At 68.5% G+C, this 56,036-nt stretch carries 57 protein-coding genes and 2 rRNA genes (1 of these 59 running past the window's edge); 19 read left to right on the top strand and 40 right to left on the bottom strand.

The window, feature by feature from the left end:
* Both AC1D1G_RS13195 and AC1D1G_RS13190 read right to left on the bottom strand, forming a co-directional pair.
* A protein-coding gene (locus AC1D1G_RS13195; protein ID WP_280781924.1) for a YoaK family protein crosses the window boundary here: on the bottom strand, positions 1–115 show its start. The gene continues 560 nt to the left of window position 1, outside the view; only the first 115 of its 675 coding nucleotides appear in the window; the start codon lies at positions 113–115; its stop codon lies off the left edge, out of view.
* Between the two features lie 36 nt (positions 116–151).
* Positions 152–1,708 (bottom strand): TM0106 family RecB-like putative nuclease, encoded by a 1,557-nt coding sequence (locus AC1D1G_RS13190; protein ID WP_477952434.1) that lies wholly within the window; start codon positions 1,706–1,708, stop codon positions 152–154.
* A 162-nt stretch (positions 1,709–1,870) separates the two neighbouring features.
* Here AC1D1G_RS13190 and AC1D1G_RS13185 point away from each other — a divergent pair, with 162 nt between their 5' ends.
* Genes AC1D1G_RS13185 through AC1D1G_RS13165 form a run of 5 tightly spaced genes read left to right on the top strand, consistent with a single transcriptional unit; the run spans position 1,871 to position 5,244 of the window.
* Entirely contained in the window at positions 1,871–2,524 is a 654-nt protein-coding gene (locus tag AC1D1G_RS13185) for a DUF6474 family protein (RefSeq protein ID WP_280781925.1), read from the top strand.
* Positions 2,525–2,542: 18 nt separating this feature from the next.
* Entirely contained in the window at positions 2,543–3,061 is a 519-nt protein-coding gene (locus AC1D1G_RS13180; RefSeq protein WP_009760487.1) for a hypothetical protein, read from the top strand.
* 40 nt (positions 3,062–3,101) lie between these two features.
* Positions 3,102–3,770 (top strand): YcnI family copper-binding membrane protein, encoded by a 669-nt coding sequence (locus AC1D1G_RS13175; protein ID WP_283332596.1) that lies wholly within the window; start codon positions 3,102–3,104, stop codon positions 3,768–3,770.
* Entirely contained in the window at positions 3,767–4,300 is a 534-nt protein-coding gene (locus tag AC1D1G_RS13170; protein WP_477952433.1) for a copper resistance CopC family protein, read from the top strand. The genes AC1D1G_RS13175 and AC1D1G_RS13170 overlap by 4 nt, the downstream gene beginning before the upstream one ends.
* 5 nt (positions 4,301–4,305) lie before the next feature.
* On the top strand, positions 4,306–5,244 hold the full coding sequence (locus AC1D1G_RS13165; protein ID WP_477952432.1) for a CopD family protein: 939 nt from the start codon (positions 4,306–4,308) through the stop codon (positions 5,242–5,244).
* A gap of 50 nt (positions 5,245–5,294) precedes the next feature.
* On the opposite strand, the gene AC1D1G_RS13160 is transcribed toward AC1D1G_RS13165, so the two are convergent.
* Positions 5,295–6,224: an NADP-dependent oxidoreductase gene (locus tag AC1D1G_RS13160; protein WP_477952430.1), complete on the bottom strand. Its 930-nt coding sequence runs from the start codon at positions 6,222–6,224 to the stop codon at positions 5,295–5,297.
* Positions 6,221–6,928 (bottom strand): UdgX family uracil-DNA binding protein, encoded by a 708-nt coding sequence (locus tag AC1D1G_RS13155; protein WP_477952429.1) that lies wholly within the window; start codon positions 6,926–6,928, stop codon positions 6,221–6,223. The genes AC1D1G_RS13160 and AC1D1G_RS13155 overlap by 4 nt, the downstream gene beginning before the upstream one ends.
* A 105-nt stretch (positions 6,929–7,033) precedes the next feature.
* Here AC1D1G_RS13155 and AC1D1G_RS13150 point away from each other — a divergent pair, with 105 nt between their 5' ends.
* On the top strand, positions 7,034–7,399 hold the full coding sequence (locus tag AC1D1G_RS13150) for a RidA family protein (protein WP_009477076.1): 366 nt from the start codon (positions 7,034–7,036) through the stop codon (positions 7,397–7,399).
* Positions 7,400–7,507: 108 nt separating this feature from the next.
* A complete protein-coding gene (locus AC1D1G_RS13145) occupies positions 7,508–8,068 on the top strand; it encodes a MarR family winged helix-turn-helix transcriptional regulator (protein WP_192817853.1) in 561 nt (186 codons plus the stop codon).
* A 9-nt stretch (positions 8,069–8,077) separates the two neighbouring features.
* On the opposite strand, the gene AC1D1G_RS13140 is transcribed toward AC1D1G_RS13145, so the two are convergent.
* From AC1D1G_RS13140 to AC1D1G_RS13060, 17 genes are all read right to left on the bottom strand, one after another.
* The gene (locus AC1D1G_RS13140; protein ID WP_477952427.1) at positions 8,078–8,767 is read right to left on the bottom strand and encodes a TetR/AcrR family transcriptional regulator; all 690 of its coding nucleotides are present in this window, start codon (positions 8,765–8,767) and stop codon (positions 8,078–8,080) included.
* Between the two features lie 20 nt (positions 8,768–8,787).
* Complete coding sequence (locus AC1D1G_RS13135) at positions 8,788–9,819, bottom strand: aromatic ring-hydroxylating oxygenase subunit alpha (RefSeq protein ID WP_005248917.1); 1,032 nt, start codon at positions 9,817–9,819, stop codon at positions 8,788–8,790.
* 1 nt (position 9,820) lies between these two features.
* Entirely contained in the window at positions 9,821–10,033 is a 213-nt protein-coding gene (locus AC1D1G_RS13130) for a recombinase-like helix-turn-helix domain-containing protein (protein ID WP_005248918.1), read from the bottom strand.
* 12 nt (positions 10,034–10,045) lie between these two features.
* Entirely contained in the window at positions 10,046–11,005 is a 960-nt protein-coding gene (locus AC1D1G_RS13125; protein WP_477952425.1) for a PDR/VanB family oxidoreductase, read from the bottom strand.
* Between the two features lie 110 nt (positions 11,006–11,115).
* On the bottom strand, positions 11,116–11,850 hold the full coding sequence (locus tag AC1D1G_RS13120) for an oxygen-binding di-iron domain-containing protein (RefSeq protein WP_477952423.1): 735 nt from the start codon (positions 11,848–11,850) through the stop codon (positions 11,116–11,118).
* A gap of 88 nt (positions 11,851–11,938) precedes the next feature.
* Positions 11,939–13,087 (bottom strand): MBL fold metallo-hydrolase, encoded by a 1,149-nt coding sequence (locus AC1D1G_RS13115; RefSeq protein WP_477952421.1) that lies wholly within the window; start codon positions 13,085–13,087, stop codon positions 11,939–11,941.
* Positions 13,088–14,218: an FAD-dependent monooxygenase gene (locus AC1D1G_RS13110; RefSeq protein WP_477952420.1), complete on the bottom strand. Its 1,131-nt coding sequence runs from the start codon at positions 14,216–14,218 to the stop codon at positions 13,088–13,090.
* On the bottom strand, positions 14,215–15,882 hold the full coding sequence (locus AC1D1G_RS13105; RefSeq protein ID WP_280781937.1) for a thiamine pyrophosphate-binding protein: 1,668 nt from the start codon (positions 15,880–15,882) through the stop codon (positions 14,215–14,217). Before AC1D1G_RS13105 ends, AC1D1G_RS13110 begins: the two co-directional genes overlap by 4 nt.
* Positions 15,875–16,657, bottom strand: a complete 783-nt coding sequence (locus AC1D1G_RS13100) for an SDR family oxidoreductase (protein ID WP_009477067.1) — start codon at positions 16,655–16,657, stop codon at positions 15,875–15,877. Before AC1D1G_RS13100 ends, AC1D1G_RS13105 begins: the two co-directional genes overlap by 8 nt.
* A gap of 16 nt (positions 16,658–16,673) precedes the next feature.
* The gene (locus tag AC1D1G_RS13095; protein WP_317569639.1) at positions 16,674–17,423 is read right to left on the bottom strand and encodes a 3-oxoacyl-ACP reductase family protein; all 750 of its coding nucleotides are present in this window, start codon (positions 17,421–17,423) and stop codon (positions 16,674–16,676) included.
* A 2-nt stretch (positions 17,424–17,425) separates the two neighbouring features.
* Positions 17,426–17,932 (bottom strand): cupin domain-containing protein, encoded by a 507-nt coding sequence (locus tag AC1D1G_RS13090; protein WP_005248926.1) that lies wholly within the window; start codon positions 17,930–17,932, stop codon positions 17,426–17,428.
* 14 nt (positions 17,933–17,946) lie between these two features.
* Positions 17,947–18,729, bottom strand: coding sequence for an alpha/beta fold hydrolase (locus AC1D1G_RS13085; protein ID WP_283353891.1), 783 nt, complete (start codon positions 18,727–18,729; stop codon positions 17,947–17,949).
* Entirely contained in the window at positions 18,726–19,655 is a 930-nt protein-coding gene (locus AC1D1G_RS13080; protein WP_280781940.1) for a VOC family protein, read from the bottom strand. The genes AC1D1G_RS13085 and AC1D1G_RS13080 overlap by 4 nt, the downstream gene beginning before the upstream one ends.
* 215 nt (positions 19,656–19,870) lie before the next feature.
* A complete protein-coding gene (locus AC1D1G_RS13075) occupies positions 19,871–21,379 on the bottom strand; it encodes an aldehyde dehydrogenase (protein ID WP_477952417.1) in 1,509 nt (502 codons plus the stop codon).
* Positions 21,376–22,758 carry an MFS transporter gene (locus tag AC1D1G_RS13070; protein WP_317569642.1) on the bottom strand — a complete coding sequence of 461 codons (1,383 nt, stop codon included), beginning with the start codon at positions 22,756–22,758 and terminating at the stop codon, positions 21,376–21,378. The genes AC1D1G_RS13075 and AC1D1G_RS13070 overlap by 4 nt, the downstream gene beginning before the upstream one ends.
* A 129-nt stretch (positions 22,759–22,887) precedes the next feature.
* Positions 22,888–23,598 (bottom strand): ABC transporter ATP-binding protein, encoded by a 711-nt coding sequence (locus AC1D1G_RS13065; protein ID WP_283332582.1) that lies wholly within the window; start codon positions 23,596–23,598, stop codon positions 22,888–22,890.
* A complete protein-coding gene (locus AC1D1G_RS13060; RefSeq protein WP_283332581.1) occupies positions 23,595–24,635 on the bottom strand; it encodes an ABC transporter permease in 1,041 nt (346 codons plus the stop codon). Before AC1D1G_RS13060 ends, AC1D1G_RS13065 begins: the two co-directional genes overlap by 4 nt.
* Positions 24,636–24,833: 198 nt before the next feature.
* Between AC1D1G_RS13060 and AC1D1G_RS13055 the strand changes: the two genes are divergently transcribed.
* The 3 genes from AC1D1G_RS13055 to AC1D1G_RS13045 are packed head-to-tail and all read left to right on the top strand — an operon-like array spanning position 24,834 to position 28,142.
* Entirely contained in the window at positions 24,834–25,985 is a 1,152-nt protein-coding gene (locus AC1D1G_RS13055; RefSeq protein ID WP_283332580.1) for a sensor histidine kinase, read from the top strand.
* Positions 25,982–26,605, top strand: a complete 624-nt coding sequence (locus AC1D1G_RS13050; protein WP_061041732.1) for a response regulator — start codon at positions 25,982–25,984, stop codon at positions 26,603–26,605. The genes AC1D1G_RS13055 and AC1D1G_RS13050 overlap by 4 nt, the downstream gene beginning before the upstream one ends.
* Before the next feature lie 55 nt (positions 26,606–26,660).
* Positions 26,661–28,142 carry an adenylate/guanylate cyclase domain-containing protein gene (locus AC1D1G_RS13045; RefSeq protein ID WP_477952413.1) on the top strand — a complete coding sequence of 494 codons (1,482 nt, stop codon included), beginning with the start codon at positions 26,661–26,663 and terminating at the stop codon, positions 28,140–28,142.
* A gap of 52 nt (positions 28,143–28,194) precedes the next feature.
* Here AC1D1G_RS13045 and AC1D1G_RS13040 read toward each other — a convergent pair whose 3' ends face one another.
* Genes AC1D1G_RS13040 through AC1D1G_RS13025 form a run of 4 tightly spaced genes read right to left on the bottom strand, consistent with a single transcriptional unit; the run spans position 28,195 to position 33,481 of the window.
* Entirely contained in the window at positions 28,195–29,547 is a 1,353-nt protein-coding gene (locus AC1D1G_RS13040; protein ID WP_283332578.1) for an MFS transporter, read from the bottom strand.
* Between the two features lie 13 nt (positions 29,548–29,560).
* Positions 29,561–31,135, bottom strand: a complete 1,575-nt coding sequence (locus AC1D1G_RS13035; RefSeq protein ID WP_477952411.1) for an acyl-CoA synthetase — start codon at positions 31,133–31,135, stop codon at positions 29,561–29,563.
* Positions 31,132–32,361 carry an acyl-CoA dehydrogenase family protein gene (locus AC1D1G_RS13030; RefSeq protein WP_477952410.1) on the bottom strand — a complete coding sequence of 410 codons (1,230 nt, stop codon included), beginning with the start codon at positions 32,359–32,361 and terminating at the stop codon, positions 31,132–31,134. Before AC1D1G_RS13030 ends, AC1D1G_RS13035 begins: the two co-directional genes overlap by 4 nt.
* A 34-nt stretch (positions 32,362–32,395) precedes the next feature.
* Positions 32,396–33,481: a phosphotransferase family protein gene (locus tag AC1D1G_RS13025; RefSeq protein ID WP_247251937.1), complete on the bottom strand. Its 1,086-nt coding sequence runs from the start codon at positions 33,479–33,481 to the stop codon at positions 32,396–32,398.
* Between the two features lie 229 nt (positions 33,482–33,710).
* Between AC1D1G_RS13025 and AC1D1G_RS13020 the strand changes: the two genes are divergently transcribed.
* Together AC1D1G_RS13020 and AC1D1G_RS13015 are read left to right on the top strand one after the other, a co-directional pair.
* Positions 33,711–35,024, top strand: a complete 1,314-nt coding sequence (locus AC1D1G_RS13020; RefSeq protein WP_477952408.1) for an MFS transporter — start codon at positions 33,711–33,713, stop codon at positions 35,022–35,024.
* A 47-nt stretch (positions 35,025–35,071) separates the two neighbouring features.
* Complete coding sequence (locus tag AC1D1G_RS13015; protein WP_477952407.1) at positions 35,072–36,616, top strand: acyl-CoA synthetase; 1,545 nt, start codon at positions 35,072–35,074, stop codon at positions 36,614–36,616.
* A gap of 4 nt (positions 36,617–36,620) precedes the next feature.
* Here the strand turns inward: AC1D1G_RS13015 and AC1D1G_RS13010 are convergent, their stop codons facing one another.
* The 4 genes from AC1D1G_RS13010 to AC1D1G_RS12995 all read right to left on the bottom strand — a co-directional run bounded on the left by AC1D1G_RS13010 (position 36,621) and on the right by AC1D1G_RS12995 (position 40,121).
* Entirely contained in the window at positions 36,621–37,871 is a 1,251-nt protein-coding gene (locus AC1D1G_RS13010; RefSeq protein WP_283332572.1) for an MFS transporter, read from the bottom strand.
* A gap of 222 nt (positions 37,872–38,093) precedes the next feature.
* A complete protein-coding gene (locus tag AC1D1G_RS13005; protein ID WP_054248435.1) occupies positions 38,094–38,456 on the bottom strand; it encodes a PH domain-containing protein in 363 nt (120 codons plus the stop codon).
* Positions 38,453–39,454: a YihY/virulence factor BrkB family protein gene (locus tag AC1D1G_RS13000; protein WP_280781953.1), complete on the bottom strand. Its 1,002-nt coding sequence runs from the start codon at positions 39,452–39,454 to the stop codon at positions 38,453–38,455. The genes AC1D1G_RS13005 and AC1D1G_RS13000 overlap by 4 nt, the downstream gene beginning before the upstream one ends.
* Before the next feature lie 61 nt (positions 39,455–39,515).
* Positions 39,516–40,121, bottom strand: coding sequence for a TetR/AcrR family transcriptional regulator (locus AC1D1G_RS12995; RefSeq protein WP_011596490.1), 606 nt, complete (start codon positions 40,119–40,121; stop codon positions 39,516–39,518).
* Positions 40,122–40,230: 109 nt separating this feature from the next.
* Between AC1D1G_RS12995 and AC1D1G_RS12990 the strand changes: the two genes are divergently transcribed.
* The 3 genes from AC1D1G_RS12990 to AC1D1G_RS12980 are packed head-to-tail and all read left to right on the top strand — an operon-like array spanning position 40,231 to position 42,496.
* On the top strand, positions 40,231–41,094 hold the full coding sequence (locus AC1D1G_RS12990) for a crotonase/enoyl-CoA hydratase family protein (RefSeq protein ID WP_280781954.1): 864 nt from the start codon (positions 40,231–40,233) through the stop codon (positions 41,092–41,094).
* Positions 41,091–41,495 carry a nuclear transport factor 2 family protein gene (locus tag AC1D1G_RS12985; RefSeq protein WP_280781955.1) on the top strand — a complete coding sequence of 135 codons (405 nt, stop codon included), beginning with the start codon at positions 41,091–41,093 and terminating at the stop codon, positions 41,493–41,495. The genes AC1D1G_RS12990 and AC1D1G_RS12985 overlap by 4 nt, the downstream gene beginning before the upstream one ends.
* Before the next feature lie 23 nt (positions 41,496–41,518).
* Complete coding sequence (locus AC1D1G_RS12980; protein WP_477952403.1) at positions 41,519–42,496, top strand: NAD(P)H-dependent flavin oxidoreductase; 978 nt, start codon at positions 41,519–41,521, stop codon at positions 42,494–42,496.
* Positions 42,497–42,564: 68 nt separating this feature from the next.
* Here AC1D1G_RS12980 and AC1D1G_RS12975 read toward each other — a convergent pair whose 3' ends face one another.
* The 5 genes from AC1D1G_RS12975 to AC1D1G_RS12955 all read right to left on the bottom strand — a co-directional run bounded on the left by AC1D1G_RS12975 (position 42,565) and on the right by AC1D1G_RS12955 (position 47,308).
* Positions 42,565–43,716, bottom strand: a complete 1,152-nt coding sequence (locus AC1D1G_RS12975) for an acyl-CoA dehydrogenase family protein (protein WP_477952401.1) — start codon at positions 43,714–43,716, stop codon at positions 42,565–42,567.
* A gap of 55 nt (positions 43,717–43,771) precedes the next feature.
* Positions 43,772–44,413: a TetR/AcrR family transcriptional regulator gene (locus AC1D1G_RS12970; RefSeq protein WP_477952400.1), complete on the bottom strand. Its 642-nt coding sequence runs from the start codon at positions 44,411–44,413 to the stop codon at positions 43,772–43,774.
* A 10-nt stretch (positions 44,414–44,423) separates the two neighbouring features.
* Positions 44,424–45,185 (bottom strand): 3-hydroxyacyl-CoA dehydrogenase, encoded by a 762-nt coding sequence (locus AC1D1G_RS12965; RefSeq protein ID WP_477952398.1) that lies wholly within the window; start codon positions 45,183–45,185, stop codon positions 44,424–44,426.
* Between the two features lie 39 nt (positions 45,186–45,224).
* Entirely contained in the window at positions 45,225–46,418 is a 1,194-nt protein-coding gene (locus tag AC1D1G_RS12960) for a thiolase family protein (protein ID WP_477952397.1), read from the bottom strand.
* Positions 46,419–46,507: 89 nt separating this feature from the next.
* Positions 46,508–47,308 (bottom strand): crotonase/enoyl-CoA hydratase family protein, encoded by an 801-nt coding sequence (locus AC1D1G_RS12955; RefSeq protein WP_283332567.1) that lies wholly within the window; start codon positions 47,306–47,308, stop codon positions 46,508–46,510.
* A 148-nt stretch (positions 47,309–47,456) separates the two neighbouring features.
* Between AC1D1G_RS12955 and AC1D1G_RS12950 the strand changes: the two genes are divergently transcribed.
* From AC1D1G_RS12950 to AC1D1G_RS12940, 3 genes are read left to right on the top strand one after another with little or no spacing between them, the layout of a single operon-like run.
* Positions 47,457–48,428, top strand: coding sequence for an NADPH:quinone oxidoreductase family protein (locus tag AC1D1G_RS12950; protein ID WP_477952396.1), 972 nt, complete (start codon positions 47,457–47,459; stop codon positions 48,426–48,428).
* Between the two features lie 11 nt (positions 48,429–48,439).
* Positions 48,440–49,222 carry an enoyl-CoA hydratase gene (locus AC1D1G_RS12945; RefSeq protein WP_283332564.1) on the top strand — a complete coding sequence of 261 codons (783 nt, stop codon included), beginning with the start codon at positions 48,440–48,442 and terminating at the stop codon, positions 49,220–49,222.
* A 10-nt stretch (positions 49,223–49,232) separates the two neighbouring features.
* Positions 49,233–50,792: a long-chain-fatty-acid--CoA ligase gene (locus AC1D1G_RS12940; protein ID WP_283332563.1), complete on the top strand. Its 1,560-nt coding sequence runs from the start codon at positions 49,233–49,235 to the stop codon at positions 50,790–50,792.
* Here the strand turns inward: AC1D1G_RS12940 and AC1D1G_RS12935 are convergent.
* The 4 genes from AC1D1G_RS12935 to AC1D1G_RS12920 form a co-directional block, all read right to left on the bottom strand.
* Positions 50,782–51,732, bottom strand: a complete 951-nt coding sequence (locus AC1D1G_RS12935; protein ID WP_283332562.1) for an alpha/beta hydrolase — start codon at positions 51,730–51,732, stop codon at positions 50,782–50,784. The genes AC1D1G_RS12940 and AC1D1G_RS12935 overlap by 11 nt on opposite strands.
* Before the next feature lie 102 nt (positions 51,733–51,834).
* Entirely contained in the window at positions 51,835–52,278 is a 444-nt protein-coding gene (locus tag AC1D1G_RS12930; RefSeq protein WP_477952439.1) for an SRPBCC family protein, read from the bottom strand.
* A 2-nt stretch (positions 52,279–52,280) separates the two neighbouring features.
* Positions 52,281–53,834, bottom strand: a complete 1,554-nt coding sequence (locus AC1D1G_RS12925; protein WP_477952393.1) for a succinic semialdehyde dehydrogenase — start codon at positions 53,832–53,834, stop codon at positions 52,281–52,283.
* Positions 53,835–53,915: 81 nt separating this feature from the next.
* On the bottom strand, positions 53,916–54,311 hold the full coding sequence (locus tag AC1D1G_RS12920) for a low affinity iron permease family protein (RefSeq protein WP_005248960.1): 396 nt from the start codon (positions 54,309–54,311) through the stop codon (positions 53,916–53,918).
* A gap of 96 nt (positions 54,312–54,407) precedes the next feature.
* Here AC1D1G_RS12920 and AC1D1G_RS12915 point away from each other — a divergent pair, with 96 nt between their 5' ends.
* Positions 54,408–55,334, top strand: a complete 927-nt coding sequence (locus tag AC1D1G_RS12915; protein ID WP_477952392.1) for an McrB family protein — start codon at positions 54,408–54,410, stop codon at positions 55,332–55,334.
* Between the two features lie 253 nt (positions 55,335–55,587).
* Here AC1D1G_RS12915 and rrf read toward each other — a convergent pair.
* Positions 55,588–55,704: ribosomal RNA gene (gene rrf, locus AC1D1G_RS12910) — 5S ribosomal RNA — on the bottom strand.
* Positions 55,705–55,835: 131 nt separating this feature from the next.
* A 23S ribosomal RNA gene (locus tag AC1D1G_RS12905) occupies positions 55,836–56,036 on the bottom strand; the annotation flags it as partial.

The raw sequence follows: 56,036 nt of genomic DNA, 5'->3' as shown, positions 1-56,036 counted from the left end.
GGGCGTTCGCGAAGACGCCGCCGCGGCTGATGTAGGTGTAGGCGTCGAGGAAGCCGCCCGCGGCGGTGAGGAGCAGAGCGAACCGCAGCGTCGTGGATGTCTTCGGCACCTCCACCTGACCACCCCTACCGAATCGGGCCTGCTTTGCAGCCTAGAGGTCGGACGCGAGCGGGATCTCCTTCTCGGCCCGATCCGACATCCATTCGCGCAGTACTTTCGTGGCGATGACGTCGTCCTCGTTGTATTGCAGCAGTCGTTCGCGCTGGGTGAGGTCGGGTTCGCCGTCGTAGCCGACGGCTTCGCGGTACCAGCTCATCGACGCTTCACCGCTGGCGTCGGCGTCGCGCCACCGGAATCCGGCGACCGGGGCGATCTTCTTGAGGCCCTTGCCGCCCGGGCAGATGAACTGGTCGCTGATGGCCTGGTAGATGTCGACCCATTGTGGGCTGTCGATGAATTCCCGGATCTCGGCCTCGGTGGGGATGCCGGGTGTCCCGGCGAACCGGCGGGCGGAGTCCAGCAACCACTTGTCCTCCGCGGACCGCGAATAGCAGTACGCGGCGAAGGTTCTGCCGCTCAGCGCCGCCGCTTCCCGCTCGGCCATCAGCCACGTCCAGAATTCGGCGAACGACCGCGCCTCGTCCTGCGTCGGCACTGGGTCCCAGCTGACGAACGGCCGGTACGCCGACACCCCGTCCACGTTGAGCAGCGTGCCCCACAGGTAGGCGCCGTGTTCCTGGTAGCTCTCCATGTCGACGTCCACCTCGACGTCCGCGCGGGTCACCCGGATCTCCGGGAACCGTCGCACCAGCGGTGCCCCCGCGAGCCACGCCTTCGCGGTGACGACGGCGTCCTCGAACGCGCCGTGCGGCCAGTCCTCGAGCGGTTCGCGGTCCCACGCCGCGAGGTCGTCGATGGTGTGGCAGCCCGCGTCGCGCAGCATGTCGGCGCGGGAACCGGTGGCCACCAGGCTCACGTCGTGTGTCTGGGTCAACTGCTCCTCGCACCCGGGCCACCACGGGCAGGAACGGCATTCGCCGATCCTCGACGGCACGGTCGCCGATTCCCCGCGGGCGACGGCGAGCCGGTCGGCGAAGCGTTCGTCGTAGTCGTCGAGGATGGTGGTGAGGTCGTGCACGAAGATGACATCGGAGCCGTAGCCGATCGCACCGGCCACCAGGGCCGGACTCGCGAACCCGTGCCGCTCGAGCATCCGATACACCTGCGCGACGCGCATCTGGTCGCGGACCTGGCTGCGCGGCTTCCGCGTCGCGTCCTCCCGCGGTCGCCACTCGAACATGTCCGACGTCAGCGCGCCGCGGCCGGGATCGGTGACCTTGTGATTGACGACGATCACGGGGATGTACCCGCCGTGGTTCTCGTCACGGATGAGGATCTCGCAGCGCGCCCGCCGGCCGGCGTCCCGGTCGAGTGGGAGCACGGCTCCCCAGATGCGGTCGGCGCCCGCCTCGCACGCGGCCAGGGTGTCCTCGGCCCGCAGGCGCAGGCTCTGCTCGGTGTCGATCTGCACCCACCGTTCCGGTGCGTGGCCGGTGAGGATCCGGCGGACGTCTTCACGCTTGGCGGCGGCGGCATCCTGACGCTGGCGGACGCCCGGATCCTCGGGCGCGGCCGCGAGTTGGTCGGGGAACGCCGCATCGAGGTGCACCCGGTGGCGGCACCGCGTCAGTGCGCTGGCATCGATCACCGTCCCCGACGCCTTTCCGGGAGAGGCGTCGGGTTCTGATTGCTGACCGATATGGGAACACACGATGACGAAGATTATGTGCTCCCCTAGGCTGATCCCGAAGCACCGGATGCAGTTGGTAGCGTGGGCTGCGCTGAAACACCAGGAAAAGGGGTCTTTTCGATGGGGTTGTTCAAGAAACGTAAGTCCCGAGCCACCCGCAAGGCGGAAGCCAAGGCACTCAGGCACAAGGCCGGAGTGGAGGCGAAGCTGAGCGCGAAGAACGAACGGAAGCGCGACAAGCAGTCCGCCAAGGCCGGCCGCAAGCTCGAGGCTGCCGAGCTGAAGTCACTGAAGAAGGTCGAGAAGGCTCAGATCGCTGCGCTGAAGGCCGAGGAGAAGGCCGCGGCCCAGAAGGGTTTCACGGTCGCCGCCGTCCGCAAGTACCTCGGTGTCGCACGCCTGCTGACGCCGGTGCTGCTGCCGATCGCCTACCGGGCCGCCACGGTCGTGCGCGGGCAGATCGATGCCCGCCGTGCCGACCGGATGGGCGTCGACATCGACCAGCTCGCCAACTTCACCGGGCACGGCGCCAAGCTCAGCGCCCGCATCGCCGGTGCCGAAAGCTCCACCACGGAGATCCTCGGGCAGAAGCCGGACGACGCGGAGACGCAGAAGTTCGCCGCCGCGATCCGTGAGCGCCTCGGTGATCTGAGCACCGCCGTCCGCGCGGCCGAGCAGATGCCGCAGGCCCGCCGCAAGGCCGCTCATCACGCCATCTCGTCCGAACTCGACGGAGTCGAAGCCGATCTCCTCGCCCGCCTCGGCGTGCGCTGAACGACCCGACCCACCGCAATGTCCCCTGCCCGCCCCGCCGCGACCGCCACCCTTCGGGGCTCGGCGGTCGGCGCGCTCGTGGCCGCTCTCGCGGTCGCCGCGCACGGCATCGGCGGGGGCGGCCTCCCCGAATCCGCCGCGCTGACCCTGCTGCTCGTCACGTGCAGCGGTGTCGGTGCGGTCACCGCGCAACTGCCCGCCCGCTTCCACGGACCGCTCGCGCTGATGGGTGCCCTCGGTGTCGGCCAGGTGGCCGGACACTTCGCACTGACGCTCACCTCGCACGTGCACTCGGTGGTCCCGGCCTTGCCGATGCTCGCCGCGCACGCGGCCGCCACCGCGATCTGCGCCCTGCTGGTCGCGAACGCCGAGCGTCTGTACGGCCCCCTCGTTCACGTCTGGCGGGTGGTGCTCCGCGGCGCACCGCAGCCCGTCTCGGCGGTGACCACGGCACACGTCCCCGCGCGTCCCGCGAATCCCGTGGTCGCCCTGCTGCGCGCGAGCATTTCGCGTCGCGGTCCCCCGGTCCCGGTCTGACTCTCACCTCTTCTCCGTTCAGACCCTCAAAGGACCTTCGATGAATTCCCTCGTTTCCCGTGCCCTTTTCACGGCCGGTGCCGCCGGTGGCGCCATGCTGCTCGCGGCCGGTGTCGCCGCCGCCCACGTGACCGTCGTCGCCCCCGGCGCCGAGCAGGGCGGCTACTCCGTCCTGACGTTCCGCGTTCCCACCGAATCCGAGACGGCGTCCACCACCAAGCTGACCGTCACGCTCCCCGACCTGAAGTCGGCCCGCACCACACCGCTGCCGGGGTGGACGTCCGTCGTCGAGAAGGACCCGACGTCCAAGCTCGCAAAGTCCGTGACGTGGACCGCCGACCCCGGTGTCGGTGTGGCGCCCGGCCAGTTCCAGCAGTTCGAACTGTCCGCCGGACCGCTGCCGGAGCAGGACGAGGTGTCGTTCCCGGCCGCCCAGACGTACAGCGACGGCGAGGTCGTCAACTGGGATCAGGCGGTCGGCGCCGACGGCGCGGAGCCCGGCAAGCCGGCACCCACGCTCACACTGGCCGCGGCGAGCGGTGAAGACCACAGCCACGACGCGGGCGGCGCCACGACGTCCGAGGAGACCGAGACGACGGCGTCCGGCACCGACGACACCGCCCGCTGGCTGGGCGGCATCGGCCTGGTCCTCGGCGCGCTCGGTGCGGCCCTCGGCCTCGGCGCCATGGTCCGGAGCCGTCGCTCATGAGAGGACGCACCACCTTCACGTCGGTGAAGGTGATCGCGGTCGGGCTCCTGACCATGCTCGCGAGCATGCTCGGGGCCGGCACCGCGCTCGCCCATTCCGTGGTGATCAGCTCCACCCCCGAGAACGGCGCGGAGATCGCGGCCGGCCCGGAACGGGTGAGCGTCACGTTCAACGAGGCGCTGCAGGAATCGTTCGCGTCCCTCACCGTGGTGGGGCCCGACGGCAACCTGTGGACCAAGGGTGACCCCGCCGTCGAGGGGCCCACGGTCAGTGCCGAACTCGGCGAACTGGGACCGGCCGGTGTGTACACCGTCGCGTTCCGCGTCACGTCCGCCGACGGGCATCCGGTGAGCGGAACCCGCACGTTCACCCTCACCGAGGAGGGGTCGGGCACCCCCGGCGCCGCAGCGGACAGCTCGGGTGAATCCGGCAGCGGCGGAGTTCCGCTGTGGCCGTTCATCGTTGCCGGTGTGCTCGTGTTCGGCGGCGGACTGTGGTTCGCGCTCCGCAAGCCTCGCGGCGAGAACTGAGCACGGTGGGTACGGCGCGACAGTCCTGGCTGCTGTTCGCCGTACCCACATCGCTCGTCGGGGTCGCATGCGGTTGGGCGTTGGCGCAACCGGAAGACCCCTCACCGTCGAGCGCCGTCCGGGCGCTGTGCCTGGTGCTCGGTTCGGCGGTGCTCGGACTCGCCGCGCTGGGCTGGTGGAGTCGCGCGGACAACCGTCCCCTCGTGCGGGACCAACGGCTGTGGCGGCTGTCGACCGCCGTCGCCGGTGCGTGGATGCTCGCCGAGGCGGTGCTGCTGTCGATGACGGCGGCGGAGGCCGACGCCCTGGGATTGTCCGAGCTGTCGGTCGGACGGTTCGGCGCGTACGTGACCGAGATCAGCGCGGGACGCGTCGACCTCGCCGTTCTCGTATGCACGGCCGCGGCCACCGCGTGGTCGGCGGTCGCGTTCCGCCGCAGCGACGCCCGGCTCCCCGTCCCGGTGCTGGTGCTCGCGGCGCTCGCCCTGGTGGCCCGCCCGATCACCGGCCACATGTCGCAGCAGGTTCTCGGCTCGGTCCTCGACGTCGTCCATTCCCTGGCCGCCGCCGTGTGGTTCGGGCTCCTCGCCGCCCTCGGTCYGATGCTCCGGTCGCGCGGGGACTGGTCGTCGTGGCTGCCGCGGTATTCCGTCGTCGCGTGGCGGTGCGTGTGGCTGCTGACCGCGACCGGGATCGTCGACGCCGCGGTCCGGCTGGGCGGGGTGACGCCGCTGTTCGACACCGGTTACGGCCGCATCGTGCTCGCCAAGGCGGTGGCGTTGGCGGCGCTCCTCGGACTCGGCTGGTGGTGGCGGCGAACGTGGGTCGGGCAGGCGGCCGCGCACCGGATCAGCGCCGAGGGGTCCCTGCGACGGGCGATCGTGGAGGTGGTGGTGATGGCCGTTCCGTTCGGTCTCGCCGCCGCCCTTGCCACCACCGCCTGACCCGTGAGTACTTATTAACGTGCGGCGGTTAATAAGTACTCACGGGCGCGTCAGCGCAAGAGGATCTTTCCGCGGCTGCCGCCCTTCTCGCCGGCGCGCTGCGCGTCGGCGGCGTCGGTCAGCGGGAACGTGCGGGCGGGCGGGAGGGACAGTTTCCCGTCCGCGGCGAGGGCGCCCAGCCGGCGCAGTGTCTCCGCGTTCCGGTCGCCGGCGTTGCCGGACGAGAACGTGATTCCCAGCCCGAACGCGGCACCGTCCGACAGCGTCACGATCCGGTCGGTGCCCCCGCGCAGGTCCATCGCCGCCTCGAGCCCGCCGAAGCCGGCGTCGAGGACGGCGTCGACACCGTTCGGGGCCAGTTCGCGGACCCGGCCCGCCAGCCCCTCTCCGTACGTCGTGGGGGTCACGCCCAGCTCCCGCAGCGCGTCGTGGTGCTTCTCGCTCGCGGTGCCGATCACGGTGACACCCGAATCCAGCGCCAGTTGCGCCGCAAGGGTTCCCACCGCCCCCGATGCGCCGTTCACCAGCAACGTCTCACCGGATTTCAGCTTCAGGAGCCGCAGTCCACGGGTGGCTGCCTCGCCGGCGACGGGGATGGTGGCGGCGTCCGTCCAGCTCAACCCTTGCGGCTTCGGCACGACGATCGAGGCGAGCGCGTATTCGGCGTAGCCGCCGGTGTCGGACCAGCCGAACACCTCGTCACCCACCACCACGCCGGTCGCGTCCGGACCGACCGCGTCGACCACGCCGGCGATTTCACTGCCCGGGATCTTCGGGAACTGCACCGACATCACCTCGGCCATCGACCCCGACCGCAGCTTCCAGTCGATGGGGTTCACGCCGGCGGCCCGGATGACGAGGCGTACCTGGTTGCCGGTGGGTTCGGGGACGGGCACGTCGTGGGTCTCGAGCACCTCGGGACCACCGTAGGACGAGTAGGAGACTGCCTTCATGGTCTGCTTCGGGTTGGAATTCGTCATGCCAACAATCTCGTCCTCGGCGGTCCGTCGCGCCAGAGATTCGGCTGGTTGATCAACAGGGCTGCGGCGGCCTTCTTCAGATCGGCGACGAGGGCGTCGAACGCGTCGTCCCGATCCTCCGAAGGTCCGCGGAGCACGGCGGACGGGTGGATCGTCACGAAGACGTCCGGATCCACGTCGACGTCGACCTCGCCGTCGAGGTGCAGCAGCTCCCCGCGGTGTTCGGTGAGGCGGAACGACGGGCCGAGCAATGCCTGCGCGGCGGTGGCCCCGAGGCACACGAGGACGTCGGGCTGGACCGCCGCCAGTTCGGCGATCAGCCACGGCCGGCACGCGACGATCTCGGTGCGGTTCGGCTTCTTGTGGATTCGACGCTTGCCGCGTTCGGCGGGGACGAACTTGAAGTGCTTGACCGCGTTGGTGACGTAGGTGAGGTCCCGGTCGATGCCCGCCGCGTCGAGCGCCTTGTTCAGGAGTTTTCCTGCCGGACCGACGAACGGTTCACCGACGCGGTCTTCCTGATCGCCGGGTTGTTCGCCGACGAGCATCATCCGTGCGGATCGCCTGCCCGCGCCGAAGACGGTCTGCTCGGCGTCGCGGTACAGATCGCAGCCGTGGCACCCGTCCGCCGCGCGGGACAGTGCGTCGAGGTCGACGGTGTCCGGCACGAACGGTGCGGCCGAGGGCTTCGTGGCTCGGGGCATGGGCGTCGAGTACCCGTCGGGCGGAGCTTCATTCGCGCCACCCTGTCAATTAGTTTAGCGCTAAGATATAATCACCGGAGTAGCCCACCCAGAAAGCGAGCCTCCATGTCCCTCACCGAAGTCACCGCCCACCACCCCTACAGCCCGGCCGTGGTCGCCGGCGGACTCGCGTTCGTCTCCGGAGCACTGTCCGTCGATGCCGAGGGCACCGCCGTCCCGGGCCGCACCGAGGCGCTCGACGCCGCCGTGGACCGCATGGTCGATCGCCTCGCCACCGTCGGCGGACAGCTGAAGGACGTCGTCAAGCTCACCTACTACGTCACCGACCTGTCGTTGCGCGAGGAGGCGAACCGCCAGTTCGAGCGCATCTTCGACGAGCCGCGTCCCGCGCGCACCTTCCTGGAGGTCAGCAGCCTCCCCTACGGCGCCATCGCCGAGATCGACGCCGTCGCGGCGGTCGAGGGACGCTGACAGCGCACCCCGCCCGGCAGCGCCGCGGGTCCCCGTTCCGAGGAATCGACGGGGACCCGCGGCGCGTCGCCGTCACCTATGCTCGTTCGATATCTTGGTACTAAACAGATGAGACCCTCGAGGATCCAGGAGGTGCGCCCGGTGACGCAACGCCCCGTTCCAGATCGCGATGCCGTCGACGACATCGTCGACCAGTGGGCCCACCAGTGGCCCGACCTGGATGTGAGTCCGCTGAAAGTGCTGGGCCGCCTGCACCGTTCGTATCTGCGGTACCAGACGTCCCTTGCCGCCGTGTTCGAGGAGCACGGCATCAACATGGCGTCGTTCGACGTTCTGGCCGCCCTCCGACGTTCGGGTCCGCCGTACCGGATGACGTCCGGACAGCTGGCGGAATCCGCCCTCGTCACCACCGGCGGAGTCACGCTGCGCGTCGACCGCCTGGAGAAGGCGGGACTGGTGCAGCGGGAGCGTGACGCCGAGGACCGCCGCATCGTGCACGCGCAACTCACCGACGAGGGCTTGCGGGTGATCGAGAAGGTCGCGGAGGCCCACTTCGCCAACGAGTCGCAGATCCTCAGCGGGATGTCGCAGGACGATCAGGCGGCGTTGGCCGAATTGCTCCGCAAGCTCGAGCACTCGATCGTCGAGAACCAGGCCCCCACCGCCTGAGCGGAGGACTCAGCTGGCCGCGCGGGCGGTCAGGTCGGCGACCTCACCGAATCCGATGAACCGTTCGGACGCCGCCGTCATCTCCACGATGAAGCGTCGCTGCTCGTCCTGCGATGCACCGATCAGGCGCGCCGCACCCGTCCACTGCGCCTCGGACAGCTTGCGGGCGAGCTGGGCGGGTTCGGCGCACGGCGTCGCGATTCCGGCCTGGTTGAGCCGTTCGATGAACCGGATGTACCGGCCGAGGATCCGGTTGTGGGCCGCCTCGAGCTGTTCCCCGATCACTGGGTCGACGGCGGCGCGGTCCTCGATCATCGTGAACAGGCGGCCGCTGCTGTAGACGGTCTCGATGAACGCCGCGGTGGCCGCGCGCAGGACGGTGCGCGGGTCCGCGTCCGGCGGGACCGGGATGCGCTGAGCCTCGACGAACGTGTCGAACACCGCGGCGGCGACGGCACGGAACGCGTCGTCCCGGGATGCGAACCGGGCGGAGAATTCGGCCTGCGACACCCCGGCGGCAGCGGCGATGACCGCCTCGGTGGTGCGCTCGTATCCGAGCTCGGCGAAGCACCGCCCCGCCGCCTCGACCAACGCGAGCCGACCTCGATCGTCACCGTTCGTAAGCACCGCTCGCGCCTCCTCGTACCCCGGCCGGCGCCCGACGTGTCGGCCGTCACACATTCTTGGTTGACATTTCATTCACGTCAACCCGGGCGACCCTACGCCTGCTGTAGTGCCTTCGCCTGGGCTTCTGCCTGAGCCCGGTAGAGCCGGCGGAGCCGGATGACGCCGAGGTCGTGCTGGTACAGGTTCTCTGCCTGGTCCGCGTCGAATGCCATCGCCTCGAGCATGGTGCGGTCCTGCTCGAGCACCACCCAGTGCCGCTCCTCGAGCTTGGTGCGGTACAGGAACCGCCAGACGTCGCGTTCCCAGCCCTCGACGCGGCGGTACCGCCAGAAGAACACCGCGGTGGTCTCGGCGTCGATCGGCGTTCCCATGCCGACGATGCCGAACGAGCCACCCGGGCCCGCGGTCGGCGGGTACGGGATCTCGAGGTCCACCCAGTCGATGCCGGTCCGGCAGAATTCGACCCAGTCGAAGTTCACGCCCCGCTGGTCGGTCTTCTCGAAGAAGAACCCGCGATCGGTTTCGCGGATCCGGAACTTCGCGGACGTCTCGCCGCCGAACATCGAATGCGATTCGCGGTGCAGGAACGCTCCGTGCATCGGGTCGAGCAGGTTCTCCAGCGTGAACCGCCACGGCGCCTTCCACTCCGCGTAGCAGAGGAAGTGCGAGATGCCGTCGTCGGTGAGTCGCTCGGGGAGTTCGAGGGGCGCGGGCTCGGCGTCGGGGTCGGTGCCGAACCAGGCGAGCACGGCGCCGGCCACCTCCCGCACGGGGAGGCTGGTCACCAGCCGCTTGCCCTCGAGGTTGCAGCCGGGCATTCCGGGGACGGAGACGACGGTGCCGCCGCCGTCGACCTGCACGCCGTGGTACTGGCAGGCGACGCGATCGCCGAGGTGCTGACCCTGCGACAGCGGGGCGCCGCGGTGCGGGCAGCGGTCGGCGAGCATGCGGAGGGTGCCGTCGGACTGACGGAACAGCAGCCAGTCCTCGCCGAGGCGCCGCACCTTCTTCATGTCGCCGCGCGCGACGAAGTCGGACGGGCACACCGCGTGCCACTGGTCGCGCATCCCGGTCGCGAAGATCTCGTCGCCGGTCAGAGCCGCCTTGTGCAGTCGGTTCACCATGTCAGGCCCCCATCCGTCGGATCTCGTCCGTGAAAGTGTCGGTGGTCCAGGCGTCGCCGCCGGGACTGTGGATGCCGAGGGCGTTCAAACCCTTCACCAGGCCTTCGAGGTGGTGCACACCGGTGCCGAAGACCTCTTCGATCGCACCGGCCAGCTTCCGTTCGTACGGGGTGGGTGCCGTGCCGGACTGGCGTGGTTGCAGATACAGGCTCATGGTTCTTCCCTTCTAGAGATCCAGCACGAGCTCGTCGGAGCGGGCGCGGGAAACGCAGATCATGATGGTGGTGCCGGACTCCTGCTCGGAGCTGGAGAGCAGGGAGTCGCGGTGGTCGGGGGTGCCGGCGAGGACGCGGGTTTCGCATGTCCCGCAGATGCCTTCGCGGCAGGAGTTGGGGACGTCGACGCCGGATTCCTCGAGGGTGTCGAGGATGGTCCGGTCGGGGGCGACGGTGGCCGAGATGCCGGATCGTTCGCAGATCACGCGGACGGGACGGTCGCCGGCGAGGGTGTCGGCGGGGATCTCCTTCGCCTTGAACCGCTCGAGCCGGATCGCGCCGTCCGGCCAGGAATCGGTGTACCCCTCGACCGCGCCGAGCAGACCCTCGGGGCCGCAGGCGTAGACGAGCGTTTCCTCACGGGCGGTGCCGAGGATGCCGGCGAGGTCGAGGATGCCGTCGGCCTCCTCGGTGACGACGTGTACGCGGTCGCCGTATCCGGACAGTTCGTCGAGGAACGCCATCGACGCGCGGGCACGGCCGCCGTAGTGCAGTTCCCATTCGGCGCCCATGCGTTCGGCTTCACCGATCATCGCGAGGATCGGCGTGATGCCGATGCCGCCGGCGATGAACACGTAGCGCGGCGAGGGCAGGAGTTCGAAATTGTTGCGGGGTGCGCTCACCGACAGGCTGTCGCCGGGTCGCAGCGTCTCGTGGACGTGCCGGGAGCCGCCTCGGCCGGTCACCTCGTGGAGGATCGCGACGCGGTACCCGGTCTTGTCGTCGGGGTCTCCGCAGAGGGAGTACTGACGGATGGTCCCGCGGTTCAGGTGCAGGTCCAGGTGGGCGCCCGGCGTCCACCGGTCGACCGCGCCGCCGTCTTGTCGTTCGAGGCGAAGCGACACCACGCCCGAGGACTCGACCCGCATCTGACGCACCATCATGGGGACGGTGTCTGCGTCTGTTGTCATCGCTCACTCCCAGGCTCAACCGAAGGCATAGTTCCTTAGTGCTCAATAATTTAGCACTAAGATGTATCGTGCGCCACAGTTGAGGGGAAATTCGTCGAGCACAGGCCGGGCTACTCCGCTTCGCGGTACCGCACGGTCTCGGCCGCGAGCCGCTCCTCGTACGCCTGTGCGAGGTCGTGAAGAGCCTGCACGCAGTCACCGGTGAACACCGGCGCATGCATCGGTGCCAGCAGCAGGGGTTCCAGATCGGCGAGTCCCCGGATCGTGGGCCCGAGCGCCGGTGACAGGCACGTCGCGTTCCCCATGTCCTCCGCCGCGATCGCCGGGCCGACGATCTCCTCCTCCGTGGCAGGCGGATGATGCCCGAACGCGGTGAACAGGTCGCCGCAGAACAGCGTCTGCGTCGTCTCCTCGAAAACCAGCCCGGCGTCCCACCCGTGCGGAACGTGCGGAGTGTCGAGATGGCGAACCCGTCTGGTGCCCGTCTCCATCACGTCGCCGTACTGCAGGGGACGCGGCATACGATCGGCCAGGTCGTTGACCTGCACGAAGCAACCCATCGCCCCGTGCGCGACCTCGGCGTTCGGCGCGGCCGCCAGCCACGAGTTCATCGCGCCGCACTCGTCGGCCTCCACGTGCCCGAACGTGATCCACCGCAGCCTGTCGAGAGGAATCAGCCGGCCGACCGCCGCGGACACGGACGGAAACAGCGCACGCTGACCGGTGTGGAACAGCAGCGGTTCCTCACCGTCGACGAGGAACTGGTTCATGATCAGGTTGGGCTCGTCCAGATACGTGGATAACCGGTAGATGTCGGGAGCGAGCTCGGTAATCGTGGTGTCCATCCCTGGCTCCGATCACGTCACGGTATCGTGAGATCCAGCCTTCTCGGGACAGCGGCGGCGCGCAAGATCCTGCGGGTCCGCGATGAGGCTACCGCCGCTGCCCGACGCCGATCCGGACGAGATCGTGCCCGACGGTCACGGTGCCGGCGAACGTGGACTTCACGCCTCGTTCCCACTGGTCGTCGGTGACCTGCCGGGGGTCGCCCGGCCCGATGTGGGAGAGCACCACCTGACGGACATCCGCGTCCGTGGCGACGCGCCCGACGTCCTGCGCGGTGGTGTGCGCGTGAATCATGTGCTCGACCAGTGCGGGACCCGAAGTCTGCGCGTAGAAGTCGACGTCGATCACCTCGTGGACGAGGATGTCGGATCCTCGGGCGAGCCGGACGACATTCGCCGATTTCGCGGTGTCGCCGGAGAACGTGACCGCACCGTCCTCCGTGTCGAACCGGTACGCCAGCGAGGGATAGACGGGGCCGTGCGGAACCAGCGTCGCGGTGACCCGGACCCGGTCGTCTTCGAACACCGGGAACGGTTCCATCTCCGGCGCCGTGTTGTCGGCGGACGCACCCGCCGACACCGGTGGCAGTACGTCGTGCAGCGACAACCGCTGTCCGTAGTCGGACTGGGCGCCCTTTTCGACGTTGCGAATGTTGATGTCGTAGGCGAATGCGTCGAGTACGCCCGCGAACAGATCGGTGAGTCCGGGTGTCGGCGAGGCCGGACTCTGGATCGGAATGCTCTTGCCGCCGCGGGGCGTCGCCAATCTGCCCGCCGAGCCCGGGCCGTACACCGGCACCACGTTGCGGAATGTGTAGGACGGTGTCCCGCCCGGCAGCCAGAAGACGTTGAACAGATCGGCGATGTGATCGCTGTGCATGTGCGTGACGAAGACGCCACCGAGCGAATCCGCGGCGATACCAGCCTGGATCAGCTTTCGGCTCGACCAGGGACCCGCGTCGATCAGATACGGTGTGTCGCCGACGACGAGCACACTGGACGTGCCGCTCCGCCCCGGCACGGCGATGGGACCGGCCGCCGTGCCGAGCAGAATCAGCGTCGTCGCGTAACCGTCGACGTCACCGGACAACTCGTAGGCGTCCGGTGGCGTCGCGCCACTCGGCTGCGCGTCCGCGGTGTGGGACGCGCAGCTCGTCGCGGCGACGGCAGTGGCGGCGGACCCCAGCAGGGCCAGCGCCCGCCGCCTCGACAGAGCTTGTCCGCCGGCGGGTTCCATTCAGGCGTCCGTGCGGGCGGCGGCCAACTCCAGCGGCACCTGCCAGGCGTCGTATTCGTAGACCCAGTCGCCGTTGCCCGCGACCTTCAGCCATTCGTTGGACCGGGAGCCCCGCTGGATGCGTGACGTCCGCTGCAGTCGCGTCTCCTGGTAGGTCTGCAGCGCGACTGCGGGGTCGTCGAACAGGCTGAGGCAGCGGGACAGGACGACGGCGTCTTCGACTGCCATGCCGGCGCCCTGCGCCATGAACGGCATCATCGGATGTGCTGCGTCGCCGAGGAGCACGGACCGCCCGTCGGTCCACGACGCCAGCGGGTCGCGCACGTAGAGAGCCGATTTCAGGACGTCGTCGCAGGCGTCGAGGAGGGCTCGTGCCTCGGGGTGGAAGTCGCGGTACAGCTCGCGCAGTTCGGTGACGGATCCCGGTGTGGTCCACGATTCCTCGGTCCACTCCTCCTGCGCGCAGGTGGCGAAGACGAAGATGTCCTTGCCCTGGTTGAGGGGGAACGTCACGATCTGCGTCGACGAATCCGGCCCCCACCATTTGGTGAAGCAGTCGAGGTTCGGCAGGTCGCCGACGCGTTCGGTGGGGACGACGGCGCGGAACGCCACGACCCCGGTGAACGTCGGCTGTTCCCGCCCCAGCAGCGACGTCCGGACCGCGGAGTGGATCCCGTCGGCGCCGATGATCACGTCTGCGGAAACCCCACTGCCGTCGGTGAACTCGATGCGGCCGTCGGCCACGCCGCTGACCCGGCGACCCATTTCGACGACACCCGACGGCAGCCGGTTCTCGAGCGCGGTCATGAGGTCGCCCCGGTGCATGGTCAACTGCGGTGCGCCGTACTGCTGTTCCGCGCTGTCGCCCATCGGCAGCCGGGACGTTTCGGCTCCCGTGTCCCACGTGCGGCTGATCCTGAACTGCGGGCGGGCGGCCGATTCGCGGATCGCCGGGCCGATGCCGAGTCCGTCGAGAGCCCGGACCGCGTTGGGGGTGAGGTTGATGTCGGCGCCGACGCGGGCGAACTGCCTCGTCTGTTCGTAGACCGTGACGTCGAGACCGAACTTGTGGAGGGCGATCGCCGTTGCCAGTCCGCCGATGCCGCCGCCGCAGACGGCGACCGTGGTCACTGTGCAGCCTTTCCGGGGACCGTGACGGGCGGCGTGAACGGTGCCGGCATGTCGCCGTAGGCGGCGAGATCGACCTCGACGATCACCGGCGCCTGCCTCGACACGGCGTCCGCGAGCACCTCGTGGGCCTCGCCGGCGCCACCGATCCGCAGGTACGGCACGCCGATGGACTGCGCCAGCAACGGGAAGTCGGGGGTGACGAGGTCGACGGCGTAGGTGTCTTCGCCGCCGCCCTTCTGCATGTTGCGCAGCACGCCGTAGCCGCCGTCGTTGAACACGAGCAGCACCAGCCACGGCTTCTCCTGCGCCATGGTCAGGATCTCACCGAAGTGGACGGCCAGGCCGCCGTCGCCGACGAGGGCCAGGGTGGGACGGGTCTCGTCGGCCAGCGCGGAACCGATGGCCATGCCCAGTCCCTGCCCGATGCCGCCGCCGCGAGGGAAGACGTTGGACTTGGGGTCGAACATCGGCAGCAGCCGGTTGCCCCAGGAACTCGACGCAATGGTGACGTCGCGGGCGATCACGGAATCCTGTGGGAACGCGGCACGCACGGCGTCGCACAGCACCGCGTGATCGCCGAGTCCGGCGCGCTGCTTGCTGCGGACGAGTTCGCGGGTGGCGCGAGCACGTTCGGTCCAGGCGGCGTCGACGGGCGTCAGGCCCGACAGCTGCCGGAGGAACGTCGCGATGTCAGCGGTGACCCCGGCCTCCGCCGGGTAGACGCGTCCGATCGCGGCCGCGTCGATATCGACCTGCACGTGCACGGCAGGAACGGGCATGGAGTAGTCGCCGGTCTCGTTGGACCGGAAGTGGGTACCCAGCGACAGCAGCAGGTCGGCATCCTGGAGGAGTTCGCGCCCCACGGGGGTGTTGCCGTAGTTGCCGATGCACAGCGGATGGTCCTCGGGCACGGCGCCGCGCCCGGAGTTGCTGGTGAGCAACGGGACTCCCCACTGCTCCACCAGTTCGGTCAGCTCGACGCCGGCCGTGGCGACACCGCCGCCAGCCCAGATCACCGGACGTTCCGCCGACTGCAGCAGGGCGAAGGCGACGGCCAACTCGTCGACGTCCGGTGTGCGCGGCGACTCCGACACCGGTTCGACCACGTCGATGACGTGTTCCGCGTACTGGAGGTCGATGGGCCATTCGATGCTCGACGGGCCTCCGGGCGCGGCGAGCGCGGCAGCGACGCCTTCCCGCAACACCTTTCCGGCGCCGTCGGTGTCGAGGATGGTGGCGGCATGCTTCGACGTCGCCGTCAGCATGCCCAGCTGATCCTTGGTCTCGTGGATGAAACCGCGACCCGAGCCGAGGTAGCGGCTCTCGACGTTGCCCGTCACGTGCAGCACCGACGTTCCGGCACTGAGCGATTCGATCAGCGAACCGGCCGCGTTGCCGGCACCGGTGCCGGTACTCGTGAGAGCGCAGCCGAGGCCGCCGGTGGCGCGGGCGTACCCGTCGGCGGCGCTGACCGCGGTGGCCTCGTGCCGGACCGGCACGAACCGCAGGTGCTTGCTCACCGCCTGCACCAGGGGCTGGTTGTGGACGCTCACGATACCGAAGACGGTGTCGACACCGGCCTCGCGCAGCACCTGGACGAGCAGGTCGCCCCCATTACCCACCTGCTTGTCATTTCGTGCAGACATGGTGTTCCTCTCAGACATAGCGCGCGACGCCTCCGCAGACGTCGAGGCTGGTGCCCGTCACGTAGGACGAGCGTGGAGACAGCAGGGTCACGATCATGGCGGCCACCTCGTCGGCGCGGCCGAACCGGCCGAGGCCGATACCGCGGTCCTGGGCGATCTCCGCCTCCCATTCGGCGAATGTGGCGTCGGTGCCGGACTCTTCGTAGCGGCGCCGCCACTGGCCGGTGTCGACCAGTCCGAGCGACACCGAGTTGACGCGGATGCCGTCGGCGGCGAGTTCGAGCGACAGCGACTTGCTGAGGTTCAGCAGCCCGGCCCGGGCGGCGCTGGTGGTGACCAGCCGCGGCTCGGGCTGACGTGCGAGCACCGCCGAGATGTTGACGATGGACGCGGCGTCGGACTTGCGCAGTACCGGCAGGGCGGCCTCGACGGTGTTGAGGACGCTGGAGAACTTGAGGTCGAGTTCGTCGCGCCAGTCGTCGAGGGTCGCCTCGCCGCGCGGGACCATGCGGGACTTGCCTGCGTTGTTGACCAGACCGTCGAGGCCGCCGAATCGGGCGACACCGGCGTCGACCAGCGCGGCGACCGCGGCCGGGTCCCGGACGTCGCAGGACGCGGTGAGGACGCGGTCACTGCCGGGCAGCGGCGCGATCACGGAGTCGAGCCGGTCGCGGTCGCGCGCACAGGTGACGACGTTGGCACCCTCCTCGAGCAGCATCGCGACGGTGGCGAGCCCGACTCCCGAGCTTCCGCCCGTCACCAGGTGGGTGCGGTCTTTCAGTTGCAGGTCCACGACGTGGTCCCCTTCTCTAGTGCAGGACGAATCCGCCGTTGACGACGAGTTGCTGGCCGGTGATGTAGGACGCCTCGGGTCCCATCAGGAACGCGACGGCGCCGACGAGGTCCGACGGCTGCTGTGGCCGCTCGAGCGCGCGATTGAGGCGGTACAGCTCGTGCCGGTGCTCCGGAACCTTCTGCGCCGATTCGCTTTCGGTCAGACCGGGTGAGACGGTGTTGACGGTGATGCCGTGCGGGCCGAGGTCACGGGACATGGCGCGGGTCAGCGCGGCCACCCCGCCCTTGGAGGCGATGTAGTGCGCGAGGCGCGGCGAACCGTACAGGGCGGCGTCGGAGCCGATGGTGACGACTCGTCCGCCTCCGTTCCCGATGATGGAGGGAATGATCGCCCTGCTCACGAGGAACGTGCCGCGCAGGTTGACGCCCAGCACCCGGTCCCACTCGTCGATGTCGAGTTCGTGAATCGGTTTGCCGCCCACGCCGTCCGCGAGGGCCGCGTTGTTGACGAGGCCGTACAGCGGACCACCGGAGGTGACGGTGGCCGCCATCGCGTCGACGGACTCCGCGTCGCGGAGATCGACCCGGACGAACTGTGCCTTGACGCCGTCGGCGCGCAGGCTCGCCGCCGCGTCCTCGCCCCAGTCCTCGCGGATGTCGGCGAGCCACAGGGTGGCGCCGTCCTCGCCGAGCCGGCGGGCCAGGGCGAGTCCGAGACCCCGCCCCGCCCCGGTGACGAGAATGCTGCGGCCGTCGAGATTCACGGTCAGTCCCGCGTCACGCCGTGCATGGCCGACGTCTCGGGGTACGTCGGGATCTGCGGCTTCTGCGCGCCGATGATGACGCAGAACAGAGCGTCCTTGTCGCCGTTGTTCTTCAGGCTGCGCGGAACTCCGGCCGGGACGACGATCATGTCGCGGTAACCGAGGGTGCGCTTCTCCACCTGGCCGTCGCGGTGAACACCGACCTCCACCTCGCCCTCGAGGACGAAGAAGGCTTCCTCGGCGTCGTGGTGGGTGTGCTCCGGGCCCTCGGCGCCGGGGGGAAGCAGCATGTTGGAGAACGTGAATCCGCGCGAGACGATGGTGCGGTTGTCGTTCTCGTGGTTACCCGTCGCGCCGGAGCCGACGTAGCGGATCTGCGCGCGCTTGAACTGGTCGCCGGCCTTGGCCTGGAAACCCAGGGTGTCCCAGTCCTCGTGGCGGGAGCCACGGGTGAGGATCAGTGAGTCGGTGAATTCCTTCAGATCGGCGGTGCCGTATTCGAGTGTCATGTCGTGCTCCTTCTCTAGAGGTGGTTGCGTAGGCGTTCGGTGATGTGGATGAAGGATTCGACCCAGGCGTTGAAAGCCTCCGGCCGCTCCTGGTTCGCGAGGTGTCCGGCACCCCGGATGGTGACGAACACGGCACCCGGAATTCCGCCTGCGAGAACCTGACTCGCCGGAACCCCGGTCACCCTGTCCTCGTCTCCGCCGAGGACGAGCGTGGGGATGTCGATCTTCGGCAGATCGGCCGTGTGATCGGTGGCCGCCATCGACTCCGCGGCGTACCCGTAGCCGGGCAGCCGGATCGACGACGCCATGATCGCCGTGGCCTTCGCGGTCAGTTCGTCACCGGCGGTCCCGGACAGCAGCCGCGGGGCCCGTTCGGCGGCAAAGGCTTCCGCGCCTTCCTGCTCGAGCGTCGCGGCCCGGGCGCGCATCCGGCCGGCGGCGTCGCCGTCCGCTCCCGAGCCGACGGTGGAACTGCCGAGCAGCAGACTCCGCACGAGCCCGGGGTGGCGCAGCGCCAGCCGGGTGGCGATCACGCCGCCCCACGACATCCCCAGGACGTGCGCTCCCGCGTCACCGCAGCGGTCGCGGATCACGTCGGCGGCGGCGTCGGCGTAGTCGTCGAGGTCGAACGGACGGCCCGGGTCCTCGCTGCGGCCGTAACCGGGAGCGTCCCAGGCCAGCAGTCGCAGCGACGACGACAGTTCGTCGAACTGCGGCGCGAAACTGTCTGCGCCGCCACCGATCCCGTGCAGCATGAGCAGCGCGGGGCCGGAACCGGATTCGACGACGTGCGTCACGACGCCCGCCCGAGGTCGAACCGCTCGAACGCACCGGGGTCGGGGATGCCGGCCATGTGGTCGCGGACCTGTTTGGACGGCGGGCCCGCGGTGCCCCACAGGTCGGAGAGTTCGGGAACCCGGCGCCAGACCTTGCACAGCCACCGGTCCTCGTCGACCTGCGCGATGCCGGACGTGTACTCGCACACCAGCCCTGCCGGGTCGGCGAAGTAGGAGAACGTGTTGTCGCCGGGGCCGTGCTTGCCCGGACCCCAGAGCGGCACGGTGCCGTGGTGGCGCAACCGGCCGATGCCGCGCATGAAGTGGTCGACGGTGGGCATCTCGTAGGCGACGTGATTCACCGACGTCCACTCGGCCTGGTTGAACGCGATGCTGTGATGGTCGGTGTTGCAGCGCAGGAACGCCATCTGGTGCTCGGACCAGTCGGAGACCCGCATGCCCAGGACCTCGCAGTAGAACGTCACCGCGGCGTCGATGTCGACGGTGTTGAGGACGACGTGCGTGACGCCCACCGGGACGGCGTCCTCGCGGCCGAGCTTCGGGACCGCGAGCGCGTCGGCGAGCAGTTCGACGACGCGGCCCTCGGGGTCGACCAGGCTGACGCCGTAGCCGCCGCCGAGATCGTCGACCGGCCCCGGGCCGCTGACGATCGGGACGCCGCGGAGTTCGAGTCGGCGGGCGGCCTCGTCGACCTCGGCCGGCGTGGCGACGGCGAACGTGATGCGGCCGAGGCCGTTCCGCTCGGCCTGGGTGAGTTGCAGCGCGTGGTGGTGCTCACCGGTTCCCCGCAGCCAGGCACCGTCCGTGCCCTGCTCGACCACGCGCAGTCCCCACACCTCCGAGTAGAAGTCGGTGGATTCGATGCTGGCCTGTGTGCGCAGTTCGACGGAGCGCAGGCACCGCAGCCGGGCTATGGGTTGGTTCATCGCATGCCTCCAGTTGCTTAGGTCTCAATATCTTAGCGCTAAAGTAATAGGTCGTACAGAGCTGACGGGAATTTCTTTCCGGACGACCTACTACTTCAGCTTCCCCGTGGGCCGATGTGACCGTGGTTCAGTCAGGCGGAACCCGTGTGACATTCGGCGAGCAAGCTTCAGTCAGCCCACGAGCGGGTCGCTCAATCAGCCCACGAGCGGGTCGCTCAATCAGCCCACGGATTGGGTTCCTCGTCGAGGCCCCAGTAGATGCTCTTCTGCCGCGAGTAGGCGGCGATACCGCTGCGCCCCTTCTCCACCCCGAGCCCGCTCTCCTTGACGCCACCGAACGGCGTCGAGATGCTGAACTGCTTGTAGGTGTTGATCCACACGGTGCCGGCCTGGAGGCGGCGGGCGAGTTTCCACGCGCGACGGTAGTCGCGCGTCCAGATTCCCGACGCCAGACCGAATACCGAATCATTGGCCTGTGCAACCAGATCCGCGTCGCCGTCGAACGGCAGGACCACCAGGACGGGTCCGAAGATCTCCTCCTGGCAGGTGCGCGAATTGTTGGGGAGCCCGTCGATGATCGTCGGCAGGTAGTACGCGCCGTCGCGGAGCCGTTCGTCGTCGGGGATCGCCCCGCCGCACAACACTCGTCCGCCCTCTTCGCGAGCGAGGTCGACGTATGCGGCGACGCTGTCGCGGTGCTTGCGGTGGACCATCGGCCCGACCTGGGTGTCGGGGTCGCGGCCGGGTCCGAGTCGCAGTCGCTGCGTCTTGGCCACCAGCTTCTCGAGGAATTCGTCGTAGATGAGGCGGTCGACGAACAGCCGGGATCCGGCGATGCAGCTCTGCCCGGTGGACGAGAAGATCCCGTACATGACGCCGTTCACGGCGGCGTCGAGGTCCGCGTCGTCCAGCACGATCGTCGGCGACTTGCCGCCGAGTTCCAACGACACGGGCATCAGCTTGTCGGCTGCCGCGTGCGCGATGGACCGTCCGGTGTTGGTGCCGCCGGTGAACGTCACCTTCCCGACACCGGGGTGGGTGACGATGGCGTCGCCGACCACCGAGCCCTTGCCCGGCAGCACCGACAGCAGTCCGGCAGGCAGTTGTGTTTGGTCGATGAGCCGCGCCAGTTCCAGCGACACCAGCGGCGTCCACTCGGCGGGCTTGAGAACGACGGCGTTGCCTGCCGCCAGCGCGGGCGCGAACTTCTGCGCGTCGCTGGCCACCGGCGAGTTCCACGGTGCGATGGCGCCGACCACGCCGATGGGCTCGAGAACGCTCATCGTGAGGAAGTTGCCGCGTGGGGTGGTGAGGTCGTCGTCCGCGGTTTCGAGGACGGCGGCGAAGTAGCGGAACGTGCCCGCCGCGCTGCCGACGAGTGCGGTGGTCTCGGCGACCGTCTTGCCAGTGTTGTAGCTCTGCAGCAGCGCCAGCCGGGACGTGTTCGCCTCGATCGCGTCGGCGATGCGGTGCAGGTACTTGGCCCGCTGGTGCGGGAGCAGCGCGCGCCACGCCGGGTCGGCGGCGGCGGCGCGGCCCTTGCGGACCGCCTCGTCGGCGTCGTCGGCGGTGGCCTGGTGGATCACCTGCAGGGTTTCGCCGGTCGACGGGTCCGTGACCGCGAAGGCGGGGCCGTTCGCCTGCCGCCACTGCCCGGCGACGAGGATCCGGTCGGCGACCGGGACGAACGGCAGTGTCTGTGGTGCGGTGTCGAGAACGGTCACTGGGAGATCTCCTCGAGGGTCTTTTCGCGGGTTTCGACGGCGAAGAAGCCGACCACGAGGGCACCGATCATTGCGACCGCGGCGAACATTCCGAAGACGACGGTGAGTGTGCCGCCCCCGTCGAGGATGGCGCCGACGGCGAGGGGGCCGACGATGATGCCGAGGCGTCCGCTCGCTCCGCCGATCGCGCAGCCGATGGCTCGCATCCGGGTCGGGTACAGCTCCGCGGTGTAGACGTAGAGCGCCATGTTGACGGCGAAGACGAACAGCGCGGATCCGGCCGACCAGAACAGGACCTTCGTCGCGGTGTCGGCGCCGGAGGCGGCGAGCAGGAAGAGCAGCGAGGAGCACAGGACCATCGACGCGGTGATGCAGATGCGGCGTCCGAGGTTGTCGATGAGGAATGCGACGAGGATGCAGCCGATCAGGCCGGCGACGCTGGTGACGATGCTGTAGTGCAGGGCGGTGTCGACGCTGACGTCGAATGCGGATCGGTACAGCGTCGGCAGCCAGGACGCGATGCCGTAGTTGACGAAGTAGGCGCAGCCCCAGATCGCGGCGAGCATCAGCGTGCGACGCAGGTAGATGCCCCGGAAGGCCTCCGCGAACGTTCCGCGGCGGGTGTCGACGGCGACGGCGGGCAGCGGCTGCGGGGCCGGGAGCGTCTTGCCGTACTTGCCGGTGATCTCGTTCTCGATGCGGGTCATGGCGTTGTGCGCATCCTCGTGGCGGCCACGGGACGCGAGCCAGCGCGGCGACTCTGGCAGCTTCCACAGCAGCGGCAGGAGCACGACGGGCAGCGCGCCGAGCGCGAACAGGATCTTGTAGCCGTAGTTCGGGACCACCCACGCCGACACGATCGCCGACATCACGAGCCCGATCGGGAAGATCACCTCGTAGAGCAGCACGAACCGTCCGCGCTTGTGGGCTTTGGTGATCTCGCCGATGTAGCTCGCTGCGACCGGGACCTCGGCGCCGAGGCCGATGCCCTGCACGAATCGGAAGACGAGGAAGAGCATCAGGCTGTCGGTGAACGCCATGCCGAGGCTCATCACGGCGTAGAGCGCGAGCGAGAAGATGATGACGTTGAGCCGGCCGACGCGGTCGGCGAACCAGCCGCCGGCGAGGGCGCCGACGAGCATGCCGATGCCGCCGATGGCGATCACCCAGGCGATGTCGCCGGGGGTCAGACCCCACTTGGGGATGAGAACGGGGAGAGAGTACGCGATCATCAGCTGGTCGAAGCCGTCGAAGAACGTGACGGCGCCGACGATGACGCGGGCCTTGATGTGCCACCTGCTCATCGGCAGGCGTTCGAGTCGGGCGCTGATCATCTCAGCTGTGGCAGCCATGGCGGGCGATACCGTCGTCATGAGCATCCTCAGGGTCGGGTCGAGGCATTTACTTAAGCCCTCAAAGGCTTACCACTAAGATGTAATCTCACGCACATGAGAAACGTCAACCCTTGACTTTGGAAGAAACATGTTATTCACACCTGTGCGTACTTCTTAACCTTCCGCGGTTAACAAGTGCTCACGGGTGAGAGAGCCGTCGACTACGCGGTGGACTGCATCCATTCTGCACAGATGCGTGTGGTCATGTGTCACCAGCAGCGTCGCGACCTCGCGCTCTCGCACCACACCGAGGATCAGATCCATGATCGCGGCGCCCCGTTCCTGGTCGAGCGCGCTGGTCGGCTCGTCGACGACCAGCAGCGACGGATCGTTCATCAGCGCCCGGGCCAGGTTGACCCGCTGCCGCTGCCCACCCGACAACTGCGCGGGCCGCTTCCCTGCATGGTCTGCGAGGCCGACGGCGTCGAGCAGGTCGCGAGCCTTCGCGCGCCCGGCCCGCCGCGGCACGAACATCCGCTGCCCGAGATGCGCCATCACCTCCAGTTGTTCGAGGGCCGTCAACGACGACACCAGATTGGACTGCTGGAACACGATGCCGATCCGGTCGCGGCGCAGCGTGGACGCCTCCCGCCGGCTCAGCGCGGTGAGTTCGGTGGTGCCCAACCGGACGGAGCCCGAGTCGGGCCGGATCAGCGTCGACGCCACCGCGAGGAGCGTCGACTTTCCGGAACCGGACGGACCGGTGATCGCGGCGATCTCACCCCGGCCGAGGGCCAGCGACACCGAGTCGAGGGCGGTGACGCGTCCCGCGCCGTCGGGGTAGGTGAGGGTGACGTCGTCGAGGGTGAGGGCGGGGGTGGTCATCGTGTGCTCCCGAGGGCGGTGAGGGGGTCGGTGGTGAACAGGAAGCGGAGCGCGAACGCGGCGCCGAGGAGGCCCAGCCCGACGAGAGCGGTGGCGGGCAGGACAGTGGTGGAGATGTCGAGCACGAACGGCACGGCGTCGCCGATCATCGACCCGGCCACCGCTGCCGTCCCGACACCGACACCCACGCCGGCGAGCAGGACGACGAGCGCCTGCCCGAGCGCGTCCTGCACGAGCGACCCGGTGGACGCGCCGAGCGCCTTCAACGTCGCGACATCGGGGGTCCGCTGGAGGGTCCAGACCGTGAAGAACGCGCCGATCACCAGCGCGGAGATCGCGAACAGCATCACCGTCATCAACGTCAGTGACCCGTTCTCGGAGGTATAGGAGCCGATGGCGGAGAAGGAGTCGGCCACACTTCGGGAGGTCGTCCCCGCGACGGCGTTCGTGGCGTCGTCCCCGCCGGCCACCGCGAGCACCGTCGCCGCACCCCCACGCGGGTTCGCGTGCTGCCAGTCGGCGAGCGTCATCCACACGGCCGGGCTGTGGCCGTACCAGTCGTCGCCGCGGACTGCGGTCACGGCGAAGGTGACGTCGCCGACGGTGAGACGGTCGCCGGCGCCGACGCCGAGGGATCGCGCCGCGCCTGCCCCGAGGATCACGGTTCCCGGCGCGGACGGTGAACGGTCGCCCACACCGCCGTCCGCGCCGACCAGTGCCACCCCCTTCGCCGGACCTCCTACTGCCGACGCCGAGCCTCGTCCGACGCCGATCGGCTGCACCGAGTCGGCGCTCCGCCGCCAGACGGCCACCTGCTCGGACGTCAGCACGGACTCGTCGAACCACGGACCGTCGTCGGAGGCGGCGAAGACCACCGACTCCGCGTCGATGCGTTCCACGACGGACACGTTCTGATGACGCAGTCCGGCCGTGAGGCCGCTGAGAAACGTGACGAGCAGCGCAATCAGCACCACGACGACGGATATCAGCGCGAAGCGACCACGCGCGGCACGCAGGTCTCTCGATGCGACGAACACAGGTGGTCCTCTCCAGATCACGACCGACGCCGCAGTCGATGCGGGCCGGGGCGGCCCTCACGGCCTCCGAACTCACCGTGCCCCGGACACGACACGGTTCCATCGCACGTGCGGTGGAATTCTCGGTGGTCGAAGGTCGGGTGCGCGTTCCGACTTTCGATGGATGCCGGGTGCGGTCGCGTCGATAAGCTGGGCGGGGTGCACCGCTCCCCTCTCACGCCCGTGTTCGCGGGACTCCAACTGGGACTGCATGCGCTGATCGCGGCGCTCACTGCAGTCGTGATCTTGCGCGCCGTCCTTCCGGACGTACCACAGGCACCGGCGATCGTGGTGCTGTCGGTGGCGTTTCTCGCGGTGTACGCGGCGGGAGCGACGCGTCGTCTGCGCGGGACGTGGTGGCTCGCAGCGCTGACGGCTTTGTGGGTGGCGCTGATGGTCCTCGCCCCCGACGCCGCCTATCTCGCGTTCGGGCTGTTCTTCCTGTACCTGCATCTGCTGCCGCGACGCTGGGGAGTCCTGGCGGTCGCAGCCGCGACCGTCGTGGCGGTCGTGGGCACCGGAATGCACCGCGGCTGGAGCGTCGCGGGTGTCGTCGGTCCGGTGATCGGTGCGTGCGTCGCGGTGGCGATCGGCCTCGGCTACCGGGCGTTGTACCGGGAGGCTGTCGAACGCGATCGCCTCATCGACGAATTGACCCGAACCCGAGCCGAACTCGCCGAGCAGGAACGTGCCGCCGGCTCCCTGACCGAACGTGAGCGGCTCGCACGCGAGATCCACGACACCGTCGCGCAGGATCTGTCGAGCATTCAGATGCTGCTCCACGCCGTCGAACGCGCCGCCCCCGACCACCCCGCCCGGGACCGCATCCGGTTGGCGCGGGAGACGGCCGCCGACAGCCTCGCCGAAACCCGTCAGCTCATCGGCGATCTCACACCCGCCGTCCTCGACGGGCAGTCACTCGTGGACGCGCTCGCACGGATCTGCACGCAGGCGAGGAACGACACGTTCGACACCATTGCCGTGGTCGAGGGGGAGCCGGTGCGATTGCCGATGCCCGTCGAGGCGGCGTTGGTGCGGATTGCGCAGGGCGCGGTGTCGAACGTGGTCCGGCACGCGCACGCATCCCGGATGGCGGTCACGCTCACCTACTACGAGGACGCGGTCCGGTTGGACGTCGTCGACGACGGCGGCGGCTTCGATGTCGCACTCCTCGACCGTGAACCGTCGAAAGCGTTCGGGCTGAATTCGATTCGCCGACGCGTCGAGCTGCTCGACGGGTCGATGTCGGTGGAGTCGGAACCAGGACTGACCGCGGTCGCGGTGTCGTTCCCGCTCGAGGTCGGCACATGATCCGACTGCTGCTCGCCGACGACCACGCGATCGTTCGCGCGGGCCTGCGCGCCCTCCTCGAGCACGAGCACGACATCGAGGTGGTCGGCGAGGCTGCCACCGCCGACGCCGCCGTGGCGTTGTGCGCGACGACTCCGGTCGACCTGGTGCTCATGGACCTCCGGTTCGGCGCCGGCACCTCGGGTGTGGACGCCACCCGGAACCTGCGGTCCCTGCCGAACCCACCGCACGTGCTGGTCGTCACCAACTACGACACGGACGCCGACATCCTCGACGCGGTCGCGGCCGGCGCCGCCGGGTATCTCCTGAAGGACACTCCCCCGCCCGAACTCCTCGCCGCCGTCCGCGCGGCGTCGGCCGGCGACAGCGTCCTCTCCCCGGCCGTGGCGTCGAAACTGATGACGCGCGTACGCCGACCTGCCACCAGCCTCAGCCCACGGGAGATCCAGGTGCTGACGTTGGTGGCTGCCGGGCGATCCAATCGGGAGATCGGTAAGGAACTCTTCCTCTCCGAGACCACCGTGAAGTCCCATCTCGTCCACATCTTCGGCAAACTCGGCGTCAAGTCCCGGACCTCCGCAATCGCGCGGGCCCGCGAGCTGGGCACCATCCCCAGGTGAGTGGCAATGTGTGTGGACGCACACTTTGCCACTCACATCCGTTTACGCTGGGGAAATGGGCCCACCGGTCGTCCAGTACATCCAGCGGGACGGGCACGCGCTGGCGTATCAGGTGGTGGGCGGCGGTTCGCTGGACGTGGTGTGGCTCTTCGAGATCAACATGCACCTCGACCTGATGTGGACAGACCCGCAGATCCACTACCTGATGGAACGGGGCAGCACGTTCGCCCGCACCGCTTACTTCCAGCAGCGGGGGCTGGGCCTGTCCGACCCGGTCGACCACCTGCCGACGCTCGAGGAGCAGGCCGACGACATCGTCGCGGTCATGGACGAGATCGGGATGCGCGAGGCACTGCTGGTGGGCGTGGCCAGCGCGAGCGGCGCCGTCGCGCTCGTGGCGGCGCGGTCACCGGAACGAGTCACCGGAGTGCTGCTGATCCAGCCGTTCGCCGAACGCCTGATCGGCGGCGACCACGATCCGGAGGGATGGTCGACCGCCGAACGGGACCACTTCGTCGAGGGATGGCGGGCGGCCACGGAGGTGTGGGGGTCGGGCGCGACCGTGCCGTTGTGGGATCCCGGCGAGGATTCCCCGTTCAACCGACGGCTGATGTCGATGCTCGAGCGAAGTTCGGCGACACCGGCCGTCGCGCGCGCCCACCTGGAGTGGATCTTCCGCCTCGACTACTCCGACATACTGCCGTCGATCCAGTGCCCGGCCCGGATCGTCATCGTCTCGGGCAGTCCCGTTCCCGCGGCCGCCGCGCGGTACGTCGCCGATCACATCCCGCAGAGCACTTTCCATCTGCTGCCGCCCGCGCCGACCGGCGCGTCGCTCGGTGAGGCGTGGAAGCCGATCATCGACGACGTCGAGCAACTCGCCACCGGTGGTCACCCGACACCGGACGCCGGGCAGTTCGTTGCGTCCGTGTTGTTCACCGACGTCGTCGGGTCGACGGAGATGCTCGCCAGGATCGGCGACGGCGCCTACCGGGAACTCCGCGCCGCCCACGAACGGCAGGTGCGCGACGGGGTGGAGAGGGCGGGCGGACGCCTCCTCAACGTCGCGGGCGACGGCACGTTCAGCATCTTCGACGGCCCCACCTCGGCGATCCGGTGTGCGCGGAGCGTCGTCGACGACGCGTGCGCCCTCGGCCTCGACGTGCGGGCCGGCGTACACACCGGGCAGGTGGAGCGGAACGGGCCCGACGTCAGCGGGATGACCGTCCACATCGGAGCGCGTATCGGAGCGACGGCCCGCGCCGGGGAAGTGCTGGTGTCACGTACCGTGCGCGACCTCGTGGTGGGGTCGGGTCTCCGGTTCACCGAAGTCGGTGAACACGAACTCAAGGGTGTCCCGGGTCGATGGATCCTCTACGCGCTCTCCGACGCGGACACACCCCGGATGGTGCCGCGGCGCGCACCACGGCTCAGCGTCATCGACCAGGCCATCATGCGCACCGCGAAGCGGGCACCGCAGGCACTGCGCGCGCTCGTCGGCGCCGCCAACGCGAGGCAACGCCGACTGTCCCGCTGACCCCAGGTGAGTGGCAAAGCGTGCGCCAGCACACTTTGCCACTCACGTCACCTCACACCGCCACGGTGGACCGGCGGGCAGGCGCGTGCTGGATGTCGGGCGTCGAGTATTTCCGAACGATCGCGACGAGGCAGAGCAGCCCGATCGCTCCGGCGCCGGCGAGGAAGGCGCCGACCCGCCAGGCGTTGGACGCGTCGCCGTTGATGAGCAGCACCATGACCATCGGTGAGAAGCCACCGATGATGGCGGAGATCTGGTAGCCGAGGGAGGCACCGGAGAATCGGATCTCGGGCGGGAACAGTTCCGCGAACAGCGTTCCCTGCGTTCCGGTCTGGAACGACATGACGATCACGGCGCCGAAGACGGCGAGCGCGAACGGCCACAGCGTGCCCTGGCTCGAGTGTCCGATCATGAGCCACATGGGGATTCCCCACAGCAGCATTCCGGCGGTGCCGATTCCGAAGATCAGCTTCCGGCCGTAGATGTCGGAGAGGTATCCGGCCAGCGGTACCAGCGGAATCATCAGAACGCAGGCGGCGAGGATGAAGCCGAGCACGGTCGAGCGTTCGATCCCGAGGTATGTGGTGGCGAACTGCACGGACCCCGTGATCATCGTGTAGAAGAAGATGACGCCGATGGCGTTCGCGCCGGCCGCGGTGAGTACGGTGCCGGGATTGTTGCGCAGCACCTGCAGGATCGGCGACTTCCGCGCGACCGGAGCCTCGGCGAGCTTCTTCGACAGTTCCCGGAACTCGGGTGTCTCCTCCAGGTAGCGGTGGATGACGAAGGCGACCGGCAGCATCACGAGGCTGATCCAGAACGGGATGCGCCACGCCCACGCGAGGAACGACTCGGAGTCGAATACCGCTGTGATGACGAGGAAGACGACGTTTCCGAGCACGACGCCGATGGGCACGCCGAGTTGCGCGAAGCTGCCGTAGAACCCGCGACGTCCGGCGGGGGCGTTCTCGGTGGCGAGGAGGACGGCACCGCCCCATTGCGCTCCGACGGCGAGGCCCTGGCAGATCCGCAGCGTCACGAGAATCGTGGGTGCGAGCCACACGAGTTGGGTGTTGGGCACGAGGCCGATCAGCGACGTCGCGACGGCCATCATCACGATGGCCGCGACGAGTACCGGTTTGCGACCCACCTTGTCGCCGAAGTGGCCGGCGAGGACGCCGCCGATCGGCCGGGCGACGAAACCGACCGCCACCGTGGCGAACGAGTTGAGGGCGGCGACGACCTGGCTGTCGGTCGCGAAGAACGTGGCGTTGAAGACGAGTGCGGCGGCGGTCGCGTAGATGAAGAAGTCGTACCACTCGAGTGAGGTCGAGATGGCGGCCGCGAACGAGGCGCGCGCGGCCCGGGGCTTGCCCGCGCGTTGTGTGTTCGAATCGGTGGGCATGGTGGTCTCCTGCTCAGTCTTGGGCAATGGAACCGAATGTGTCTCGGAGAACGCGTTTGAGGATCTTGCCGCTCGGGTTCTTCGGGAGGGAGTCGGCGACGATCACGTATTTGGGCACCTTGTATCCGGCGAGTCGTCCGCGGCAGTGCTCCACGACGTCTTTCTCGTCGAGTTCGAGGCCGGCGGCGGGGACCACGACTGCGGCGACCGCTTCGATCCACCGTGGGTGCGGCACCGCGAACACGGCGGCCTCACCGACGCCGTCGAGTTCGTAGAGCGTTTCCTCGACCTCCCGGGTCGCGACGTTCTCCCCGCCGGACTTGATCATGTCCTTCTTGCGGTCGACCACCCACAGGTATCCGTCCTCGTCGAGGTAGCCGAGGTCGCCGGAGTGGAACCACCCGCCCGCGAATGCTTCCGCGGTCTTCTCGGGTTGTCCGAGATAGCCGACGGTGGCGTGCGGGCTGCGGTGCACGATCTCGCCGACCGCACCCGCGGGAAGCGGAAGGTCCCGGTCGTCGACGATGCGTGTTTCCACGTTGAGAGCGGGCTTTCCCGCCGAACCACCGCGCGTCTCTTGATCTTCCGGCCCGAGCGCCGTCGCGAGTGACGCCATTTCCGTCTGCCCGTAGAAGTTCCACAGCCGAATGCCCGGTAACCGTCGGTTCATTTCGCGCAGGATCTCCACCGGCAGCGGTGATGCCCCGTAGTAGCCCTTGCGCAGCGAACGCAGGTCGGTGCTCTCGAACTCGGGCGACTGCAGCAGCGAGATCCACACCGTCGGAGGGCAGAACAGGTTGGTCACCTGCTCGGCCTCGATGGTGCGGAGCAGCACCTGCGGGTCGGGCCCGTCGACGATGATGCTCGTCGCGCCGAGATAGATGTCGGTGCTGAGGAAGTTGTCGAGCTGAGCGCAGTGGCACAGCGGCAGCGCGTGCACCTCCACGTCGTCGCTGCTCATGCCGCCGGTGACGATGCAGCTGATGTACTGCCACATCAGCGACCGGCTGGTGAGCATCGCACCCTTGGGCCGTGATTCGGTACCGGACGTGTACATGATGCGGACCACGTCGTCGTCCGCCACGAACACCTCGGGCGGCGAACCGAATTCGCCGTCCGCCCAGTCCGCCATAGAACGCCAGCCGTCCGGTCTGGCCGCATCGCCGAGCGGGATCGTGGCCCGCACCCGGACGCTTCCCGTCGATTCCGCGAGCGCCTTCTCGGCAACGGGCACCAGGGCGTCCTCGACGACGAACGCGTCGGCTGCGCAGTCGTCGAGGATGTATGCGATCTCCCCGCCGGTCAGCATGAAGTTGACCGGCACGAGAACCACACCGAGCCGGGCGGTCGCGAAGTTCAGCACCGGGTACTGCCAGCAGTTGTGCGACAACAACGCGAGCCGGTCGCCCCGCGTCAACCCCTCGGAGTGCAGGGCCGCCGCGACCCTGTCGATCAGGGTGTCGAATTCGGCGAACGTGAGCCGGACGTCGCGGTGCACGACGGCGAGCTTGTCCGGGGAACGCGCCGCGGACCGCCGCGGAATGTCGCCGATGCTCTGCTGCCGGGCGTGCGTGGTGGCCTCGTTCACCCGCGGACTTCTGTCAGTACCGGGGTGGCGGCGAACTCGGCGCGGGCGAGGGAGCGGCGGTGCACCTGGTCGGGACCGTCGGCGATCTGCAGGAACCGGGCCTGCGCGTAGAGCACCGGCAGGATCGTGTCCTGCGACAGGCCGGCGCCGCCGAAGATCTGCATCGCGTCGTCGACGATCTGCTTGACCGTCAGCGGGACCATCACCTTGGCGGCGGCGATGTCGTGACGGGCCGCCTTCGTGCCCTCGACGTCCATCCGCCAGGCGGCCCGCAGCACCAGCAGCCGAGCGGCGTCGAGGTGGATCCGCGCGTCCGCGACGGTCGCCTGCACGACACCCTCGTCGGCGAGGGGCCTGCCGAACGCCACCCGGGTGCGGGCGCGTTCGGTCATCAGCGCAATCGCCCGCTCGGCCATGCCGATCAACCGCATGCAGTGGTGGATGCGCCCCGGACCGAGACGCGCCTGCGCGACCGCGAAGCCCTTGCCGCGCGGTCCGAGCAGGTTCGCCTTGGGGACGCGGACCTTGTCGAAGACGATCTCGCCGTGCCCGCCCTCGTGGCGGTCGGTGAAGCCGAGCACCGTGGTGGACCGGACGATGGCCAGACCGGGGGTGTCCATGGGAACGAGGACGATGCTGTGCCGGCTGCCGACCGGGGCACCTGGGTCGGTGACGCCCATGACCATCGCCACCCGGCAGTCGTCGCGCAGGGCCGCGGTGGACCACCACTTGCGGCCGGTCAGCACCCAGTCGTCGCCGTCCTCGGCGATCTCGAACCGGACGTTGTTGGCGTCCGAGCTCGCGACGTCGGGTTCGGTCATCGAGAAGCACGACCGGAACTCGCCCGCGAGCAGCGGTTCGAGCCATTCCCGCTTCTGCTCGTCGGTGCCGTACAGGTGCAGCAGTTCCATGTTGCCGGTGTCGGGCGGGTTGCAGTTGAACGCTTCGGGCGCGATCAACGGGCTCCAGCCGGTGAGTTCCGCGAGCGGCGCGTACTCGAGGTTCGTCAGGCCCGCACCCTCGCGCGCGGGCAGGAAGAGATTCCACAGGCCCTCGCGCTTCGCGACCGCCTTCAGGTCGGCCACGATCGGCGGCGCACCCCAGTGGTCCGGCTTCGACGCCAGTTGCTCTTCGGCGATCGTCTCGGCAGGTAGTACCCGCTCCTGCATGAACTTCGTCAGCTTCGCTTGCAGTTCCAGCACTTTCGGGCTGTAGTCGAAATCCACTTCCGTGGCTCCAATCTCTTCGGTGGTGCCGCGGTCAGCGGCGGAGTTCGGACACGGGCGACATGGCGGCGAGGTCGAGTGCACGCTGCAACAGCGGGCCGACCATGTCGCCGACGTCGTCGAAACCCCCACCGACGGTGTCGCCCTGTGCGTGCCGGGCATTGATGCCCTCGAGGATGACGGCGATCTTGACGTCGGCGAACACCGTGTACCAGTCGATGTCGGGGATCTCGATGCCGCGCCGCGTGGCGTATCGGTCGAGAAGTTCGGTACGGGTGGGGAATCCGTCGAGTCGGGCGAGACCCTTGGTCACCGGGTTGTCGACGGCGCCGGGTTGGTCCCAGAAGCTCAGCATGATCCCGACGTCGGCGAGCGTGTCGCCGAGCGTGGCCATTTCCCAGTCCAGAACGGCGACGATCTTCCCGGCGTCGTCGCGGGACGCGAGCACGTTGTCGAGTTTGACGTCGCCGTGGACGATGCCCGGGAAGTGCGAGGTGGGCAGCGCCCGGCGCAGCTTGTCGAGCAGCACGGACACCTCGGGCCGATCGGTGGTGCGCGAGGCCTCCCACTGCCGGGACCAACGGTCGAGCTGACGTTCGAGGTATCCGCCGGGGCGGCCGAACGAGCCGAGCCCGACCGCGGCGGGGTCGACGCCGTGCAGTGCGGCCAGGGTGTCGGCGAGGTCGAGTCCGAGCCGGCGACGGTCGTCCGGGGTGAGTGCCGACGCCTGCTCGACCGTTCCGACGGGTGTTCCGTCCACCAGTTCCATGAGGTAGAACGCGGCTCCGAGCACGTCCTTGTCCTCGCACAGCAGCACCGCGTCGGGCACCGGGACGGCGGTTCCCGCCAGTCCCCTGATCACGGTGAACTCGCGCTTCATGTCGTGAGCGCTGGGCAGGACGTGCCCGTACGGTGGCCGCCGCAGAACCCACGTCCGGTCGGCGTCGGCGACGCGGTAGGTGGGGTTCGATCGGCCACCGCTGATGAGCGAGACGGCGAGGTCGCCGCGCACCCCGCCCTCGAGTGCGTCGTCGAGGTAGTGGGCGAGAGCGGTGAGGTCGACGCCGGCCGAATCCTCCCGGTCCTCGTGGGTGTCCGCTTCGGCGTGGGACGTCGTCATCCGCTGCGTCCTTTCGAGTACTTCGATCTTCAGCCAAACGCTCGTTCGGCCAGTTCTCATCATCAACCGAGTGAACGTCGGAAGTCAATATCTCCTTATACAGCGACTAAAGATCCAGAACTGCCGAAAAAGGCCCGACGCCCGAACACCTTGCCAATCGATCGTTCGCTTGGCATGATCCACGAGAAGTGATGCACGTCTCATCCGCCTCCGAAAGGTCAGGACACCAATGACGGACCAGTTGACCGGGTCTGCTGCCACCACCGCATGGCGGACCGAAGACCGCATCCGAGCGCGCCGCGCCGCGATCGCGGGTGGCGTGGGCACCCTGATCGAGTACTACGACTTCAGCCTGTACGGCTACCTCGCGATCGTGATGGCCCCGCTCTTCTTCCCCAGCAGCGACCCGGCCATCGCGCTGCTGTCCGCACTCGCCGTGTTCGGCACCGCCTACCTCATGCGCCCGCTCGGTGGCATCGTGTTCGGGCACATCGGCGACCGGCTCGGACGGAAGAAGGCCCTCCTCGCGACGCTCGTCTGCATGGGCCTCGGCAGCATGGCCATGGGATTCCTGCCCACCCACGCGCAAGCGGGGATCTGGGCCACCGTGCTGCTCGTCGTCGTGCGGATGGTCCAGGGATTCTCGGCCGGCGGCGAAGTCGGCGGCTCGGCCACGTTCATCTCCGAATCCGCGCCGCGGCATCTCGAGGCCACCTACGGGGCGTTCACCCCGCTCGGATCCACGATGGGGTTCGCGATGGCCGCAGCGGTCGCAGGCACGGTGTCGGCGTTGACGACCGACGCGCAACTCGAGAGCTGGGGATGGCGGGTCCCGTTCCTGCTCGCGTTGCCGCTGACGCTGCTCTGCCTGTGGGCCCGCACCCGGGTCGAGGAGACCCACGGCGAGGACGCCGATTCCGGACCGGTCCAGGCGCCCGTCGTCGCCGTCTTCCGGCGGCAGCCGCTCGCCCTCCTGCAGTCGGTCGGAATCAGCCTGGCGTGCAACGGAACCGCGTACATCGGCCTCACCTACATGAGCATCCATCTCATGAAGAGCCTCGGCTACGAACGCACCCCGGTCTACTGGATCGCAACCGCCGTCATCGGTGTCGTCGCGCTCGCGATGCCGCTCGGGGGCATGCTCGCCGACCGCATCGGGCGGTTGCGGTTCACCGTGATCAGCCTCGCCGGATTCGCGATCATCACCTACCCCGCCATGGCCGTCATGCACCACAGCCTGTGGATCGCCGCGATCGCCTACCTGCTGATCATGGTCAACACCGTCGGAACCCAGGTCGGCTCGTACACGCTGATGCCACTGCTGTTCGACAAGGACGTCCGCTTCACCGGGGTCGCCATGGGCTGGAACCTCGGCGTCGTCATCGCCGGTGGCACCGCCCCCTTCGTCGCCGTCTGGCTGGTGGAGAAGACCGGAAACGTCCTCTCCCCTGCCGTTTTCGTGATCGTCGCTGCGGTCATCGGACTGATCTCGGTGGCCGGTGTGGCCCGCCGGTCCAAGGTCGCGCAGGAGCAACTCGGCTGACGTCCGGACAGTGTCCCCCTCGAGATCCCTCACGAATTGGAGCAACCATGTATCCCGGCGCTCATGCTGCCACCACCCCCGACAAGCCGGCCGTGATCATGGCGGGCACCGGGCAGACGGTCACCTTCGCCGAACTCGAGTCCCGCTCGATCCGGATCGCCCGCCACCTGCACACCCTCGGACTGCGCCGCGGAGATCACGTCGCGGTGCTGGCCACGAACACTCCCGCGATCTTCGACATCTATTGGGCGGCCATGCGTTCCGGCCTCTACCTCACGATGGCGAACTGGCACCTCACGCCACCCGAGATCGCCTACATCGTCGAAGATTGCGGCGCCAGAGCATTGATCGTCGACGCCGCACTCGACGCGGTGGCGCGTGACCTCCCCGCCCTCACCCCGGCCACCGAGCACCGGCTCGCGTTCGGGGGATCGATCCCCGGCTACGACTCCCTCGACCGGGCCGCCGCCGCGGAGTCGGACGTCCCGCTCCCCGACCAGCCCCGCGGGGCGGACATGCTGTATTCCTCCGGCACCACCGGTCGCCCGAAGGGCATCAAACCGGAACTGCCCGCGCGTCAGATCCAGGAACCCGGCGACACCATGACCGGCATGAACGCGACGGTATGGGGAGTCACACCGGACACCGTCTACCTCTCACCCGCCCCGCTGTATCACGCCGCACCGCTCCGCACCTGCGCGTCGGTGCAGGCCCTCGGCGGCACCGTCGTCGTGATGGACCGCTTCGACGCCGAGCAGGCGCTCGCGTACATCGAGCAGTACCACGTCACCTACAGCCAGTGGGTACCCACGATGTTCGTCCGCATGCTGAAGCTGCCCGCCGAGACCCGGCAGAAGTACGACGTCTCCAGCCTGCGCGTCGCCGTGCACGCCGCGGCCCCGTGCCCGGTGGAGGTGAAGCGGCAGATGATCGAGTGGTGGGGTCCGATCCTGTCGGAGTACTACTCGTCCACCGAACTCAACGGCATGACCCTCGTGAATTCGGACGAATGGCTCCGCAAGCCCGGAACCGTCGGCCGCGCCGCGCTCGGCGTCGCCCACATCTGCGGCGACGACGGTGCCGACCTCGCACCGGGCGAGATCGGCACCCTCTACTTCGAGCGGGACACCCTGCCGTTCGAGTATCACAACGCCCCAGCCAAGACCCGCGACGCCCAGCACCCACAGCACCCGACGTGGACCACCACCGGCGACGTCGGCTACCTCGACGAGGACGGGTTTCTGTTCCTCACCGACCGGAAGTCGTTCATGATCATCTCCGGCGGCGTCAACATCTATCCGCAGGAAATCGAGAACACCCTCACCGAACACCCTGCCGTCCTGGACGTCGCGGTGATCGGGATCCCCGACGAGGAGATGGGTGAATCGGTGCTGGCCGTGGTCCAGACCGTTCCGGGTGTGACCGGGGACGACGCGCTGGCCGGTGACCTCCTCGACCACGTGCGGGAACGGCTCGCCCGGTTCAAGGTCCCGCGGAACGTCGTCTTCAGCGACGACCTCCCCCGCACCCCCACCGGGAAACTCGTCAAGGGCACGTTACGAGATCGGTACGCCGCCGGAGTTCACGCCTGAACCGTCAGCCGTCGGCGGCCGGTTCGTCCCGGCGCCGGCGGTCGAGGAGGACCGCGATCGTGAGGACGATCAGTCCGGCGACGCCGAGGAGGGCGCCGACGGCGGCCGGGGCGGTGTAGCCGTATCCGGCCGCGATCACGACGCCACCGATCCACGCACCACCCGCGTTGGCGAGGTTGAACGCGCCGTGGATCAGCGTCGACGCCAGGGTCTTCGCGTCACCCGCCGCGTCCATCAGCCGCGACTGGACGGCCGGGAAGATCGCCGTCACCGCCATCCCGATGAAGAACAGCACGATCAGCGCCGTCACCGGGTTGTGTGCGGCGACGATGAACAGGGCGAGGACGCAGATCAGGGCGATCATGCACCCGAACAGCCCGGGGACCACCGCGTTGTCGGCGATGCGGCCACCCACGACGTTGCCGAGGATCATCCCCGAACCGAACAGCATCAGCGCCACCGGAACCATCGCGTGCGGCAACCCGGACACGTCGGTGAGCGTCGAACTGATGTAGGTGTACACCGCGAACGAACCGCCGAACCCGACTGTCGCGAAGATCAGCGTCATCCACACCTGCACCCGGCTCAGCGCCCCGAGTTCGGCCACCGGGTTGCTCACGTGCACCCCGGCCAGCGGCGGGACGAGGCGTGCCAACGCCACCAGCGTCACGATTCCGATGATCACCACGAGCACGAACGCGGACCGCCAGCCCAGGATCTGGCCGAAGAACGCCGTCGCAGGCACCCCGACCACGTTCGCGACCGACAGGCCCATCATCACGGTCGCGACCGCCTTGGCGCGTTTGCCCGGTTCCGCAAGGTGCGCGGCGACCAACGCTGCGACCCCGAAGTACGCGCCGTGGGGCAGCCCGGCGAGGAACCGGGCCGCCAGCAGCGACTCGTAACCGGGGGCGAGGGCGGTCGCGAGATTGCCGACGACGAACGTGGCCATCAACGCGATGAGCAGCGTGCGCCGCTCGACGCGCGCGGCCAGCGCCGCGATCGTGGGCGCCCCGACGACGACGCCGAGCGCGTACGCGGAGACGAAGTGCCCGGCCACCGGCTCCGACACCCCGGTCCCCGCAGCCATCGCGGGCAGCAGGCCCATGGACGCGAATTCCGTTGTGCCGATACCGAACCCGCCGAGGGCAAGCGCCAGCATCGCGCCCCGCCGACTCGGTGACGGAATCCGCGGACGCAGAGACGGACGAGCGGTGACCGCAGGTTCGGTGAGGTGAACTGCAGGCGGCGTCATGGCAGCAAGACTCCCGTCGGGCTGATCGTAGGATCGGCGAGCACGTCCAATGGACTCGCCTGTGGATGAACCGGGCCGAGATAGTGGCACACCGGCTCGTACCAGTATGGGCGAGGCTGCAACCGAATTGACAATTCACGCGGGGGTGATTCCACTCACCGGCGCGGCATGTGGGTGCGTCGCCGTGACCTGGGGCGACGCACCGGAGCAGAGCGACCTACGTCACGTGATGTGTTCGAGGATCACCGTGTGCACGTGGTGGGCCTTGTCCATGCCACGGAAGTCGGCCTCGTACGTGGTGTCGGCGACGTCGAGGGCGATGCTGCTGGAGGAGAAGAACTGGCCTGCCCACGACTTGTTGCTGAGGAACGAGACCGAGCGGATGTTCTTGTACGGGATGGACGTGATCGCGGTGCGCTTGCCGACGAAGCTCTTGTCCTGGATGACGACGCGGAGGTTCGTGATCCCGAGGAAGCCGGTGCCCGCGCCGATGCAGTCGTACACGGCGATGATCGTCTCGCCGGGAAGGATGCCCTGCTGGACCTGCTTCAACTGTTCCGACTTGTCGAAGATCGGGTCGGTCATGGTTCCTCCTTCGACGGCGGTCCAGGCCTGTCCATCTTCGCAGAAACTTCGTCGAACGTGACGTGGATGCCCTCGTGCGGTACCGCGCGTTGCGCCTTCGCCTGGTCGGTGAACGTCCGCCTGTCGCCCTCCACGAGGTCGGCCTTGTCCGTGAAGGGCCCGAGCAGCGCCCGCGGGTGCAGCCGGTCGACGCGGACGACGTTGATCTCCACACACACCACGATCGCCGCGGCGGCGAGGAAGAGGAACGCCAGCAAGCCCAGCACGACGGCGAACACCCCGTTCGTCACGGACGCCGTGCTCACCACCTTGCTCACGTAATACGCGCCGAACGATTGGAGCACCTGCCACACCACGGCTGCTGCGACGGCGCCGGGCGCGACGTCGGCGACGGACAGCGGCCGGGCAGTGGCGAGCCGGAACGCGAGGATGAAGATCGCGGAGTTGATCGTGATCGCGGCGAGCATGAGAAGCACGGTGGACGATCCGGACAGGTGCGTCGCGGCGCCGACCGCCGCCACCGCGGCGGTGCCGAGGACGGCGAGACCGATCGTGCCGAGCAACAGCAGACCCCGCAACCGGCCTCGGATCGGGTCGGGCCGCATGTTGCGGGGCACCGACCACGCCGTGTTCATCGCGTTCTGGCTGGCCAGTGCCACCCCGAGGCCGCCGTAGAGGGCGCCGACGAGTCCGATCACCAGGCCCGTCACCCCGCCGCCGATCCGGTGCGGGTCCGCCAGGTCGGCGCCGATGACCGGGAACTGGCTCAGCGCCGAGTCGATGATGTCCTGCTGCAGTTCGGGGTGCCCCGCCAGCACGAACCCGAGCACCGTCGAGAGCAGAAGCAGGAGGGGAAACAGTGAGATGAACCCGTAGTAGGCGATCAACGCCGCAAGGTACACGCCCTGATCGTCGAGGAATTTGTACGTGACGGCGATCGGGAAGCCCATTGCCGGGTACTTCTGCTGGAGAGCGTCGAGCCGTCTGGCGAACTTCATCTCACGCTCCGTTTCCGCGACACCCGCTACCCCGATTCTGCCCGGGCCGCGGCCACGGCGATCAGACGGTCGGTTTCACCATCGCCAGGGCGAGGTCGGCGTAGCGCTCGGCGAGTTCCTCGGGCTTCAGCGGACCGTCGGCGTGCCACCACGTGCACACCGATTGACCCATGTTGATGATGCCGCGGACGGCGTCCCGCGGGAATTCGGTCGCGAAGTCGCCCTCCTCGACACCGCGCTCGACGACGTCGCGGAAGAGGTGCTCCTGTTCGTCGCGGAGGGCGACGACGAGCCGGCGGCCGGCGTCGTCGAGACTGCGTATCTCGGTGGCGCCGACCATCGCGTCCAGCTGCCGGGTGGTGTGGAACATGACCCACGCCCGCATCAGCGCCTGCAACTGGTCGGCGGGGGCGCCACCCGAGCGCAGCAGGGCCCCGCGGGTCATCGCGATGGCGTCGTGGAGTGCGCGCACCATGATGTCCTGCAGGATCTCCTGCTTCGACGCGAAGTGGTGGTAGATCGAGGCGACGGTGATATCGGCGCCGCGGGCGATGTCGCGCATGGACGTGCCGTGATAGCCGCGTTCGTTCATGTTGGCCACCGCGGAGTCGAGGATCACCTGCCGCCCGGTACCCGTTGCCACGGCGGCGACTTTTGCAGCGCACATCCCTCGGTCTCCGTCCCCGATCCGATCGTCACACGACCACTCCAGGGTAGTGGGTCCCGTCACAGAACCCGCTCTAGCGATCGTTCGGTAACAATGTCATGCTGGGGCGGTGGATCACATCGGACTCGCCGTCGCGGACGGTATCGCGACGATCACCCTGAACCGGCCCGACCAGCTCAACGCGTTCACCACCACCATGGAAAACGAGCTGATCGCCGCCTACGACCAGCTCGATGCGGACGATTCCGTCCGGGCGATCGTGCTCACCGGAGCCGGACGAGCGTTCTGTGCGGGCGCAGACCTGTCCGCCGGTGCCGCCACGTTCGATCACTGGCAGGACGAGGACGGGGACGAGGGCGCCGACGCCCGCCGCGACGGTGGCGGTCGCGTGGTGCTCCGGATGTTCGAATCCCGCAAGCCGATCATCGCCGCGATCAACGGACCGGCAGTGGGAGTGGGCATCACGATGACCCTCGCCGCCGACTTCCGCCTCGCCGCCGACGACGCCCGCATCGGATTCGTCTTCAACCGCCGAGGCATCGTGCCCGAATCCTGCTCGACCTGGTTCCTGCCCCGCCTCGTCCCCCTGCAGACGGCCCTCGACTGGGTCTACTCCGGCCGGGTGTTCCCCGCCACGGAAGCGTTCGACGCCGGCCTCGTGTACAAGCTGTACCCGCGGGAATCCCTGCTCGACGAGGCGTATGCGCTGGCCCGGAGTCTGACCGAGCACTCCGCCCCGGTGTCGGTGGCGCTGTCGCGCCAGATGATGTGGCGGGCACTGGGCGCCGAGCACCCGATGATCGCGCACCGCGTCGAGACACGCGGGATCAATATCCGCGGCATCGGACCGGACGCGCGCGAAGGCATCTCCGCGTTCCTCGAGAAGCGGCCGGCCGTGTTCCCCGACAGCGTGCGCGACGACCTGCCGGACGTGTTCGGCGAAGACCTCCCGACCCCGGCGTTCCGCGGATGACCGCCGAACTGCCTGCCCGCCCCGGCGTCGTCGACCGCTGGCATCACGTCGTCGACCGTCGCGACCTCACCGCCCTCGACGCCCTGATCGCGGACGACGCCGTGTTCTCCTCCCCCGCCGTGTTCACTCCGCAGGAAGGAAAGGCGAAGGTCCTGGCGTACCTCCGCGCCGCCCTGACCGTCTTCGACGGCACCGGTTTCCACTACGTCGAGGAGTGGTACGGCGACCGTTCGGCGGTCCTGGAATTCGCTACCGAACTCGACGGCATCCACGTCAACGGCATCGACCTCATTCACTGGAACGACCGCGATCAGATCACGTCGTTCAAGGTGATGGTCCGTCCCGTGAAAGGCCTGCAGGCGCTCATCCCGCTGATGGCCGCCCAGCTCTCCCAGTCGTAAACCACTGCATCAAGGAGAAATTCATGAGCCTGCCCCCCATCCTGCAAGACCGGCTTCGCCTGCCCGTCGTCGCGTCGCCGATGTTCATCGTCTCGGGTCCCGACCTGGTGATCGCCCAGTCGACGTCGGGCATCGTCGGATCGTTCCCCTCGCTCAACRCCCGCCCGCAGCCCGTCCTGCGTGAATGGCTCACCCGCATCACCGAAGMMCTCGCCAAACACGACGCCAACAACCCGGAGACACCGTCCGCGCCRTACGCGGTCAACCTGATCGTCCACAAGAGCAACGACCGCCTCGACGAGGACCTCGCGACCATCGTCGAGTTCGAGGTCCCGATCGTCATCACGTCCCTCGGCGCCCGCGCCGACGTCAACGASGCCATCCACAGCTACGGCGGCATCGTCCTCCACGACGTCATCAACAACAAGTTCGCGAAGAAGGCCGTGGAGAAGGGCGCCGACGGCCTCATCGCCGTCGCGGCCGGCGCGGGCGGACACGCGGGCACCCTGTCGCCGTTCGCGTTGATCCAGGAGATCCGCGAATGGTTCGACGGGCCGGTCCTGCTGTCGGGCTCCATCGCCCACGGCCGCTCGGTCCTCGCCGCGCAGGCCGCCGGCGCCGACCTCGCCTACRTCGGCTCCGCGTTCATCGCCACCGMAGAGGCCAACGCAGACCAGGGCTACAAGCAGATGATCGTCGACTCCACCGCATCCGACATCGTCTACTCCAACCTGTTCACCGGGGTGCACGGCAACTACCTGCGCGGCAGCATCGAGGCCGCCGGACTCGACCCGAACAACCTCGCCGTGTCGGACCCGTCCGCCATGAACTTCGGTGTCGGCGAGGACGCGGACAAGAGCACGAAGTCGGAAGCCAAGCCCTGGCGCGACATCTGGGGCGCCGGACAGGGCATCGGCGCCGTCGACGCCGTCGTCCCGGCCGCGGAGATCGTCGAACGCCTCACCCGCGAGTACGCGGACGCGCGGGCTCGCCTGCTCTAGGCGCTTCGCGCCCGTGCGCCTTTTTGGTAACTGGGACAACCAAAAAGGCGCACGGGCGGCGGAGCCGCCTACCGTGCCGCGATATCGCGCCCGATGATTTCCTTCATGATCTCGGTGGTGCCGCCGTAGATCGTCTGGATCCGGCTGTCGACGTATGCGCGGCCGATGGGGTACTCCATCATGTAGCCGTAGCCGCCGTGCAACTGGACGCAGCGGTCGACGACACGCTTCTGCAGTTCACTGGCCCACCACTTGCCCTTCGACGCGTCGACGGCGGTGAGTTCGTCTGCGTTCAAGGCGAGTACGCACCGGTCGATGTGCGATTCGGTCACCTCGATCTCGGTGAGCATCTCCGCCAGCGCGAACCGGGTGTTCTGCAGATCGCCGATCGGCTTCCCGAACGCCTTGCGCTCGAACACGTAGTCCCTCGTCCACTGGTACGCGGCCTTCGCGGCGGCGATCGCGTTGACCGCGATCGAAATACGTTCGAGGGGCAGGTTTTCCATGAGGTGGACGAAGCCGCGACCCTCGGTGCCGAGCAGATTGGTGGCGGGCACCCGCACGTCCTCGAACACGAGCTCGGCCGTGTCCTGACCGGCCAGTCCGACCTTGTGCAGCTTGCGGCCACGGCTGAAACCGGGCATGCCCCGCTCCACGACGAGCAGGGAGAAGCCCTTGGAACCGGCGCTCGGGTCGGTGCGCGCGACGACGATGACGAGGTCGGAGTGAATACCGTTGGTGATGAACGTCTTCTGACCGTTGATCACCCACTCGTCGCCGTCCCGCACCGCGGTGGTCTTCACGCCCTGCAGGTCGCTGCCCGCACCGGGCTCGGTCATCGCGATGGCACCGATCAGCTCGCCCGCGGCCATGCCCGGCAGCCACCGCTGCTTCTGCTCGTCGGTGCCGAGGTTCACGATGTACGGGATGGCGATGTCGTCCTGGAGGGACAGGCCCGAACCGAACGACGTCGTCGCGGTGCGGGCGATCTCCTCGGCGACGACGTACCGGAACCGGTAGTCGGTGACGCCCGAGCCACCGAATTCCTCGGGCACACCGAGTCCGACGATCCCGGACTTGCCGGCCGCCAGCCACGCCGAGCGGTCGATGAGCCGCTCGGATTCCCACCGTTCGTAGTTCGGCTCGATCTCGCGGGCGAGGAATTCGCGCACGGTCTCCCGGTACGCTTCGTGATCCTTGTCGAAAAGGGTGCGCTGCATGGTCTCTCCTTGTCGCCGGGACGAGCTCGTCCGGCTCGGTGGACCCGGCGCGATGTCAGTGGTCGGGTAGATACCCGACGGTGTGTAGAGCGATGTCGACGTAGCGGCCGGCGACCTGCTCGGGGGTCAGTGCTCCACCGAGCTGGAACCAGCGTGGAATGGACTGGCACATCCCGAGGAGGGCGCGCACGGTCTCGGGGACGTCCCCGCTGTGGAACACGTCGCGGGCGACGCCGTCGGCGACGAGGTCGATCATCATCAGCTCGAGCCGCTTGCGGTTCGCGGCGTAGCGGCTGCGGCTGTCGGCCGAGACGTGCCGCAACTCGGTGTCGAGGGACACGTGCCGCACCCGGTACGTCATGTACAGGACGATCGCCTCGACGACGTTGGAGAATTGCGCCACCACGTCGTCGCCGGCCTCGCGGGCGGCTGCCTCGGCGCGGTCGTTCAGCTCGCGCATCTGCATTTCGAACAGGGCCACGAGAACGGCTTCCTTGCTCTCGTGGTGGTAGTACAGGGCCGGAACGGTCACCCCGACACGACGGGCGATCTGCCGCACCGTCGTGCCGTGGTAACCGTTCTCGTTGAACAGATCCAATGCCTGCTCGAGGATGGGCGTCAGCGGCAGGGCCTCGAACGTCCGCCAGTCGGCGTACTCCGGCTCCGTCACCGTCGGCCCGTCCTCGCGCAGAGTCACAGGTCGCCGATCAGCGCGGTGCCATGCGGATGGCGCCGTCGAGACGGATGGTCTCGCCGTTGAGCATCGGGTTGCTGACGATGTGCGCGGCGAGCGCGCCGTACTCGGACGGGTCGCCGAGACGCGAGGGGTGCGGGACCTGACCGCCGAGCGACTGCTGCGCAGCCTCCGGCAGGGAGCCGAGCAGCGGCGTCTTGAACATGCCGGGAGCGATCGTGTTGACGCGAATCAGCAGCGACGCGAGGTCGCGAGCGATCGGCAGGGTCATGCCGACGACGCCGCCCTTGGACGCGGAGTACGCGGCCTGACCGATCTGGCCCTCGTATGCGGCTACGGAGGCGGTGTTGATGATGACCCCGCGCTCGCCGTCGATCGGCTCGTTCTTCGAGATGCGCTCGGCGGCAAGACGGATCACGTTGAACGTGCCGATCAGGTTGACGGTGACGATTTTGGTGAAGTCGGCCAGCGGGAACGCGCCGTTCTTGCTCACGGTCTTGATGGCGTTGCCGATGCCGGCGCAGTTCACGGCGACACGCAGCGGTCCGAGCGACTCCGCGACATCGAGTGCGGCGGACACGTCAGCCTCGCTGGTGACGTCGCCGGCGGCGAAGCGCACACGGTCGCCGAGTTCCTTGGCGACGGTCTCACCGTTGGACGAGGGCAGGTCGATGATGACGACGCTGGCGCCGTCGGCGAGCAGGGCCTTGGTGGTGGCCAGGCCGAGGCCCGAGGCGCCGCCGGTGACGAGTGCGACGCTGTCATTGACGATCATGTCTATACCTTTCGGAAGCAGGGTTTTCGGGGAAGTGGGTCAGATGCGTTCGATGATGGTGGCGTTGGCCATSCCCGCGCCCTCGCACATGGYCTGCAGGCCGTAGCGTCCGCCGGTGGCCTCGAGGTTGTTGACCAGSGTGCTCAGCAGGCGGGTGCCCGAAGAGCCGAGTGCGTGCCCGAGCGCGATGGCGCCGCCCCACGGGTTGAGCTTGGCCGGGTCGGCCCCGAAYTCGTGCGCCCACGCCAGCGGCACCGGCGCGAACGCCTCGTTGACCTCGTAGGCGTCGATGTCGTCGATGCTCAGCCCCGACTTCGCGAGGATCTTCTTSGTCGCCGGGATCGGCGCGGTGAGCATGAAGACCGGGTCGTCACCGGCAACGGCGAACGARTGGAACCGKGCCCGCGGGGTCAGCCCCAGCTTCGACGCCATCTCCTCGCTCATGATCAGCGCCGCGGACGCGCCGTCGGTCAGCGGCGACGAGTTGCCCGGGGTGATGTGCCACTGCGCCTCGGGGAACCGGGCCGCGTACTTCTCGGAGTAGAACGACGACTTCAGCCCGGACAGTCCCTCGGCGGTGGTGGAGGCGCGCACGGTCTCGTCGGCGGTGTGGGTCACCGTCTCACCGGCGGCGTTGGTGACCGAGATCGGGACGATCTCCTTGTCGAACAAGCCCTTCGACAGGGCGTCGGCGGCACGCTGATGCGACTGCGCGGAGAACGCGTCGAGGGTGTCGCGGTCGAACTTCCACTTGGCGGCGATCAGTTCGGCGGAGATGCCCTGGTTGACGAGTCCCTCGGGGTAGCGGGCGGCGATGCCCGGGCCGGACGCGTCCTGACCGATGGTCGTCGTGCCCATCGGAACACGGGACATCGACTCCACACCGCAGGCGATCACGATGTCGTAGGCGCCGGCGATCACGCCCTGCGCGGCGAAGTGCGCCGCCTGCTGGCTCGAGCCGCACTGGCGGTCGACGGTGGTGGCCGGAACCGAATCCGGGAATCCCGCCGACAGCACCGCGGTCCGGGAGATGTTGAGGGCCTGCTCGCCTGCCTGCCCGACGCAGCCGCCGATGACGTCGTCGACCTGTGCGGGGTCGATGCCGTTGCGTTCGACAATGCTGCGGAGCACGTGCGCGAGCAGTTCCACCGGGTGCGTGCCCGACAGCGCACCGCCGGGCTTGCCCTTACCGGAGGCGAGGCGGACGACGTCCACGATGACAGCGTTGGTCATGATGTTCCCTTTCGAGGAGGAGAAAGTGTGTGCGGCTGCGCCACCCGTGAGTACTTATTAACCGCCCGCGGTTAATAAGTACTCACGGGTCAGCGGCCCTGCCAGACCGGCTGGCGCTTCTCGGCGAACGCCGTCGGGCCTTCCTTGGCGTCGGCGCTGGTGAAGATGGTCGCGATGGCGGCGTTGTTCGCCTCCCACGCCCCGTCGCCCCAGTCGGGTTCGGTTGCGGTGCGGTGGATCATGGCCTTCGATTCGCGCACCGACAGCGGTGCGTTGGCGGCGATCTGCTCGGCGAGTTCGAGCGCGACGTCGAGGGCGGTGCCTGCCGGGGCGACACGGTTGACCAGGCCCAGTTCCTTGCCCTGCGCCGCGGTGATCGGCTCGCCGGTGAGTGCGATTTCCAGCGCGACCTTCTTCGGGATCTGCTGCTGCAGGCGGATCACGCCGCCGGCGGCGGCGAACAGTCCGCGCTTGACCTCGGGAAGCCCGAGGGCCGCCTCTTCATCGACGACCGCGAGGTCACTGGCGAGGACCAGTTCGGTGCCACCGCCGAGGGCGAAGCCGTTGACCGCGGCGATGGTCGGCTTGCTGATCCAGTGTTGCGCGTATCCGGCGAAGCCCCATTCGGGGTGCCCCTCCGCAGCGATGTTCCCGCCCGTGGAGAGGGCCTTGAGATCGGCGCCGGCGCAGAACGCGCGGCCGGCCCCGGTCACGACGACCACCCGCACCTCGGGGTCGTTCTCGGCCTGCTCGAGCAGATTGCCCACTGCGGTCGACAACGCGCCGTTCACCGCATTGAGCGCCTTGGGGCGGTTCAGCGTGATGATGCCGATGCCTCCGCGCCGCTCCCACAGTGCGGCTGCCTCCGTCGTCTCCGTCTGTTCTGGCACGTCTCGTCCTCCGCCTCGGCATGATTACTGATCGCTCGTTAAAGTTAGTACCACGGCGTCACCTACAGGGTCAATGGTCGAATTTATCTAGCGCCCGTTCAGTTGCGTCTGGTATGGATAGTCAGGGACCGACGGAGGAGATCACCACGTGTATGCCCAGCAATTGACCACCGCTTCCGGCCCCGCCGGAGTCCAGCTCGTCGAGATCGACGAACCCGACGGCACCGGCCGCGTCGTCGTGGATCTGCACGCCGCCGGAGTGTCGTTTCCCGACCTTCTGCAGACCACGGGCAGCTACCAGCTCGTCCGGGAACTGCCGTTCGTGCTCGGTGTCGAGGGCGCGGGCGTGGTCCGCAGCGCACCCACGGACAGCGGCATCCGTGCCGGGCAGCGGGTGGCCGTCCTCGCGTCGGACGGATCGTGGCAGCAGACCGTTGCGGTGGAGCCGGACTCGGTGTTCCCCCTGCCCGATTCGGTGTCGCTCGAGGCCGGGGCGGGCTTCCTGATGAACTACCTCACCGTGCACTTCGCCCTCGACGAGCGCGCCCGCTACCGCGCCGGTGAGACCGTGCTGGTGCACGGCGCCGCAGGCGGTGTCGGGGTCGCCGCCCTGCAGGTCGCCGCCGCGCTGGGGCTCGAGACGATCGCCGTGGTCAGCACCGAGGAGAAAGCCGGCATCGCGAAGGCCAACCGCGCCGATCACGTCGTTCTCCTGGACGGCTGGAAGGACCAGGTCCGCGACCTCACCGGAGGCCGCGGAGTCGACATCATCCTCGACCCGGTCGGCGGCGACCGTTTCACCGACAGCCTGCGCAGCCTCGCGCCCAACGGGCGACTGGTTGTCCTCGGCTTCACCGGCGGCGAGATCCCCACCGTCAAGGTCAAWCGCCTTCTCCTGCGTAACATCTCCGTTCTCGGGGCCGGCTGGGGCGAGTACGTGCGCACCAACCCCGGCTACACGAGCAGGCAGTGGGCGGCCCTGGGCCCGCTCCTCGAATCCGGTGCGCTGCAGATCGCCGAGCCCACCACCTACTCGTTCGAACACGCCGTCGACGCACTGCGGACGCTCGAAACCCGTTCCGCCACCGGCAAGATCGCCCTCTCCGTCCACCCTTCCTGACAAGGATCCCCATGAGCTCCGACATTCCCGGCGTGGACACGACCGTCGACGACGGCGTCCTGCGCGTCACCCTCGACCGTCCCGCCCGCATGAACGCCGTCACCACCGAAACCCTCGACGCCGTCGCCGACGCATTCGACAAGTACGCCGGCGACGCGGAGGTGCGGGCCGCCGTCCTCGCCGGCGCCGGTCGTGCGTTCTGCACGGGTGCGGACCTGGGTGGCGAGAACGTCTCCGGTCCTCCGTCGTCCGCGACGATCGACGCCGCGAACCGCACGGCGGCCACGATTCGCGCGTTCCCCCGGCCCGTGATCGGCGCGGTCAACGGTCCCGCCGCCGGCGTCGGGGTGTCCCTCGCCCTGGCCTGCGACCTCACGGTCGCCACCGCGTCGAGCTATTTCCTGCTCGCGTTCACGAAGGTCGGCCTCATGCCGGACGGTGGTGCCACCGCACTGGTCGCCGCGTCGGTCGGTCGCGCCCGCGCGCTGAAGATGGCGCTGCTGGCCGAACGACTGCCCGCACGTGAGGCTCTCGCGGCCGGGTTGATCGCCGACGTGTACCCCGACGACGAGTTCGCCGCGACCGTCGACGCCCTCGCGCGACGTCTCGCCGACGGACCGTCGGAGGCGTTCCACTTCACCAAGGACGCGGTCAACGACGCCACCCTCACCGAACTCGACAACGCGTTCGCCCGCGAGCGCACGGGTCAGCTCGACCTCCTCGCCGCCCCCGACTTCAGGGAAGGCGTCGCGGCGTTCCTGGAGAAGCGTCCGGCAGTGTTCGGCCGCGGCTGACGGCATCACGATGACCGCGACGTCGAACGCGCAACCCTTCGCCTCCCGGCGCACCCACTGGGCGAATCATGTTGCCCGGCATGCCTTCGCGAAACCCGAGGCGGTGGCGCTCCGGTTCCGGGGCACGTCGACCACCTGGCGTGAGCTCGAGGACCGCAGCGCGCGGACGGCCGCCGTCCTCGCCGCCCACGGTGTCGGCCGCGGCGACCGCGTCGTGCTGCTGCTGACCAACCGCCCCGAGTTCCTCGAGGTGATGCTGGCGGCGACTCGCCTGGGTGCGATCGCGGTGCCGGTGAACTTCCGGCTCAGCCCCGGCGAGGTGCGGTTCATCGTCGCCGACAGCGACGCCACCGTCGTGGTCGTGGAGGATTCACTCACCGGGCTCGCCGCGGAGGTCGACGACAGCGTGCCGGTTCTCGTGGTCGGCGACGCCCCCGTCGACGTCTCGCTCGAGACGCAGTTGCGCGCAGCCGATCCCGACGTCCCGATCGCGGACGTGGCGGAAGACTCCCCCGCCGCCATCATGTACACGTCCGGCACCACCGGCCGTCCGAAGGGCGCGGTGCTGTCGCACCTCAATCTGCAGGCACAGGCACTGACCTTGATCCGCGGATGGCGACTGTTCGACACCGAGTCCGAGGTCAACCTGGTCTCGTCCCCGCTGTTCCACATCGCCGCCCTCGGCAGCGTCGGGCCGTTCCTGCTGATCGGCGCCACCATCGTGATCCACCCGACCGGTGCGTTCGATGCGACCGAGCTACTCGACGCGCTCGAGCGTGAGCGGGTGACCAGCGTGTTCATGGTGCCCACCCAGTGGCAGGCCATCCTCGACGACGCCGGCCTCGAGGGTCGGGATCTCGCCCTGCGGGTGCTGGGCTGGGGAGCCGCGCCGGCCACCCCGACCCTCCTCGACCGCCTGTACGCCGCCTTCCCGGACGCCGCGATCGTCGCGTTCTTCGGGCAGACCGAGATGTCGCCGGTGACGTGCATGCTCGACGGCAAGGACGCCGTGCGCAAGATCGGGTCGGTCGGGAAACCGATCGACACCGTGGCGATGCGCGTGGTCGACGAAGCGATGAACGACGTGCCGCAGGGCGAGATCGGTGAGATCGTCTACCGCGGCCCGGGACTCATGGAGGGGTACTGGCGGAACCCCGCGGCCACCGCGGACGCGTTCGACGGCGGCTGGTTCCACTCCGGCGACCTCGTGCGGGTGGACTCGGACGGGTTCGTGTACGTGGTAGACCGCAAGAAGGACATGATCATCTCGGGTGGGGAGAACATCTACTGCGCCGAGGTCGAGAATGCCCTGGCCGCCCACCCGGACATCATGGATGTCGCGGTGATCGGGCGGGCCGACGAGCGGTGGGGTGAGGTTCCCGTCGCGGTCGTCGTCCCGCGGGCCGGGGCGGCGCTCGAGGTCGACGCCCTCGCGGACTGGCTCGACGGCCGGGTCGCCCGCTACAAGCGGCCCAAATTCGTCGAGGTCCTCCCCCAACTGCCCCGCAACGCCAGCGGGAAGGTCGTCAAAGGTGTTCTGCGGGAACAGTTCGGCACGGTCAGCGGCTAGCCGGGGGACGGAGGTGGCGGACGAGGAAGTCGGTCTCGTCCGCGACCACCCGCTCGAAGAGCTCGCCGAAGTAGGGGTCGAAATGACCGCCCGGGTACACGTGCACCTCGGCGCCCGGGGTCTTGGCCGCGGCCTTCTGCGCGCTGCGGGTGAACGTGACGACGTCGTGGTCCGCGATGGCGAAGAAGACGGGGCAGGCGATCTTCGCGACCGTTTTCGTCGGCCGGTACAGCGCTGCCTGCAACGCCACCCGCCCCGGTGTCTCGTTGCGCCATGTCGAACCGGGCGGATCCATCCCGTGATATCCCGCCTCCGCGTCGGGTGTGGTCATGGCCGCGAACGAGCCCGGCGGCCCGACGACGGGAAACATGTACGGCGGCCGGTGCCGCAGCTGGGCGTACCGGTCCCGCAGGTAGGCGACCGCCATGCGGCCGAGGCCGACCACACCCAGTCGCGGAAGGTTCGTCAGACCGTCGACGTACGGAACCTGCGACACGACCGCGGCCACCCGCCGGTCCCGCGCTGCCGCCGTCAGGACGAGTCCGCCGGACAGTGACGTTCCCCAGAGCGCGACCCGGCTGGGGTCGATGTCCGGGCGGCTGCGCACGAACGCGACGGCGCTGTCCCAGTCGTCGAGTTGGCTGTCGATGTCGAGCAGTTGGCGGGGTTCGCCCTCGCTGGCGCCGAAGTAGCGGTAGTCGAACACCAGCGCCGTGACTCCCGCGGCCGCGAACCGTTCCGCGAACGCGTCGAGTCTCTGTTCGCGTACCCCGCTCCAGCCGTGCGCGAGCACCACACAGGGTGCTGCCGTGTGGGTTTCGGAATGGCGCCGGTACAGCCAGGCCGCGCAGCGCTGTCCCCGCGAGGAGAACCACACGTCCTCACGGCGGACGTCAGGGCACGACCGACCAGCTTCGACGGGTGACGGCCGAGGATTCATGGGAGGCGCCTCCGAGAGGTGTGGACATGGTCCAGTCTCGGGCCCTGCGCGCGGCGGCGACAGCCACCCTAGGGTGAAGAATCGGCACCCCAGGGTGGAAAATCAGCTCTCGAGTGCGACTTTCATGCACTCGAGCGTCTGCCGCATCCCGTCCTGCATCAGCTGGTCGCGGTTGCTGCCCAGCACCTTCGACTTCTGCACCAGCCGTACCCACCATACGGGCGTCGCGTAGATCTCCCGGGTCTCGGTGACGAGTGTGCCCGCGCCGGAGGGTTCGAGATGATACGTCCAGCGCGCCTTCGGCTCGTCCGCCTCGAAGGAGAACTTCTGGCCCGGAACGATATCCACGACGGTGCAGTGGGTCTTCCACCGCACCGCCCCGTGCCGGTTGGCGCCGATGAACCGCGCGCCCACCGTCACCGGGGTGCCGGACTTCCAACGGGCCCCGGTGTTCTCGGGGCTGAACCGGCCCATGCCCTCCACGTCGGTGACCACGTCCCACACGATCGCGGGCGGAACCTCGATCACGATGCTCGCAGTGTCCACGGCTACCGGCCCGGGATCCACTGCAGCGCCTTCACGAAAGGCGGCATGATCTTGGCCCACACCTTCGGCGACAGTCCGCGCGGACCGCCGAGGTTGAGGATGCGGGTGGTGGCGATGGTCTGCGGTTCGGTGTACTTGAGGAGCCCGTCGTCGCCGTGGCGGCGACCGACACCGGACACCCCCATGCCACCCATCGGCGCACCGGTGCTGCCCCATGCCGGGGCGTAACCCTCGTCGACGTTGACGGTTCCGGCGTGGATCCGTGCGGCGATGGCCTCGCCCTCCGCCTTGGTTCCCGCCCACACGCTGGCGTTCAGGCCGTATTCGGTGTCGTTGGCGCGTTCGATCGCCTCGTCCACATCGGCGACGGGGTAGATCGAGACCAGCGGTCCGAACGTCTCGTCGCGGTAGCACTCGGCGTCCTCGGGAACGCCGGTCAGGACGGTCGGCTCGTAGAACAGGGGGCCGAGGTCGGGGCGCGCCTTACCGCCGGCGACCACGGTGGCGCCCTTGACGACGGCGTCGTCGACGTGGCTGGACACGGCCTTGACCTGCGCCTCGGACACGAGGCTGCCCATTTCGATGCCGAAGTCGTAGCCGGCGCCGAGCTTCATGTTGCGGACGCGTTCCCCGAACAACCGGGTGAACTCGGGTGCGATGGACTCCTCGACGTAGATCCGCTCGATCGAGATGCACAGCTGCCCGGAGTTGGAGTAGCAGGCGCGGACGGCGGCGTCGGTGACCTCACGGAGGTTCGCGCCTGCGGTGACGATCATCGGGTTCTTGCCGCCGAGTTCGGCGGAGAAGCCGATGAGACGGCGACCGGCCTGCTCGGCGAGGAGCTGACCCGTGGCCGAGGACCCGGTGAACATCAGGTACTCGGTGTTCTCGACGAGGGCGGTGCCGACCACCGAGCCCGGTCCGGGGACGACGGCGAACAGGTCGCGCGGCAGCCCGGCCTGGTACAGCAGGTCGACGCAGGCCAGCGCGCAGTACGGGGTCTGGCTGTCGGGCTTGAGGACGACGGCGTTGCCGGCGAGGAGCGCGGCGACCGCGTCGGACACCGCGAGGGTCATGGGGTAGTTCCACGGCGAGATGACGCCGACGACGCCCTTCGGCTGGTACCGCACGACCGTCTTGGTGAGGCCGGGCAGCATGCCCGAGATGCGCCGGGGACGCAGCAGCTTGGGGGCGACGCGCGCGTAGTGGCGGGCGGTCATCGAGATGTCGAGGACCTCCTCCTGCGCGGCGGCGCGGGACTTGCCCGTCTCGGCCTGAGCCATGTCCATCAGGGCGTCGCGGTTCTCGAGCACCAGGTCGCGGTACCGGTGGAAGATCGCGGCGCGTTCCGTGACGGGACGCTTGGCCCATTCCTTCTGTGCCACCCGGGCGCGTGCGATCGCGTCCTTGGCGTCCTGAGCGGTACCGACCGGGACGGTGGCCAGTTCCTTACCCGTGAACGCCTCGACGACGGACCGCGTCGGGCGATCCGCCGCATCCGGGATGGCGTTGAGGTCGGCGAGCCGCGCGAACGTGGCGGCGGACGGAACAGGCATTTCGTACCCCTACTGGTTAGTAGTTTTTGCGGTTACACATAACTTACCTGCTTGGTGCGCCAAGCCACAGGGGCGGATGGACTAGTGCCGGTCTTCGAGCCCGACAGCCTCCCGCAACTTCTCCTCCGCCTTCTTCAGCTCGGGGTTGTCCTGGGCGGAGGAATCGAGCAGGGCGGCGAGCGCCTCGGCGATGACGTTCAGTTTCTCCTGCAGAGCCTCGGTGGCACGGCGGCTGGCATTCTCGAGCAGGACCACGAGAAGCAACGTGAAGACGGCACCGGCGGTGTGGATGGCGATCTGCCACTCGTGAAGGTCCTTCCAGAGCGGAATGCTGACGACCCACAGCGCGACCACTCCTGCGCAGATCCCGAAGAACGGCGCCTGGCTGACCCGGAGTTCGATCTGCTCCACGAACCTGTCGAACGCCGAACGCTGATCGGTGGGCTGCTGACGTGCGGCCTTCGCGTTGCGCACCATCTTCGGAGTCTAGGCTCAGCTGCCACTCCCGACATGCCCGTTTCACCCGAGTCGCCGCGATGACGGCATGGGGTGCGAGGGTCCGGAGGCTGCGGCGTGGGCGTCGCAACACTGGCCGGGGAGCGGGTGGCGCTGGTCAGTGATTTGACTCAGGATGCCGTCGATGCCTACGACCGGATGCTGACGTACGTCGCGCGGGGCGATTGGGACTTCTCCGTCAAGTCCGCGCAGGCGGGCATGGCGAAGTCGTACAAGTACGCCGGGCCGACGCAGCGTCAGCCGGCCATCGACGCAGCACATGTCGAGGCACTGCCCGCGGCGCGTTGTCTTGGCTGGGTGCTGTGCAACGAGCGTCAATCCGACCGGACAGCCCTCCTGCAGTTTCACCCGTCGATGTCCTACGAAGACTTCGTCCGTGGGTTCCGACCCGGCTCCGACGGCAAACTCACCTTGATCGACGGCCCTCTGCTCACCGCCGCCAAGAACGCCCGCCAAGACTGCGAATGCGACTACGTCGTGGTCATCGAGGAGATCAACCGCGGCAATCCCGCACAGATCTTCGGCGAGATGCTCACCCTGCTCGAACACGACAAGCGCGACCCCGAGAACGCGCTGAACCTCGCCTACTCGCGGGACGGGGAAGGACCGTTTCATCTGCCCTCGAACCTGCACCTCATCGGCACGATGAACGTCGCGGACCGGTCCCTGGCCCCGGTCGACATAGCGATACGGCGGAGATTCGCCTTCTTCGACCTGGGGCCGGAGTACAACGATGCCCGACGCGAGTTCGTGATCGAACGCGGCTACGACGAATCGGTCGTTGACCGCATCGCGGTACGGATGACCAGGCTGAACGAGGTGATCGCGGCCGACCCGCACCTCGGCAAGGACTACTGCATCGGTCATTCGTACTTCACTTGCGCGACCCGGCTCGCTCGCGTACTCGTCGCGAGCGCCGCCGACGACGACGCACGACATCGGGAGTCACTCGAGCGCAGCCTGCCGGCGCGACTTCGCCTCTAATCGAGTCGAACCTCACAGATCCCTCGCTGTCGCCAGCCGGCGCCTCGACTGTGGTCTCCGAACGCATTTCACGCGTCGATTCCGCGACGCGTCGGCATGACTTCACGCGATTGGCGGTGTCTGCCGGAATCGACCGGCCGATTGACCGTCTGCCGTCGGTGCGCCGGGGTGAAAAGACATGTGCGGCATCGGTGTTCGTGCCCGGGAATGCCGAAAGCCCCCCAACAAGGTTGGGGGGCTTTCGGTAACGGATGTTCGGCGGTGTCCTACTCTCCCACACCCTGTCGGGTGCAGTACCATCGGCGCTGGAGGGCTTAGCTTCCGGGTTCGGAATGGGACCGGGCGTTTCCCCTCCGCTATRGCCGCCGTAACTCTATGAAACTGTCACACGGAACATCAGCGAAGAAACACAACACCATGGGTGGGTGGGGTGTTCTTCTTTCTTCTGTTCTGAAACGTGTGTGTTGTTTCAGATACTGCACAGTGGACGCGTAGCTTCTTTGTGGTAAGTCCTCGGCCTATTAGTACCAGTCACCTGCATCCGTTACCGGACTTCCAGTTCTGGCCTATCAACCCGGTGGTCTGCCGGGGGCCTTACCCCCTCGAGGGGGTGAGAAACCTCATCTTGGAACAGGCTTCCCGCTTAGATGCTTTCAGCGGTTATCCCTTAGATGCTTTCAGCGGTTATCCCTTCCGAACGTA

This window comes from Rhodococcus sp. P3_B8, assembly GCF_056402775.1.
The sequence above is the reverse complement of the archived record's forward strand: the minus strand, read 5'-3'. Positions and strand labels throughout refer to the sequence as shown.

Bases quoted from the DNA above. Each gene is read 5' to 3' on its own strand.
- AC1D1G_RS13185 (WP_280781925.1), top strand. From the start codon at position 1,871: ATGGGGTTGTTCAAGAAACGTAAGTCCCGAGCCACCCGCAAGGCGGAA.
- AC1D1G_RS13180 (WP_009760487.1), top strand. From the start codon at position 2,543: ATGTCCCCTGCCCGCCCCGCCGCGACCGCCACCCTTCGGGGCTCGGCG.
- AC1D1G_RS13175 (WP_283332596.1), top strand. From the start codon at position 3,102: ATGAATTCCCTCGTTTCCCGTGCCCTTTTCACGGCCGGTGCCGCCGGT.
- AC1D1G_RS13170 (WP_477952433.1), top strand. From the start codon at position 3,767: ATGAGAGGACGCACCACCTTCACGTCGGTGAAGGTGATCGCGGTCGGG.
- AC1D1G_RS13160 (WP_477952430.1), bottom strand. From the start codon at position 6,224: ATGACGAATTCCAACCCGAAGCAGACCATGAAGGCAGTCTCCTACTCG.
- AC1D1G_RS13155 (WP_477952429.1), bottom strand. From the start codon at position 6,928: ATGCCCCGAGCCACGAAGCCCTCGGCCGCACCGTTCGTGCCGGACACC.
- AC1D1G_RS13150 (WP_009477076.1), top strand. From the start codon at position 7,034: ATGTCCCTCACCGAAGTCACCGCCCACCACCCCTACAGCCCGGCCGTG.
- AC1D1G_RS13145 (WP_192817853.1), top strand. From the start codon at position 7,508: ATGAGACCCTCGAGGATCCAGGAGGTGCGCCCGGTGACGCAACGCCCC.
- AC1D1G_RS13140 (WP_477952427.1), bottom strand. From the start codon at position 8,767: ATGAAATGTCAACCAAGAATGTGTGACGGCCGACACGTCGGGCGCCGG.
- AC1D1G_RS13135 (WP_005248917.1), bottom strand. From the start codon at position 9,819: ATGGTGAACCGACTGCACAAGGCGGCTCTGACCGGCGACGAGATCTTC.
- AC1D1G_RS13130 (WP_005248918.1), bottom strand. From the start codon at position 10,033: ATGAGCCTGTATCTGCAACCACGCCAGTCCGGCACGGCACCCACCCCG.
- AC1D1G_RS13125 (WP_477952425.1), bottom strand. From the start codon at position 11,005: ATGACAACAGACGCAGACACCGTCCCCATGATGGTGCGTCAGATGCGG.
- AC1D1G_RS13120 (WP_477952423.1), bottom strand. From the start codon at position 11,850: ATGGACACCACGATTACCGAGCTCGCTCCCGACATCTACCGGTTATCC.
- AC1D1G_RS13115 (WP_477952421.1), bottom strand. From the start codon at position 13,087: ATGGAACCCGCCGGCGGACAAGCTCTGTCGAGGCGGCGGGCGCTGGCC.
- AC1D1G_RS13105 (WP_280781937.1), bottom strand. From the start codon at position 15,882: ATGTCTGAGAGGAACACCATGTCTGCACGAAATGACAAGCAGGTGGGT.
- AC1D1G_RS13090 (WP_005248926.1), bottom strand. From the start codon at position 17,932: ATGACACTCGAATACGGCACCGCCGATCTGAAGGAATTCACCGACTCA.
- AC1D1G_RS13080 (WP_280781940.1), bottom strand. From the start codon at position 19,655: ATGAACCAACCCATAGCCCGGCTGCGGTGCCTGCGCTCCGTCGAACTG.
- AC1D1G_RS13070 (WP_317569642.1), bottom strand. From the start codon at position 22,758: ATGCTCATGACGACGGTATCGCCCGCCATGGCTGCCACAGCTGAGATG.
- AC1D1G_RS13065 (WP_283332582.1), bottom strand. From the start codon at position 23,598: ATGACCACCCCCGCCCTCACCCTCGACGACGTCACCCTCACCTACCCC.
- AC1D1G_RS13050 (WP_061041732.1), top strand. From the start codon at position 25,982: ATGATCCGACTGCTGCTCGCCGACGACCACGCGATCGTTCGCGCGGGC.
- AC1D1G_RS13045 (WP_477952413.1), top strand. From the start codon at position 26,661: ATGGGCCCACCGGTCGTCCAGTACATCCAGCGGGACGGGCACGCGCTG.
- AC1D1G_RS13040 (WP_283332578.1), bottom strand. From the start codon at position 29,547: ATGCCCACCGATTCGAACACACAACGCGCGGGCAAGCCCCGGGCCGCG.
- AC1D1G_RS13025 (WP_247251937.1), bottom strand. From the start codon at position 33,481: ATGACGACGTCCCACGCCGAAGCGGACACCCACGAGGACCGGGAGGAT.
- AC1D1G_RS13020 (WP_477952408.1), top strand. From the start codon at position 33,711: ATGACGGACCAGTTGACCGGGTCTGCTGCCACCACCGCATGGCGGACC.
- AC1D1G_RS13015 (WP_477952407.1), top strand. From the start codon at position 35,072: ATGTATCCCGGCGCTCATGCTGCCACCACCCCCGACAAGCCGGCCGTG.
- AC1D1G_RS13010 (WP_283332572.1), bottom strand. From the start codon at position 37,871: ATGACGCCGCCTGCAGTTCACCTCACCGAACCTGCGGTCACCGCTCGT.
- AC1D1G_RS13005 (WP_054248435.1), bottom strand. From the start codon at position 38,456: ATGACCGACCCGATCTTCGACAAGTCGGAACAGTTGAAGCAGGTCCAG.
- AC1D1G_RS13000 (WP_280781953.1), bottom strand. From the start codon at position 39,454: ATGAAGTTCGCCAGACGGCTCGACGCTCTCCAGCAGAAGTACCCGGCA.
- AC1D1G_RS12995 (WP_011596490.1), bottom strand. From the start codon at position 40,121: ATGTGCGCTGCAAAAGTCGCCGCCGTGGCAACGGGTACCGGGCGGCAG.
- AC1D1G_RS12985 (WP_280781955.1), top strand. From the start codon at position 41,091: ATGACCGCCGAACTGCCTGCCCGCCCCGGCGTCGTCGACCGCTGGCAT.
- AC1D1G_RS12975 (WP_477952401.1), bottom strand. From the start codon at position 43,716: ATGCAGCGCACCCTTTTCGACAAGGATCACGAAGCGTACCGGGAGACC.
- AC1D1G_RS12965 (WP_477952398.1), bottom strand. From the start codon at position 45,185: ATGATCGTCAATGACAGCGTCGCACTCGTCACCGGCGGCGCCTCGGGC.
- AC1D1G_RS12945 (WP_283332564.1), top strand. From the start codon at position 48,440: ATGAGCTCCGACATTCCCGGCGTGGACACGACCGTCGACGACGGCGTC.
- AC1D1G_RS12940 (WP_283332563.1), top strand. From the start codon at position 49,233: ATGACCGCGACGTCGAACGCGCAACCCTTCGCCTCCCGGCGCACCCAC.
- AC1D1G_RS12935 (WP_283332562.1), bottom strand. From the start codon at position 51,732: ATGAATCCTCGGCCGTCACCCGTCGAAGCTGGTCGGTCGTGCCCTGAC.
- AC1D1G_RS12925 (WP_477952393.1), bottom strand. From the start codon at position 53,834: ATGCCTGTTCCGTCCGCCGCCACGTTCGCGCGGCTCGCCGACCTCAAC.
- AC1D1G_RS12920 (WP_005248960.1), bottom strand. From the start codon at position 54,311: ATGGTGCGCAACGCGAAGGCCGCACGTCAGCAGCCCACCGATCAGCGT.